This is a genomic window from Vibrio sp. TRT 17S01, from assembly GCF_050113695.1.
Classification (GTDB): domain Bacteria; phylum Pseudomonadota; class Gammaproteobacteria; order Enterobacterales; family Vibrionaceae; genus Vibrio.
This window is the reverse complement of sequence record NZ_JBNJOG010000021.1, coordinates 1-50,683: the sequence shown is the minus strand read 5'-3', so window position 1 is coordinate 50,683 and position 50,683 is coordinate 1. Positions and strand designations below refer to the sequence as shown.

Here is a 50,683-nt window from a genome sequence, read left to right as displayed (position 1 = left end):
ATCGCACCAATCGCGATGGACGAAGGTCTACGTTTCGCGATCCGTGAAGGTGGCCGTACAGTTGGTGCTGGTGTTGTTGCTAAAATCTTCGAATAATTCCTCGGAATTGCTGAAGATGTCGGAAAAATCTTTGAATAAGATTTGACGAACCAGTAGCAAAAAGGGCATCATTTGATGCCCTTTTTCTGCACTAAATTTTGATGTTTGCTTTTTTCTTATCCAGGCAAGCATTAAGCAGGATTTTTTTGAATTGGATTTCGGTCTGAATCAATAAAAGAGTACACCAAAATCAATTTTCGTTTGGTGTTTATGGATTTGCCCTGCAACAGCGGGGTTGTTGTCGTCTATATTAAGACTTGTGACAGGTTGGTTTTATGAAAGCAAATAATGCTGAAACTCCTGAAAGCTCAAATGGCGCAGATATCTTTAAGTGGATTGTCACTTTCGTTCTGCTAGCTGCCGCTGTTGTGGGTAATTACCTGTATGGTGAGATGTCTGTAGTGGTTCGCGCTGCAGCGGTTGTTGTTCTTATCGCTGTAGCACTTGGTGTTGCAGCTACAACAACGAAAGGTAAAGCTGCGATCAGCTTTGCTAAAGAATCCCGTATGGAAGTTCGCAAAGTGGTTTGGCCTACTCGCCAAGAAACTATGCAAACAACTCTGATCGTTTTGGCTGTAAGTATTGTAATGGCTCTAGCGCTTTGGGGCATTGACGGCATCATGGTTCGTCTTGTCGCTCTAGCGACTGGGGTATAGAGGGTTTTAATTCATGAGTGAAGCTCCAAAAAAACGCTGGTATGTGGTTCAAGCCTTCTCTGGATTTGAAGGCCGTGTCGCTCAGTCTCTTCGCGAGCATATCAAAATGCACGGCATGGAAGAGCTGTTTGGTGAAGTACTGGTTCCTACTGAAGAAGTAGTGGAAATGCGTGCAGGTCAACGCCGCAAATCTGAGCGTAAGTTCTTCCCAGGATACGTTCTAGTTCAGATGATTATGAACGATGAATCATGGCACCTAGTACGCAGCGTGCCGCGTGTCATGGGCTTCATTGGTGGTACCTCAGATCGTCCTGCACCTATCACTGACAAAGAAGCTGACGCAATTCTTAACCGTCTTGAGAAAGCTAGTGAAGCACCACGCCCACGTACTATGTACGAAGCGGGTGAAGTGGTACGTGTTAACGAAGGCCCATTTGCTGACTTTAACGGTACTGTTGAAGAAGTGGATTACGAAAAGAGCCGCCTGAAAGTGTCTGTATCGATCTTTGGTCGTGCAACACCAGTTGAGCTTGAGTTTGGTCAGGTTGAAAAACTTGATTAAAAAAACACCTTTATAGGGTTGTTTAAGGCGCGAATTATGTCTATAATTTCGCGCCTTTTTACTTCTCTCGAAGTAAAAAGTTTTTAAATAACGGGGAGCTGATCGAGTGATTAGCGTCTGAACCCAAAATTAGGAAAAATCATGGCTAAGAAAGTTGAAGCTTATATCAAGCTACAAGTTGCTGCTGGTATGGCAAACCCAAGTCCACCAGTTGGTCCTGCACTAGGTCAGCACGGTGTAAACATCATGGAATTCTGTAAAGCGTTCAACGCGAAAACAGAATCTATTGAGAAAGGTCTACCAACTCCAGTTGTTATCACTGTATACAACGACCGTTCTTTCACGTTCATCACTAAGACTCCACCTGCTGCTGTTCTTCTGAAGAAAGCTGCTGGCGTTAAGTCTGGTTCTGGTCGTCCAAACACTGAAAAAGTGGGTACAGTAACTGACGCTCAAATCCAAGAAATCGCAGAAACTAAAGCTGCTGATTTGACTGGTGCTGACATCGAAGCAATGAAGCGTTCAATCGCTGGTACTGCTCGTTCAATGGGCCTAGTGGTAGAGGGTTAATAAGATGGCTAAACTAACTAAGCGCATGCGCGTAATCCGCGAAAAAGTTGACGTAACTAAAGAATACGAAATCAACGAAGCTGTAGCTCTTCTTCAAGAACTAGCGACTGCTAAATTCGTAGAGTCTGTTGACGTTGCTGTTAACCTAGGCATCGATGCTCGTAAATCTGACCAGAACGTACGTGGTGCAACTGTACTACCTCACGGTACTGGCCGCGAAATCCGCGTTGCAGTGTTCACTCAAGGTGCAAACGCTGAAGCAGCTAAAGAAGCTGGCGCAGACATCGTTGGTATGGAAGATCTTGCTGAGCAAGTGAAGAAAGGCGAAATGAACTTCGACGTAGTTGTTGCTTCTCCAGATGCAATGCGCGTTGTAGGTCAACTAGGTACTATCCTAGGTCCTCGCGGTCTAATGCCAAACCCTAAAGTTGGTACTGTAACTCCTAACGTTGCTGAAGCAGTTAAAAACGCTAAAGCTGGTCAGGTTCGTTACCGTAACGACAAAAACGGCATCATCCACACTACAATTGGTAAAGCAAACTTCTCTGCTGAGCAGATCAAAGAGAACCTAGAAGCGCTTCTAGTTGCTCTGAAGAAAGCTAAGCCATCTTCTGCTAAAGGTACATTCCTGCAGAAAGTAAGCATCTCTACTACTATGGGTGCTGGTGTTGCTGTTGATCAGGGTAGCCTGAACACTCAAGCTTAATATATTTGCTTAGGCGTGAAATTTGTGTATAATTTCGCGCCTAATATTTGTGGTTGGGGCTGATCTTTACTTTATGGTGATAGGATCACTTATTAGCATAATTTAAGACCCAGTCTCCGTCCAAGACCGTAGGTGTTTATTTTAAATAGACTTAATTTTCCTACGTAGATGGTGCCCGAACTGACAGAAAGCTCTATGTAAATAGTTAACTTTCTTCTGGGAAGCACCTCAATAACTCTCACTGTCGTGATGATAGTGAGTGGTGTAACGACAACCAGGAGTAAATCCAAGATGGCTTTAAACCTTCAAGACAAAAAAGCAATTGTTGCTGAAGTCAACGAAGCTGCCAGTGGTGCACTTTCTGCAGTTGTAGCTGATTCTCGTGGCGTAGAAGTGGGCGCGATGACTTCACTACGTAAACAAGCTCGCGAAGCGGGTGTTTACGTACGAGTTGTTCGTAACACACTTATGCGTCGTGCGGTTGAAGGTACAGACTACGAGTGTCTAAAAGAGACATTTACTGGTCCTACTCTAATCGCGTTCTCAAACGAGCACCCAGGTGCTGCAGCGCGTCTTTTCAAAGACTTCGCTAAAGAGAACAAAGACTTCGAGATCAAAGCTGCTGCATTTGAAGGCGCGCTAACTGACGCTGAAGTACTAGCGACACTACCAACTTACGACGAAGCTATCGCACGCCTAATGATGTGCATGAAAGAAGCTTCTGCAGGCAAGCTGGTACGTACTATCGCTGCACTACGCGACCAAAAAGAAGAAGCTGCTGCTTAAGCCTTGCTTTTCACTGGTTGCTATTTAAACTTATTGTTGATTTAAAAGAGAATTGTTATGTCTATCACTAACGAGCAAATCCTAGATGCAGTTGCAGAAATGTCTGTAATGCAAGTTGTTGAACTAATCGAAGCAATGGAAGAGAAATTCGGTGTTTCTGCTGCTGCTGCTGTTGTAGCTGGCGGCGCTGCTGCAGGCGAAGCTGCTGCTGAGCAAACTGAATTCGACGTAATCCTAGAATCTGCTGGCGGTAACAAAGTTGCTGTAATCAAAGCAGTACGTGGCGCAACTGGCCTAGGTCTTAAAGAAGCTAAAGCTCTTGTAGACGGTGCTCCTGCTCCTCTGAAAGAAGGCATCGAGAAAGATGAAGCTGAAGCTCTTAAAGCTCAGCTAGAAGAAGCTGGTGCAACTGTTGCTGTTAAGTAATTATTGCATAGTTTCTTAGCCTAACGGCTAATGGCTGGTGGTTTTGTAACCACCGGCCTTTTTGCGCTGTAGGGTATAGGCGAATTTTCCCGCTGTTTAAGCGTCTTTACCTGAGCAAAATACATTTCATTTCATCGTAATGAAATGTCACTACAGTAAACAGCTATTTAGTCACTGTCCCTTACCCCCCTTAAGTAACTAGGTGTGGGCGGACAGTTTGGGTCACTTATCAGCGAGCTGAGGAACCCCATGGTTTACTCTTATACCGAGAAAAAGCGCATCCGTAAGGACTTTGGTACTCGTCCACAAGTTTTGGACATTCCATACCTGCTATCGATCCAGCTCGATTCGTTCGAAAAGTTCATCGAACAGGATCCTGAAGGGCAATACGGTCTTGAGGCTGCTTTCCGTTCTGTATTCCCGATTCAGAGCTACAACGGCAATTCCGAGCTGCAATACGTTAGCTACCGTCTTGGTGAGCCAGTTTTTGACGTTAAAGAATGTCAAATCCGCGGTGTTACATATTCAAAACCACTACGCGTTAAATTACGCTTGGTTATTTTTGATAAAGACGCGCCAGCAGGTACTGTAAAAGACATTAAAGAACAAGAAGTCTACATGGGTGAGATTCCACTCATGACAGACAATGGTACCTTCGTAATCAATGGTACCGAGAGGGTTATCGTATCCCAGCTGCACAGAAGCCCAGGCGTTTTCTTCGACAGCGATAAGGGTAAGACCCACTCATCAGGTAAAGTTCTATATAACGCACGTATCATTCCTTACCGTGGTTCATGGTTAGACTTTGAGTTTGATCCTAAGGACAATCTATACGTACGTATTGACCGCCGTCGTAAGCTACCAGCATCTATCATTCTTCGCGCACTTGGTAAGACGACAGAAGAGATTCTGGATATCTTCTTCGAGAAGGTGAACTTCGAAGTAAAAGATCAAACTCTACTCATGGAGCTTGTTCCTGATCGTCTACGTGGTGAAACTGCGTCATTCGATATCGAAGCTAATGGAAAAACTTACGTTGAAACTGGTCGTCGTGTAACTGCACGCCACATCCGTCAACTTGAAAAAGATGGCGTTGATCATATCGAAGTACCAGTTGAGTACATCGTAGGTAAAGTTGCATCGAAAGATTACATCAACGAAGCGACTGGTGAGATTATTGTTGGTGCAAACCAAGAAATCAGCCTTGAAGCATTAGCGAACCTTTCGCAAGCTGGCCACAAAGCTCTGGAAGTTCTATTTACGAACGATCTAGACCACGGTCCATTCATGTCAGAAACTCTACGTATTGACAGCACTGTTGATCGTATTTCTGCATTGGTAGAAATCTACCGCATGATGCGCCCTGGTGAGCCACCAACAAAAGAAGCTGCTGAAGCACTATTCGAAAGCCTATTCTTCTCTGAAGAGCGTTACGATCTATCGACTGTTGGTCGTATGAAGTTTAACAGCTCTATCGAACGTGAAGATGCTCAAGAGCAAGGCACACTTGACGAAACTGATATCGTTGAAGTGATGAAGAAGCTTATCGCTATCCGTAACGGCATCGGTGAAGTGGACGATATCGACCACTTAGGTAACCGTCGTATCCGCAGCGTTGGCGAAATGGCAGAAAACCAATTCCGCGTTGGTCTAGTACGTGTTGAACGTGCTGTTAAAGAGCGTCTAAGCCTTGGTGACCTTGATGCAATCATGCCTCAAGATCTAATCAACGCTAAGCCGATCTCTGCTGCGGTTAAAGAATTCTTTGGCTCTTCACAGCTTTCACAGTTCATGGACCAAAACAACCCGTTATCAGAAGTTACGCATAAGCGTCGTATCTCTGCATTGGGTCCTGGCGGTCTTACTCGTGAACGTGCTGGCTTCGAAGTACGTGACGTACACGTAACTCACTACGGTCGTCTATGTCCTATCGAAACGCCTGAAGGTCCAAACATCGGTCTGATTAACTCTCTATCTGCGTTTGCGCGTTGTAACGAGTACGGTTTCCTAGAGACTCCATACCGTCGTGTTGTAGATGGCGTAGTAACAGACGAAGTAGATTACCTATCTGCTATTCAGGAAGGTCAGTACGTTATCGCTCAGGCGAACACTGTTCTTACTGAAGAAGGCACATTCTCTGAAGAACTAATCACTGCTCGTCAGAAAGGTGAATCTGGCCTACACCCACGCGAACATGTTGACTACATGGACGTTGCAACTAACCAGGTTGTATCTATTGCTGCATCGCTTATCCCGTTCTTAGAACACGATGATGCGAACCGTGCATTGATGGGTGCCAACATGCAACGTCAGGCAGTTCCAACACTTAAGGCTGACAAGCCTCTAGTTGGTACTGGTATTGAGCGTAACATCGCCGTTGACTCTGGTGTTACAGCGGTAGCGAAACGTGGTGGTGTAATCCAGTCTGTAGATGCTTCTCGTATCGTTGTTAAAGTTAACGAAGACGAGCTGATCCCTGGTGAAGCGGGTATCGATATCTACAACCTAACTAAATACACTCGTTCTAACCAAAATACGTGTATCAACCAGCGTCCATGTGTGATGCCGGGTGAACCTGTAGCGCGTGGTGACGTTCTTGCTGATGGTCCTTCAACAGACCTTGGTGAGCTTGCGCTTGGTCAGAACATGCGTATCGCATTCATGCCTTGGAACGGCTACAACTTCGAAGACTCGATCTTAGTATCTGAGCGCGTAGTTCAAGAAGACCGTTTCACGACGATCCACATTCAAGAGCTATCTTGTGTGGCGCGTGATACTAAGCTTGGTGCTGAAGAAATCACAGCTGACATTCCAAACGTAGGTGAGTCTGCTCTGTCTAAACTAGACGAGTCAGGTATCGTTTACATCGGTGCGGAAGTGAAAGGCGGTGACATCCTTGTAGGTAAAGTAACGCCTAAAGGTGAAACTCAGCTCACTCCTGAAGAGAAGCTACTACGTGCTATCTTTGGTGAGAAAGCGTCAGATGTTAAAGATACGTCTCTACGCGTGCCAAATTCTGTTTCAGGTACGATCATCGATGTTCAAGTATTTACTCGTGACGGTGTTGAAAAAGACAAACGTGCACTTGAAATTGAACAGATGCAGCTTAAAGAAGCGAAGAAAGACCTTACTGAAGAATTCCAGATTCTTGAGGGTGGCCTTCTAAACCGTGTTAAAGCTGTACTAATCGACGGTGGCTACACTGAAGCGAAACTAGATGCTATCGATCGTAAGAAATGGCTAGAACTAACGCTTGAAAACGATGCTCAACAGACTCAGCTAGAGCAACTAGCAGAGCAGTATGATGAGCTACGTGCAGACTTCGATAAGAAATTCGAAACTAAGCGTCGCAAGATCACACAAGGTGATGATCTAGCTCCTGGCGTACTGAAGATCGTGAAAGTTTACCTAGCGGTTAAACGTCGCATCCAGCCTGGTGATAAGATGGCGGGTCGTCACGGTAACAAGGGTGTAATCTCTAAGATCAACCCTGTTGAAGACATGCCTTACGACGAAAAAGGTCAGCCTGTAGACATCGTACTTAACCCACTGGGTGTACCTTCGCGTATGAACATCGGTCAGATCCTAGAAGTACACTTAGGTCTGGCAGCGAAAGGTATCGGTGACAAGATCAACCAGATGGTGAAAGAGCAGCAAGAGCTAGCTAGGTTCCGTGACTTCCTACAGAAGGTTTACGATCTTGGTGAGACACGTCAGAAAGTAGACGTTGCGTCTCTATCTGATGATGAAGTTCGTACGCTGATCAAAAACCTACGTGGCGGTCTACCGATCGCGACTCCAGTATTTGATGGTGCTTCTGAACAATCAATCAAAGAGCTATTGAAACTAGGTGACCTACCAGAGTCTGGTCAGCTAACGCTGTTTGATGGTCGCACAGGTGATGCGTTTGAGCGTCCTGTAACTGTTGGTTACATGTACATGCTGAAACTGAACCACCTTGTTGATGACAAGATGCACGCTCGTTCAACTGGTTCGTACAGCCTAGTAACTCAGCAACCACTTGGTGGTAAAGCTCAGTTCGGTGGTCAGCGTTTTGGTGAGATGGAAGTATGGGCACTAGAAGCATACGGTGCTGCTTACACGCTTCAAGAAATGCTAACAGTTAAGTCGGATGACGTTAACGGCCGTACTAAGATGTATAAGAACATCGTAGATGGCAACCACAGCATGGAACCTGGCATGCCAGAATCGTTCAACGTATTGTTGAAAGAGATCCGCTCGCTAGGTATCAACATCGAGCTAGAAGACGAAGAGTAATCTCTTTCTCTCTTGACTAAGGTCGAGGGAATCAAAGGCGATTATTTGGTAGAAGGTGCTCACTTTTGCGGGTGAGCTCCTTTTAACTCCTTACAGGAGCTGATTGTGAAAGACTTATTAAACTTTCTAAAAGCACAGCATAAGACCGAAGAATTTGATGCAATCAAAATCGGTCTATCTTCACCAGACATGATTCGTTCATGGTCTTTCGGTGAAGTTAAAAAACCTGAAACGATCAACTATCGTACGTTCAAACCTGAGCGCGATGGTCTGTTCTGTGCGCGTATCTTTGGTCCAGTTAAAGACTACGAATGTCTTTGTGGTAAGTACAAGCGCCTGAAACACCGTGGTGTTATCTGTGAGAAGTGTGGTGTAGAAGTTACACAGACTAAAGTTCGTCGTGACCGTATGGGCCACATCGAGCTTGCTTCACCAGTGGCTCACATCTGGTTCCTAAAATCGCTACCGTCTCGTATCGGTCTACTGATGGATATCCCTCTACGTGATATCGAACGTGTTCTTTACTTCGAAATGTACGTAGTAACTGAACCAGGTATGACAGATCTAGAAAAAGGTCAGATGCTAACTGAAGAAGAGTATCTAGACCGTTTAGAAGAGTGGGGCGACGAGTTCACCGCTAAGATGGGTGCAGAGGCAATCAAGGATCTTCTAGGTTCTATGGATCTGCACGCAGAAACTGAACAAATGCGTGAAGAACTAGAGTCTACAAACTCTGAAACTAAGCGCAAGAAAGTAACTAAGCGCCTTAAGCTGGTAGAAGCGTTCATCGCATCTGGCAACAACCCAGAGTGGATGATCCTAACTGTACTTCCAGTTCTTCCGCCAGATCTACGTCCTCTAGTACCACTAGATGGCGGCCGCTTTGCGACTTCTGATCTGAACGATCTATACCGTCGTGTGATCAACCGTAACAACCGTTTGAAGCGTCTTCTAGAGCTAGCTGCTCCGGACATCATCGTACGTAACGAAAAACGTATGCTGCAAGAGTCTGTTGATGCGCTACTAGATAACGGTCGTCGTGGTCGTGCGATCACAGGTTCGAACAAGCGTCCTCTGAAATCTCTTGCTGATATGATCAAGGGTAAACAAGGTCGTTTCCGTCAAAACCTTCTAGGTAAACGTGTAGACTACTCTGGCCGTTCTGTAATTACAGTAGGTCCATACCTTCGTCTACACCAGTGTGGTCTTCCTAAGAAGATGGCACTTGAGCTATTCAAACCATTTATCTACAGCAAGCTAGAGACTCGTGGTCTTGCGACGACAATCAAAGCTGCTAAGAAAATGGTAGAGCGTGAAGAAGCGGTAGTTTGGGATATCCTAGACGAAGTAATCCGTGAACACCCAGTACTATTGAACCGTGCACCTACACTTCACCGTCTAGGTATCCAGGCTTTCGAACCAGTACTAATCGAAGGTAAAGCGATTCAGCTACACCCACTAGTGTGTGCGGCGTATAACGCGGACTTCGATGGTGACCAAATGGCGGTTCACGTACCTCTAACTCTAGAGGCACAGCTTGAAGCGCGTACCCTGATGATGTCGACAAACAACATTCTGTCGCCAGCGTCTGGTGACCCGATCATCGTACCTTCTCAGGACGTTGTATTGGGCTTGTACTACATGACTCGTGAAAAGATCAACGTTAAAGGTGAAGGTATGTACCTTGCTGGACCAGCAGAGGCTGAGAAAGCATACCGCACTAAACAAGCTGAACTTCATGCACGCGTTAAAGTACGTATTACAGAAACTGTTGTAGATGAAGATGGCAACAGCACAACTGAGACTAAGATGGTTGATACAACTATCGGTCGTGCAATGCTATGGCAAATCGTGCCAGCTGGTCTACCGTACAGCATCGTTAACCAAAAGCTAGGTAAGAAGCAAATCTCTAACCTGCTAAACGAGGCGTACCGTAAACTGGGTCTGAAAGACACGGTAATCTTCGCTGACCAAATCATGTACACAGGTTTCGCATACGCAGCACTATCTGGTGTGTCTGTTGGTATCGACGATATGGTTGTACCACCTGCGAAATACACTGAGATTTCTGAAGCGGAAGAAGAAGTTCGCGAGATTCAAGAACAGTACCAATCTGGTCTTGTAACCGCGGGTGAGCGCTACAACAAAGTGATCGATATCTGGGCATCGACCAACGATCGCGTTGCAAAAGCGATGATGGAGAACCTTTCATCTGAGACGGTAATTAACCGTGATGGTGAAGAAGAGCAGCAAGAGTCATTTAACAGCATCTATATGATGGCTGACTCAGGTGCTCGTGGTTCTGCAGCCCAGATTCGTCAGCTTGCAGGTATGCGTGGTCTGATGGCACGTCCAGATGGTTCAATCATCGAAACGCCGATCACTGCGAACTTTAAAGAAGGTCTAAACGTACTTCAGTACTTTATCTCAACGCACGGTGCTCGTAAGGGTCTTGCGGATACGGCACTGAAAACAGCGAACTCGGGTTACCTAACTCGTCGTCTAGTAGACGTTGCTCAAGACGTTGTTGTAACTGAACATGACTGTGGCACTCATGAGGGTGTTGACATGATGCCTCACATCGAGGGTGGTGATGTTAAAGTTGCACTAACTGAGCTAGCGCTGGGCCGTGTAGTTGCTGAAGACGTTCTTAAGCCAGGTACTGAAGATGTTCTGATCCCACGTAACACTCTAATTGATGAGAAGTGGTGTCAGATCATGGAAGAGAACTCAGTAGACAGCATGAAAGTGCGCTCTGTGGTTACTTGTGATTCTGACTTCGGTTGTTGTGCACAGTGTTATGGTCGTGACCTAGCACGTGGTCACCTAGTAAACCAAGGTGAAGCAGTAGGCGTTATCGCTGCTCAGTCAATCGGTGAACCAGGTACACAGCTTACGATGCGTACGTTCCACATCGGTGGTGCGGCATCTACTGCAGCAGCAGAGAACAGCATCCAAGCTAAGAACACAGGTTCTGTGAAGCTACACAACGCGAAGTTCGTAACGAACAAAGACGGTAAGCTAGTTATCACTTCTCGTGCATCTGAACTAACCATCATCGATGAGTTCGGCCGTACGAAAGAGAAACACAAACTGCCATACGGTTCTCTACTGTCTAAAGGCGATAACGACGCAGTTGAAGCTGGTGAAACAGTGGCTAACTGGGAAGCGCACACCATGCCAATCATCACTGAAGTGGCAGGTCGTATCCAGTTTGTAGATATGATCGATGGTGTAACCGTTTCTCGTCAAACAGATGACCTAACTGGCCTTTCTTCAAGTGAAGTAACTGACGCTGCGGCTCGTCCATCGGCAGGTAAAGATATGCGTCCAGCTATCAAACTTGTTGATGCAGCGGGTAACGATGTAATGATCCCTGGTACTGAAATGCCAGCTCACTACTTCCTACCAGGCAAAGCGATCGTGAACATTGAAGATGGCGCAGAAGTAGGCGTGGGTGACACGTTAGCACGTATTCCACAGAAATCTGGCGGTAACAAAGATATCACCGGTGGTCTACCTCGCGTTGCGGACCTATTCGAAGCACGTAAGCCCAAAGAGCCAGCAATCCTTGCTGAGCACACTGGTACAGTGAGCTTTGGTAAAGAGACAAAAGGTAAGCGTCGTCTAGTTATCACTCGCGAAAGCGGTGAAGCTTATGAAGAGATGATTCCTAAACATCGCCAGCTAAACGTATTTGAAGGTGAGAAAGTGGAACGTGGTGATGTGATCGCCGACGGTCCAGAATCTCCACATGACATCCTTCGTCTACGTGGTGTACACGCAGTAACACAATACATCGCGAACGAAGTTCAAGAAGTATACCGTTTACAAGGCGTTAAGATTAACGATAAGCACATTGAGACTATCGTTCGTCAAATGCTACGTAAGTGTACTATCACACATGCCGGTGACTCAGAGTTCTTACCTGGTGAGCAAGTAGAATATGCAAATGTTAAAATTGCAAACCGTCTACTTGAAGCAGAAGGTAAAGAGCCTGCACGTTTTGAACGTGAGCTATTAGGTATTACTAAGGCATCTCTAGCAACTGAGTCGTTTATTTCTGCGGCATCGTTCCAAGAGACAACTCGCGTACTAACGGAAGCGGCAGTTTCTGGTAAACGTGATGATCTACGTGGCCTGAAAGAAAACGTAATTGTAGGTCGTTTGATTCCTGCAGGTACTGGTTTTGCGTATCACCAAGATCGCCAAGCTAAGCGTGATCAAGAGCAAGAAGGTCCATCTGCTGAACAAGCGACGGATAACCTAGCAGCACTTCTAAACGCTGGTTTCTCTTCGGAAGAATAATCGTTCCGAGTAAAATAATAAAAGGCACCGAAAGGTGCCTTTTTTGTATTCTCTTTTGAGATGTTTAAAGCTAATAGCGAGCACTAAGCGAAAGTATTACTAAGCTCCGGGAGGGACTGCGAGACTATCGGCGATTTGCTGAATTAATTCGTCCTCAACTTCAAAACGTACTTCTATGATCTCGCCAATCAAAGATAAGTTACTATCAAAATCACTTAAGTTGTCATCTTCAGCAATAGAGGCATATTTATCCGTGAAATTGAGTAGAGGCTCTGTTGTAAGAACGATCTTGCCATAGGTTTGGTTGATTTCATCGGTTGCTTCAAACCCAGTCGCGCGCCATTTATCCATGACCATGTCGTAGATCTTAAAATGTCCCTCTGATATATAATCGACAAGGTGTTGGCAGAATGACTGAAGTTCAGTCGCGGAAGGGAGTTTAGCAAGAGAAGGCTTTGTAGAGCAGGGCTGAAGATCAGCAAGCTTACAGTATTCGACGATTAATAATTGCCGTTTTTCTAGCCAATGATCGATGACTTCACTAGAGCCACCCCACTGTTCTTGCGTTTGTTTGAATTTATTTAGCATGACCATGCCCTCATGATCGGATCACATCTCCGGTGATCATTAAGCCTTGCTTGGCAAAGCGTTCTTAAAGGTATAAACCTTAGTCCTTACAGTAATTTATAGTCTGAATATTTCGTGACTACAAACTCTAGTATGAAATTAGATTGCCAGTAAAATAACGACACTGCAAGCAATGAGGATTAAACATGTCGAAGAAAGGTGAACTAAACCAAATAGAAAAAGCCTACTGGTGTGTTGTTTCAGGAAGTAACATTTTTTTGCAAGATCAGCAGCTGCCATTTGGAGCAGGGGAGAAGTATGGTTTTGAAAATGTTGATGCCATACAAATTGGAACTTACAACACATTCCCGGTAATGTGGCTCAACGAAAGTGATTTAGTTGGCAATTTAGAATTCACTTCATTGCGCGACTGCTTACACTTTCCAGAAGAGTTATATCTGTTACTCAGTCGTGCGGTACAGTATGGTCATATGTATCAATCAATTCGTTTTTGCCCACAATGCGGTGGTCGCACACACTTGAACATCAATCAACTTGCGATGCAGTGCTCCGATTGTCGCGCACTACATTATCCGAGAGTATTTCCTTGTATTATTGTTGCGGTGCGCAATGAGAACCAAATATTGTTGGCGCAACACCCTCGTCACAGAAATGGAATGTATACCGTAATCGCCGGTTTTGTCGAGGTAGGAGAGACGTTGGAACAATGTGTAGAACGAGAAGTTTTTGAAGAAACGGGAATCCGAGTTAAGAACATTCGATATTACGGTAGCCAACCATGGGCCTTTCCAAGTAGCTTGATGGCTGCCTTTTTTGCGGATTATGAGTCGGGAAATATTAAGCCAGATTATACTGAACTCAGTGACGCAGGCTGGTTCTCTCCTGAAAATATGCCAGAGGTGGCTCCTAAAGGAACAATTGCACGTCAGTTGATTGATCAAACTGTATTAGAAATTGTAGAGAGCAAAAAAAACCCTCCAATGAAGGAGGGGGTAAGTAAGATGTCGTTATGAGATGCTGAGTCTCAAGTACTCAGTATTGTAATTGTAGTTTTCGCTAGCAAACAAATTTTTAACACTGTTATTGTGTACTGGCAAACGAACTGTTCATCTAAAAGTTAATAACTTGATCCAGGTTGCAAAGCACGCAGCTTTTGAGATGGAAACAGTGTTAGAATACGAGCGAAATAAATGAAGTTAATTGAATTGGAATAACGGAATGACAGAATTAAAAAATGATCGTTATCTGCGCGCATTACTTAAAGAATCAGTAGACTACACACCTGTATGGATGATGCGTCAGGCTGGTCGTTATTTACCTGAGTATAAAGCCACACGTGCGCAAGCTGGCGACTTTATGTCTTTATGTAAAAATGCAGAACTTGCATCTGAAGTGACGCTTCAGCCATTGCGCCGTTTTCCTCTTGATGCAGCCATTTTATTTTCTGACATTCTAACGATTCCAGATGCAATGGGGCTTGGTCTACGTTTTGCAGCTGGTGAAGGCCCAGTGTTTGATAATCCAATTACCTGCAAAGCAGACGTAGAGAAAATCGGTCTGCCGGATCCTGAAGGTGAGCTGCAATATGTAATGAATGCAGTACGTCAGATCCGCAAAGATTTGAATGGTGATGTTCCACTGATTGGCTTCTCTGGCAGCCCTTGGACACTAGCAACTTACATGGTGGAAGGTGGCAGTTCAAAAGCATTCACTAAGATCAAGAAGATGATGTATGCAGAACCACAAATGCTGCACCTTCTGCTAGATAAACTGGCAGACAGCGTTATTGAATACCTAAACGCGCAAATTAAAGCGGGTGCGCAGTCTGTAATGGTGTTTGATACATGGGGAGGCGTTCTTACTCCACGTGATTACAACCTATTTTCACTTCAGTACATGCACAAGATTGTTGATGGTCTGATCCGTGAAAATGATGGTCGCCGTGTACCGGTGACACTATTTACGAAGAATGGTGGTATGTGGCTTGAACAAATCGCAGCTACTGGCTGTGACGCAGTGGGTCTGGACTGGACAATCAACATTGCAGACGCGAAAGCACGTATTGGTGATAAAGTGGCACTTCAAGGCAACATGGATCCATCAATGCTATATGCATCTCCTGACCGTATCCGAGAGGAAGTATCAAGTATCCTTGAGGGATTTGGTGATGCTGGTACTGGCCATGTATTCAACCTAGGTCACGGTATCCACCTAGATGTGCCGCCTGAAAATGCGGGTGTGTTTGTTGAAGCAGTACACGAACTCTCTAAGCCGTATCATAAATAACAAACTAATTAATAAAGCGTCTGGTCTAATCAGGCGCTTTTTTGTTATTGGCTAAACTACTGGTTATACTTCAAATACCGCTATTAAGGGATTACACGTAGAGATGAAAACTCGTGACAAGATCGTATTCGCTGCTCTTGAGTTGTTTAACAAACATGGAGAGCGGAACATAACGACTAACCATATTGCTGCTCACATCGATATTAGCCCTGGTAACCTCTACTATCACTATCGAAACAAGCAAGAAATTGTCCGAGAAATCTTTGCTTTATATTCGGCTGAGCTTTTAGAACGTTTCACTCCTTTTCAAGGGCAACAAGAAAGCTTAGTACTACTGAAACACTACCTTGATTCAATTTTTACCTTGATGTGGAAATATCGATTCTTCTACGCAAACTTGCCTGAAATTCTTCAGCGAGATGAAGTTCTTCACGACGATTATATACATGTTCAGGAAAAGCTACAGAGTAACCTGATCAGTATTGTTAGAGCATTTGTTGAACTTGAGTTACTGAATGTCGAAGAGGAAGAAATGCGTCCCTTTGTGACAACATTGCATTTGATTGCATCGAGTTGGCTTGGCTACCGCTCTGCAATGTCGGTAAAAACTCAAATAACTGAGCAAGTCGTCCATCAAGGAATGTTGCAGATGATTGCTGTTGTAAAGCCTAAAGCCACTAAGCAGGGATTGGAGCAGCTACAGTTGCTGGAAGAAGGGGTGAAAGCCATTCACGCCTAAAAGTCTATTTGTCATTTTTTATTTTTTGAACAGTACTTGCAAGCGAAGTTGTGATCTGTATAATACGCCGCACTGACTTGTTCAGTTGTGAACCAATGAGCAGCGAGGAGCGGACTTATCTTTTGATAAGTTAGGTAATGTATACTCAGCTTATGTTCGCGGTTAATACAATTAGCTATCTATTCTTCGGAATAACTATTCCCAGAGGTGACTCTGATATAGGGATAGTTAATCGAAAATTAACTGACAATGCATCCTAATCTTGGATGCTACGGTTTCACATAAATCAATCGGCATTCTCTCGTCTTGACGAGCTTGAGTGGCGATATTGTTTGTGTAATTTTTAATATTGGAGCTCTGTCTCATGCAGAACCAACGTATCCGTATCCGCCTTAAAGCTTTCGATTACAAACTAATCGATGCTTCTACAGCGGAAATCGTTGAAACAGCTAAGCGCACTGGCGCACAGGTTCGTGGTCCAATCCCACTACCTACTCGTAAAGAGCGTTTCACAGTTCTTATCTCTCCACACGTTAACAAAGATGCTCGTGATCAGTACGAAATCCGTACTCACAAACGTCTAATCGACATCGTTGAGCCAACAGACAAAACTGTTGATGCTCTGATGCGTCTAGACCTTGCTGCGGGCGTTGACGTACAAATTAGCCTAGGTTAAGGGAGATTAGAAGAATGATTGGTCTAATCGGTCGTAAAGTGGGTATGACCCGCGTATTTACTGAAGAAGGCGTTTCTATCCCAGTAACTGTTGTTGAGGTTGAAGCAAACCGTGTATCTCAAGTTAAAACTCTTGAGACAGATGGCTACGCAGCAATCCAGGTAACTACTGGTGCAAAGAAAGCTAACCGCGTATCTAAACCAGAAGCAGGTCACTTTGCGAAAGCAGGTGTTGAAGCTGGTCGTGGTCTTTGGGAATTCCGTTTGGAAAACGGTGAAGAGTTCGAAGTTGGTGCTGAGCTAACAGTTGAACTATTCAACGAAACTAAGAAAGTAGACGTTACTGGTACATCTAAGGGTAAAGGTTTCCAAGGCGCTGTTAAGCGTTGGAACTTCCGTACTCAAGATATGACTCACGGTAACTCATTGTCTCACCGTGCTCCTGGTTCTATCGGTCAATGTCAGACTCCAGGTCGCGTGTTTAAAGGCAAGAAAATGGCAGGTCACATGGGTGCTGAGCGTGTAACGACTCAAAACCTAGAGATCGTACGTGTTGACGCTGAGCGCAACCTGCTTCTTATTAAAGGTGCAGTCCCAGGCTCAACTGGCGGCAACGTGATCGTTAAACCAGCTGTTAAAGCATAACGTCTCAGGAGTAAGTAATGGAACTTATGGTTAAAGGTGCTGATGCACTAACTGTTTCTGAAACTACTTTCGGACGTGAGTTTAACGAAGCTCTTGTACACCAAGTAGTTGTTGCGTATGCAGCAGGTGCTCGTCAAGGTACACGTGCTCAGAAAACACGTTCAGAAGTATCTGGCGGTGGCGCTAAGCCATGGCGTCAAAAAGGTACTGGCCGCGCACGTGCTGGTACAATCCGTAGCCCAATCTGGCGTACAGGTGGTGTTACTTTTGCTGCGAAACCACAAGATCACAGCCAAAAAGTTAACAAGAAAATGTACCGTGGTGCTATGAAGAGCATTCTTTCTGAGCTAGTTCGTCAAGAGCGTCTAATCGTTGTTGATAACTTCTCAGTAGAAGCGCCAAAAACTAAAGAGCTTGTAGCTAAGCTTAAAGAGCTTGAGCTAACTGACGCTCTAATCGTGACTAGCGAAGTAGATGAAAATCTATTCCTAGCTGCTCGTAACCTATACAAAGTTGACGCACGTGACGTAGCTGGTATTGATCCAGTTTCACTAATCGCGTTCGACAAAGTTGTAATGACTGCTGAAGCAGTTAAGCAAGTTGAGGAGATGCTAGCATGATCACTGAAGAGCGTATCCTAAAAGTTCTACGTGCTCCGCACATCTCTGAAAAAGCAACTATGGCTGCTGAAAAAGCGAACACTATCGTTTTTAAAGTAGCTAAAGATGCAACTAAAAAAGAGATCAAAGCAGCTGTAGAAAAGCTATTTGAAGTTGAAGTTAAGTCTGTAAATACTCTTATCACTAAGGGTAAGACCAAACGTCAAGGTCTACGCCAAGGTCGCCGCAGCGACGTTAAAAAAGCGTACGTTACTTTGAAAGAAGGTCAAGATCTTGACTTTGTTGGCGGCGCGGAATAACAGGAGTAGTTGAGAAATGGCTATTGTTAAATGTAAGCCGACTTCGGCTGGTCGTCGTCACGTTGTTAAAGTTGTTAACGCTGACCTACACAAAGGTAAGCCTTACGCACCTCTTCTAGAGAAAAACTCTAAGAATGGTGGTCGTAACAACAACGGTCGTATCACAGTACGTCACATCGGCGGTGGTCACAAACACCACTACCGTGTAATTGACTTCAAACGTACTAAAGATGGCATTCCAGCGAAAGTTGAGCGTCTAGAATACGATCCAAACCGTAGCGCAAACATCGCTCTAATTCTGTACGCAGACGGTGAGCGTCGTTACATCATCGCACCTAAAGGTGTTCAAGCAGGTGACCAGATTCAATCTGGTGTAGATGCGCCAATTAAAGCAGGTAACACTCTGCCAATGCGCAATATCCCAGTAGGTTCTACTGTACACTGTGTTGAACTTAAACCTGGTAAAGGTGCTCAGCTAGCTCGTTCGGCTGGTGCTTATGCTCAAATCGTTGCTCGCGACGGTGCATACGTAACCATCCGTCTACGTTCTGGTGAGATGCGTAAAGTATTGTCTGAAGGCCGTGCAACAATCGGTGAAGTAGGCAATGCAGAACACATGCTACGTGAACTAGGTAAAGCTGGTGCTAACCGCTGGCGCGGTGTTCGTCCAACCGTTCGCGGTGTGGTAATGAACCCGGTTGACCACCCACACGGTGGTGGTGAAGGTCGCACATCTGGTGGTCGTCACCCAGTTTCTCCTTGGGGTATGCCAACTAAAGGCTTTAAGACCCGTAAGAACAAACGCACTGACAAGTACATCGTACGTCGTCGTAACAAGTAATCTATATAAGAGGATAAGCCATGCCACGTTCTCTCAAGAAAGGTCCATTTATTGACCTACACTTGCTGAAGAAGGTAGAGAAAGCGGTGGAAAGCGGAGACAAAAAGCCTATTAAGACTTGGTCCCGTCGCTCAATGATCATTCCTACAATGATCGGTTTGACCATCGCTGTCCATAATGGTCGTCAGCACGTACCAGTTTTCGTAACCGAAGAAATGATCGGTCACAAGCTGGGCGAATTCGCACCAACTCGTACTTACCGCGGTCATGCTGCGGATAAGAAAGCTAAGAAGCGTTAAGGAGTAGATGATGGAAGCATTAGCTAAACATAACTTTGCTCGCATTTCGCCTCAGAAAGCTCGCTTAGTTGCAGATCAAATTCGTGGTAAATCAGTTGATCAAGCTCTAGAAATCTTGACGTTCAGCAACAAAAAAGCTGCTGATCTTATCAAGAAAGTTCTTGAATCAGCTATCGCGAACGCGGAGCACAACGAAGGTGCAGATATCGACGATCTATCAGTCGCTAAAATCTTCGTAGATGAAGGCCCGATCATGAAGCGTATTATGCCTCGTGCTAAAGGTCGTGCGGATCGTATCTTGAAGCGTTCAAGCCACATCACTGTTGTTGTTGCAGACGCTTGAGACTAGGAGAGTAAGCAATGGGTCAAAAAGTACATCCTAATGGTATTCGTTTAGGCATCGTTAAGCCTTGGAATGCTACTTGGTTTGCTAATACCAAAGAATTCGCTGACAACCTAGACGGCGACTTCAAGGTACGTCAGTTCCTAACTAAGGAACTACAAAAAGCATCTCTATCACGCATCGTTATCGAACGTCCAGCTAAGAGCATCCGTGTGACTATTCACACTGCTCGTCCTGGCGTTGTAATCGGTAAGAAAGGTGAAGACGTAGAGAAGCTACGCACAGCTGTAGCTAAAATTGCAGGTGTACCAGCGCAAATTAACATCGCTGAAGTACGTAAACCTGAGTTAGATGCACAACTTGTTGGTGACAGCATCGCGTCTCAGCTAGAGCGTCGTGTTATGTTCCGTCGTGCTATGAAGCGCGCAGTACAAAACGCAATGCGTCTAGGCGCTAAAGGCATCAAAGTAGAAGTAAGTGGTCGTCTAGGCGGCGCTGAAATCGCACGTTCTGAGTGGTACCGTGAAGGCCGTGTGCCTCTACACACTCTACGTGCTGACATTGATTACGCAACTTCTTCGGCTCACACTCAATATGGTGTGATCGGCATTAAAGTTTGGATCTTCAAAGGTGAGATCCTAGGCGGTATGCCAGCAGCTAACGCTGTAGAGCCTAAAGGCGACAAGCCTAAGAAGCAGCGCAAAGGCCGTAAGTAAGGAGTCGACAGATGCTACAACCTAAACGTACTAAGTTCCGTAAGGTTCACACTGGTCGTAACCGCGGTCTTGCTAAAGGTACTGACGTAAGTTTCGGTACTTTCGGCTTGAAAGCTGTTGGCCGTGGTCGTCTAACTGCTCGTCAAATCGAAGCAGCACGTCGTGCAATGACGCGTCATGTTAAGCGTCAAGGTAAAATCTGGATCCGTGTGTTCCCAGACAAACCAATCACAGAAAAACCGCTTGAAGTTCGTCAAGGTAAGGGTAAAGGTAACGTTGAGTACTGGGTAGCCCAAATCCAACCTGGTAAGGTTATGTACGAAATGGACGGTGTACCTGAAGAATTGGCACGTGAAGCGTTCCGCCTAGCGGCTCGTAAACTGCCATTCAAGACTACATTTGTAACTAAGCAGGTGATGTGATGAAAGCACAAGATCTACGCGAAAAGAGCGTTGAAGAGCTTAACGCTGAGCTTTTGAATTTGCTACGTGAACAGTTCAACCTGCGCATGCAGGCTGCGACTGGTCAGCTACAGCAAACTCATACTCTGAAAGCTGTACGCCGTGATATCGCACGTGTGAAAACTGTTTTGACTGAGAAGGCAGGCGCATAATGAGCGAAGTAAAACGTACTCAACAAGGTCGTGTAGTTAGCGACAAGATGGACAAGTCTATCGTAGTTGCTATCGAGCGCATGGTGAAACACCCAATTTACGGTAAATTCGTAAAGCGCACGACTAAAGTACACGCACATGACGAAAACAATGAGTGTGGCCTAGGCGACACTGTTGAAATCGCAGAGTGTCGTCCACTGTCTAAGACTAAGTCTTGGACTTTGGTAAAAGTTGTAGAAAAGGCGAAGATGTAATCTTCACTTATCTATAAAGAAACGGCTCCAAAATTATTTTTGGAGCCGTTTATTTTTTGACTACCCAATCACAAAAAAGGGTGGTACAATTCGCGTCCCTTTTAAAGAGGCAGCCCGACCCGAGATGGGTCTAGTTTTAATATTTAGCGGAGCACTAACATGATCCAAATGCAAAGTATGCTGGACGCAGCTGATAACTCAGGCGCTCGCAGCGTAATGTGTATTAAGGTTCTGGGTGGCTCTCACCGCCGTTATGCACATATCGGTGACGTTATCAAAGTTACTGTTAAGGAAGCAATTCCTCGCGGTAAAGTTAAAAAAGGTGACGTTCTGAAGGCGGTGGTAGTTCGCACCCGTAAAGGCGTACGTCGTCCAGACGGTTCTGTCATTCGCTTCGACCGAAATGCTTGTGTATTGTTGAACGACAACACTGAGCAACCAATCGGTACACGTATCTTTGGTCCTGTGACACGCGAACTTCGTGGCGATAAGTTCATGAAGATCGTTTCACTGGCTCCAGAAGTTCTGTAAGGAGCACGTAAGATGGCAGCTAAAATCCGTCGTAATGACGAAGTAATCGTTCTTGCTGGTAAAGATAAAGGCAAGAAAGGTAAAGTAACTAAGGTTCTCGCAACTGGTAAAGTTATCGTAGAAGGTATCAACCTTGTTAAGAAACACCAGAAACCTGTTCCTGCTCTAGGTATCCAAGGCGGTATCGTTGAGCAAGAAGCAGCGATCGATGTTTCTAACGTGGCTATTTTCAACGCAGCTACTGGTAAAGCGGACCGTATCGGTTTCCGTTTTGAAGACGGCAAAAAAGTTCGTTTCTTCAAGTCTAACGGCGAAACCGTTTCTAACTAATAGAAGTAATTTGGAGTTCTACTATGGCGAAACTGCATGATTACTACAAGTCGTCTGTAGTCGCTGAACTGACCAAACAGTTCAGCTACACAAGCGTCATGCAAGTCCCTAGAATCGAGAAAATCACCCTAAACATGGGTGTTGGTGAAGCAATCAACGATAAGAAACTGCTAGAAAACGCAGCTGCTGATATGGCAACGATCTCTGGTCAAAAGCCACTTATCACTAAAGCTCGTAAATCTGTAGCAGGTTTCAAAATCCGTGAAGGCTACCCTATCGGTTGTAAAGTAACCTTGCGTGGCGAACGTATGTGGGATTTTCTTGAGCGTCTAATTTCGATCGCTCTTCCACGTGTACGTGACTTCCGTGGTGTTAGCGCTAAGTCTTTTGACGGTCGCGGTAACTACAGCATGGGCGTTCGCGAGCAAATCATCTTCCCGGAAATCGACTTTGATAAAGTTGATCGTGTGCGCGGTCTTGATATTACTATCACGACGTCTGCTGGCACTGATGAGGAAGGCCGTGCTCTGCTGGCTGCCTTTAACTTCCCATTCCGTAAGTAAGGTGAAGGGTTACTGTTATGGCTAAACAATCAATGAAAGCACGTGAAGCTAAACGTGCGAAGCTAGTAGCTAAGTTCGCTGAGAAGCGTGCAGCGCTAAAAGCTATCATCAGCGATGTAAACGCATCTGAAGAAGATCGTTGGAACGCGGTTCTAAAACTGCAAACTCTTCCACGTGATTCAAGTGCATCACGTCAGCGCAACCGTTGTAACCAAACTGGTCGTCCACACGGTTACCTACGTAAGTTCGGTCTAAGCCGTATTAAGGTTCGTGAAGCTTGCATGAAAGGCGAGATTCCGGGTCTTCGTAAGGCTAGCTGGTAATTGCCACTTTTAATCATTTGGAGTAAATCATATGAGCATGCAAGATCCGATTTCGGATATGCTGACCCGCATTCGTAACGGTCAGGCAGCAAACAAAGTTGCTGTTAAGATGCCTTCTTCAAAGCTTAAAGTTGCAATCGCTGCACTACTAAAAGCTGAAGGTTACATCACTGACTTCGCTGTTGAAGGCGACGTAAAACCTGAGCTAGAAGTTACTCTTAAGTACTTCCAAGCTAAACCAGTTATCGAGCAACTAAAACGTGTTTCACGTCCAGGTCTGCGCGTCTACAAGAACAAAGACTCGCTACCATCTGTAATGGGTGGTCTAGGTGTTGCTATCGTTTCAACTTCCAAGGGTCTGATGTCAGACCGTGCTGCACGTAAAGCAGGTCTTGGTGGTGAAATCATCTGCTACGTAGCGTAATAGGAGTAGAATATGTCTCGTGTTGCTAAAGCACCTGTCGCTATTCCAGCTGGCGTAGAGGTGAAACTAAACGGCCAAGAAATCACTGTAAAAGGTGCTAAAGGCGAACTGTCTCGCGTTCTTAACGATGCAGTAGTTGTCGCTCAGGAAGATAACAACCTTACTTTCGGTCCTAAAGAAGGTGTTGCTAACGCATGGGCACAAGCAGGCACTGCTCGCGCTCTGGTTAACAACATGGTTGTTGGTGTTACTGAAGGCTTTACTAAGAAGCTAACTCTTAAAGGTGTTGGTTACCGTGCTGCTATTAAAGGCAACGCTGTAGGTCTAACACTTGGCTTCTCTCACCCAGTTGAGCACGAGTTGCCAGCGGGTATTAAAGCTGAATGTCCAAGCCAAACTGAAATCGTGATCACTGGTTGTGACAAACAACTTGTTGGTCAAGTAGCGGCTGACATTCGTTCTTACCGTGAGCCTGAGCCTTATAAAGGTAAAGGTGTTCGTTACGCAGATGAAAATGTGCGTACTAAAGAAGCTAAGAAGAAGTAAGGTAACACTATGGATAAGAAAGCATCTCGCATCCGTCGTGCTACACGTGCACGTCGTAAGATTGCAGAACTGGGTGCAACTCGCCTAGTAGTACACCGTACTCCTCGTCACGTGTACGCTCAGGTTATCGCATCAAACGGCTCTGAGGTTATCGCTTCAGCTTCTACTGTAGAAAAAGCGATCCGTGAGCAAGTGAAATACACTGGTAACATCGATGCAGCTAAAGCAGTAGGTAAAGCTATTGCTGAACGCGCTCTTGAAAAAGGCGTTGAAGCAGTTGCATTTGATCGTTCTGGTTTCCAATACCACGGTCGAGTAGCGGCGCTAGCAGAATCTGCTCGCGAAGCTGGTCTGAAATTCTAAGGTAGGGTTGGAAGATGGCTAAAGAACAACAAGTTCAAGCGAATGATTTGCAAGAAAAGTTGATCGCAGTTAACCGTGTTTCTAAGACGGTTAAGGGTGGTCGAATCATGAGCTTTACTGCACTAACAGTTGTTGGTGACGGTAACGGTCGTGTAGGTTTCGGTTACGGCAAAGCTCGTGAAGTACCTGCAGCGATTCAAAAAGCAATGGAAAAAGCACGTCGTAACATGACTACGATCGCGCTTAACGAAGGCACTCTTCACCACCCAGTGAAAGGTCGCCATTCGGGCTCTAAAGTTTACATGCAGCCTGCTGCAGAAGGTACAGGTGTTATCGCCGGTGGTGCGATGCGCGCAGTACTAGAAGTTGCTGGCGTACACAACGTACTATCTAAAGCATACGGTTCTACGAACCCTATCAACATCGTTCGTGCAACGATCGATGCACTAGGTAGCATGAAGTCGCCAGAAATGGTTGCTGCTAAACGTGGTCTAACTGTTGAATCTATTTCGGAGTAAGCACACGATGGCAACTATTAAAGTAACTCAAACTAAAAGCTCAATTGGTCGTCTACCTAAGCACAAAGCTACGCTTCGTGGTCTAGGTCTTCGTAAAATCAACCACACAGTAGAACTTGAAGATACACCGTGCGTACGCGGTATGATCAACAAGGTTTACTACATGGTTAAAGTTGAGGAGTAATCAGAATGCGTTTGAATACTCTATCACCGGCTGCGGGTTCTAAGCCTTCTGCGAAGCGCGTAGGTCGTGGTATCGGTTCTGGCCTTGGTAAAACAGGTGGCCGTGGTCACAAAGGTCAAAAATCACGTTCTGGCGGTAAAGTTCGCCCAGGTTTCGAAGGCGGTCAAATGCCTCTGAAACAACGTCTACCTAAATTCGGTTTCACTTCTCGTAAGAGCCTAGTGTCTGCTGAAGTTCGTCTAGCTGAGCTAGCGAAAGTAACTGGTGACGTGGTTGATCTAAACAGCCTTAAAGCTGCTAACGTAATCACTAAGAACATCGAATTTGTTAAAGTTGTTCTTTCTGGTGAAATTAACAAAGCAGTGACTGTTAAAGGTCTACGTGTGACTAAAGGCGCTAAAGCTGCAATCGAAGCTGCAGGCGGTAAAATCGAGGAATAATCTCGAGGAACGAGGTACAGATGGCTAAGAAACCAGGACAAGATTTTCGTAGTGCTCAGAGCGGCTTAAGTGAGCTAAAGTCGCGCTTATTATTCGTAATTGGTGCACTTTTAGTATTCCGAGCCGGCTCTTTTGTGCCGATTCCTGGTATTGACGCTGCTGTACTTGCCGATTTGTTCGAACAGCAAAAAGGTACCATCGTTGAAATGTTTAACATGTTCTCCGGTGGTGCTCTTGAGCGTGCATCTATCTTAGCATTGGGCATCATGCCGTATATTTCGGCATCTATTGTTGTCCAATTGCTAACAGTAGTTCATCCAGCGTTAGCGGAACTCAAAAAAGAGGGTGAAGCAGGCCGTCGTAAGATAAGCCAATATACACGCTATGGCACGCTTGTACTTGCAACATTCCAGGCTATTGGTATTGCAACAGGCTTACCAAACATGGTCGATAATCTGGTTGTTATCAACCAAACCATGTTTACGCTAATTGCTACCGTAAGTTTAGTAACCGGCACCATGTTTCTTATGTGGTTAGGTGAACAAATTACAGAGCGTGGGATAGGTAACGGTATATCGTTACTAATTTTCGCAGGTATTGTTGCTGGGTTGCCTTCTGCAATCGGTCAAACAATCGAGCAAGCGCGTCAAGGTGAATTGCATGTACTTCTTCTGCTGTTGATTGGTGTACTAGCTTTTGCAGTAATTTACTTCGTCGTTTTCATGGAGCGTGGTCAACGTAAAATCGTTGTGAACTACGCGAAACGTCAACAAGGTCGTAAAGTATTTGCTGCGCAAAGCACTCACTTGCCACTTAAAATTAATATGGCAGGTGTTATTCCAGCAATCTTTGCATCAAGCATTATTTTGTTCCCAGGAACATTGGCACAATGGTTTGGTCAGAATGGTGAGAGCAGCGCGTTCGGTTGGTTAACTGACGTGTCTTTAGCTCTTAGCCCAGGTCAACCTTTGTATGTCATGCTTTATGCCGCAGCGATTATTTTCTTCTGTTTCTTCTACACGGCGTTGGTTTTCAACCCGAGAGAGACAGCAGATAACTTGAAGAAGTCCGGTGCATTCGTACCCGGCATCCGCCCAGGTGAGCAGACAGCTAAGTATATTGATAAAGTAATGACACGTTTAACCCTTGCTGGTGCACTGTACATTACCTTTATCTGTCTGATTCCAGAGTTTATGATGGTCGCGTGGAACGTTCGTTTCTACTTCGGCGGTACATCTCTACTAATCGTAGTAGTTGTAATCATGGACTTTATGGCACAGGTACAGACTCATCTGATGTCTCAACAGTATGATTCTGTGTTGAAAAAAGCAAACCTGAAAGGCTACGGCCGATAATCAGGTTTCATTACGGAGTTTAGCAATGAAAGTTCGTGCTTCCGTTAAAAAAATCTGCCGTAACTGTAAAGTAATCAAGCGTAACGGTGTTGTACGCGTGATTTGCAGTGAGCCAAAGCACAAGCAGCGCCAAGGCTAATCAGCAGAAATTTTTACTTGAAATATAAGGTAGTGTCGAGTATATTCCTCGGCCTACCTTTTGCGTGCAAAAGAAGTAGTATTCCGCAGCGTATCCTCTACGGGCTTTGCTGCGGCTAATTCTTTTATGAAACACTAGGAGTGAATAATGGCCCGTATAGCAGGCATTAACATTCCTGATCAAAAACATGCTGTAATCGCACTAACAGCGATTTACGGCATCGGTAAAACTCGCTCTCAGGCTATTTTGGCTGAAGTGGGTATTGCTGAAGATGTTAAGATCAGTGAACTAACTGAAGAGCAGATCGATCAACTGCGTGATGGTGTAGCTAAGTACACTGTAGAAGGTGATCTACGTCGTGAAGTATCTATGAACATCAAGCGTCTAATGGACCTTGGCTGTTACCGTGGTCTTCGTCATCGTCGCAGTCTACCACTACGTGGACAGCGTACTAAAACCAATGCTCGCACCCGTAAGGGTCCGCGTAAGCCGATCAAGAAATAATCGGGAAGGTAGAGTACAATGGCTAAACAACCAACTCGCGCTCGTAAGCGCGTACGCAAGCAAGTTGCAGATGGCGTTGCGCACATTCATGCATCTTTCAATAACACAATCGTAACTATCACTGACCGTCAAGGTAATGCACTAGCTTGGGCTACTGCAGGTGGTTCAGGTTTCCGCGGTTCTCGTAAGTCTACTCCGTTTGCTGCACAGGTTGCTGCAGAACGTTGTGCTGAAATGGCTAAAGAATACGGCCTAAAGAACTTGGAAGTTATGGTTAAGGGTCCAGGTCCAGGTCGTGAATCTACTGTTCGCGCACTGAACGCTGCTGGTTTCCGCATCACTAATATTGTTGATGCTACACCAATCCCACATAACGGTTGTCGTCCACCTAAGAAACGTCGCGTATAACGTTTCTGGGAAGATTGGAGAAAGATCATGGCAAGATATTTGGGTCCTAAGCTGAAGCTTAGCCGTCGTGAAGGCACTGACTTATTCCTTAAGTCTGGTGTACGCGCGATCGATACCAAGTGTAAAATTGATAACGCACCAGGTGTACACGGCGCTCGTCGCGGTCGTCTATCTGAGTATGGCGTTCAGCTTCGTGAGAAGCAAAAAGTTCGTCGTATGTACGGCGTTCTAGAAAAACAATTCCGTAACTACTACAAAGAAGCTGCTCGCCTTAAAGGCAACACAGGTGAAAACCTACTTCAGCTTCTTGAAGGTCGTCTTGATAACGTAGTTTACCGTATGGGCTTTGGTGCAACTCGCGCAGAAGCACGTCAGCTAGTGAGCCACAAAGCTATTCTAGTTAACGGTAAAGTTGTAAACGTTCCTTCTTTCAAAGTTGCGGCAAACGACGTTGTTGCTATTCGCGAGAAAGCTAAGAAGCAAGCTCGCATCAAAGCAGCTCTAGAAGTTGCAGAACAACGCGAAAAACCAACTTGGATTGAAGTAGATGGTGGTAAGATGGAAGGTACGTTCAAGCGTATGCCTGAGCGTTCAGATCTATCTGCTGACATCAACGAACAATTGATCGTCGAGCTTTACTCTAAGTAAGGTTTAAACTAAAGAGAGGACACAATGCAGGGTTCTGTAACAGAATTTCTTAAGCCACGTCTTGTTGACATTGAACAAATCAGCACGACTCACGCAAAAGTAACTCTTGAGCCGTTAGAGCGTGGTTTTGGCCATACTCTGGGTAATGCACTTCGCCGTATTCTACTATCTTCTATGCCGGGTTGTGCCGTTACTGAAGTAGAGATTGAAGGCGTTCTACACGAATACAGCACTAAAGAAGGTGTTCAGGAAGATATTCTTGAAATCCTTCTAAACCTTAAAGGTTTGGCTGTACGCGTTGCCGAAGGCAAAGATGAAGTGTTTATTACGCTAAACAAATCAGGCTCGGGCCCTGTGGTTGCAGGTGACATCACCCATGACGGTGATGTAGAGATCGCTAACCCAGAACACGTTATTTGTCACCTAACGGATGACAACGCTGAAATCGCTATGCGCATTAAAGTCGAACGTGGTCGCGGTTATGTTCCTGCTTCTGCTCGTATCCATACTGAAGAAGATGAGCGTCCAATTGGCCGCCTACTGGTTGATGCAACATACAGCCCGGTAGATAAAATTGCTTACTCTGTTGATGCTGCTCGTGTAGAGCAACGCACTGACTTAGATAAGCTAGTCATCGATATGGAAACGAATGGTACTCTAGACCCTGAGGAAGCAATCCGTCGTGCGGCTACTATCCTAGCTGAACAATTGGATGCGTTCGTAGATCTTCGCGATGTACGTGTACCTGAGGAGAAGGAAGAGAAGCCTGAATTCGATCCGATCCTACTGCGTCCTGTAGACGATCTTGAACTAACAGTTCGCTCTGCTAACTGTTTGAAAGCAGAAGCGATTCACTACATCGGTGATCTTGTACAGCGTACTGAGGTTGAGCTACTTAAAACGCCAAACCTTGGTAAGAAATCTCTTACTGAGATCAAAGACGTACTTGCATCACGTGGTCTATCTCTGGGCATGCGCCTAGAAAATTGGCCACCAGCGTCTATCGCTGAAGATTAATCGATACTAGTTAGAAGGATTAGGTCATGCGCCATCGTAAGAGTGGTCGTCAACTCAACCGCAACAGCAGTCATCGCAAAGCGATGTTCAGCAACATGGCTAGCTCTCTAGTACGTCATGAAGTTATCAAGACTACACTGCCAAAAGCAAAAGAGCTACGTCGCGTAGTTGAGCCTTTGATTACACTAGCTAAGACTGACAGCGTTGCTAACCGTCGTCTAGCATTTGCACGTACTCGTGATAACGAAGTAGTTGCAAAACTATTTAACGAACTAGGTCCACGTTTTGCTGCTCGTCAGGGCGGTTACACTCGTATCCTAAAAGCTGGCTTCCGTGCTGGTGATAAAGCTCCAATGGCTTACATTGAGCTTGTAGATCGCCCAGCTGCTGAAGAAGCTGCTGAGTAATCAGGTTCGTAAGAACTAAAAAGCCGAGCGTAAGCTCGGCTTTTTTGTATCTGTGACTTTCTAAAAGAAGTGACTCTAGCCTTTGCTTCTCTTATAAAACTCAGTGTTACTGCCAAATTGCTCCTAATGAGCTAAGCAGCGATGAGCTCGCTCCCTGAGACTTCAATGACTCGATGATGATGGGAGAGAAGCTGTTGACCATTGAAGTATCCATACCCAAGCTTGAAAAAGCACTATCTACAGCACTACTGGTTGTTATCATTGAAGTTAATCCGCTATTCTCTAAGGCTTCATAACCTGGTACTAGCGAACCAAGCTCATTATTTTGACTTGGTTTCAATGTGTTTTGTGCAAGTGCTAAAAGAGAGCCAACCCCCCCGATAGCTTGATCCGTTGATACATTAGTCACTCCTTGTATAGACTCTATTAATGCGGAGTCTAAATTTCCCTGTGTTGACCAAGCTTGTAGTGCAGCCATGGCTACACTTGTTGCGATAGTTGTATAGTTAGTCTCTGAAGAGGTTTGTGTATTTGGAGAACTGTTACTTTGACATCCAAGCAAAGTTGTACCAGTTAATACAGCAGCGATGAGAAACTTATTCATTTACAATCCTTATAGTTATTAAAAGTGATATGAGAATCATATACAAAAAAAATGGCGATACAAAAGTATCGCCATTATTTAACCTTAATTCGCTGCTAGATTATAGGATATCTAGTAGTTCAACTTCGAATACTAGTGCTGCAAATGGAGGAATAGCTGCACCTGCACCACGTTCACCGTATGCGAGATCTTGTGGGATGTATAGTTTCCACTTAGAACCAACAGGCATTAGTTGAAGTGCTTCAACCCAACCTTTAATTACGCCAGTTACTGGGAATTCTGCTGGTTGACCGCGAGATACAGAGCTGTCGAATACAGTACCGTCAGTTAGCTCACCGTGGTAGTGAACACGTACTTGCTTATCTGAAGTTGGAATTTCACCAGTGCCTTCTGTGATCACTTCGTATTGAAGGCCTGACTCAAGTACAGTAACTTCTGGGCGTAGTGCATTGTCTTTTAGAAATGCTTCACCGTCAGCTGCAGCAGCTTTTGCCGCTTCTTGGCGTGCAGCTTCAGCGCGAGTGTGAAGCTCTTGAAGTGCTTTGTTGATCTCATCAATTTCAATAGATGGCATATCACCGGTAAGTGCTGTTGCAATACCTGCTGCAATTGCGTCAACACTTAGGCCTTCTAAGCCAGAACCTGCTAGCTGTTGGCCCATTTGTAGACCGATACCGTAGCTTGCTTTTTGCTCTACAGTTTCAAATTTAACTTCAGACATGATGTCTCTCTCGGTTGAGGATGAAAGGCTAAAGGATACCAGCTTAAACTTGGAGTTTAAACGTTGGGTCGCATTTGCGTTTGTCATTCGAACGTAATGAGAGTTCGATCTTGTTTTTTTCTTGTCACAGTAAGATTTTACCTGCACATTACCTAATCGCATCGATATCTCTATACTCAGAGCATTCCTATTCTTATACTTACCTTAGTTCTATAGCGAGAGACATTAAGCGATGAATCGCAGAAGAAAAAAGCAGCAGAAAACAGATTATTTGGCATTGCTAAAGGAGCACTGGTCAAAGTTCGAGATTGCTCCGTATAAGCAAAAAGTTGTTGAACTCTGGCAAACGTTGCCTAAGTTTCATCAGCGAGCTCTTCTGATCGTTGTTCCTGTTGTCACGTTAATAGCCATTATCCCATTCCCAAGGGCGGAAAATGGTATAACTACACCACAATCCAATAACACCCAAAGAGTAGAAGTCGATATCAACACTTCGGGTTTGAGTGAACAATTTGATTCTGCAATTAGCGGTACAAAATCTGATGTATGGCAAGAGTACGTTGTAAAAAATGGCGATACGTTAGCTCAAGTTTTTCGAACTAATGGGCTACCAATGGCAGATCTGAACGCGTTGGTGAAAGTTGAAGGGAACGACAAACCACTCAGTTACATAAAAAAAGGCCAATTGGTTCGCTATAAGCTTGCGAAAGATGGCTCCTTAGATATTCTCCAGCTGGAAAAAAAAGCAGGCTCGGTCATGTTTTTTCGGTTGTCTGATGGTGGTTTTGGTCGCAGTAAATAGACATTACCATTTATTTCCTAGTAACACTTTCCACGGCATTAGGGGAAGCAAAATCATTGCAATTCCTAATGTCGTTAACCAATCTGGTATCTCGTTAAACCACATGAAACCAAATAAGGCGACAAATACTAAGCCAGAATTTTCAGCTATTGCTATTTTGGCTGCCGGTGCTCGTTGGTAGGCTCTTACAGCCAAGCCATTGTAAGCAAGGATAAGGCCTGCACTGCATAAGATGAGTAATAAGTGTTTTATCGAAGTTGGCTGCCAATACAATATTGCTAAGAACCCTGATACCGGTAGTGAGAGTAGGCTGGTCCAAAATAGTGTACTAATGAGAGGTTGTACACTGTCGATTTTTCTAGCACTGATATTAAATAAAGCCAGTGTTACTGCCGTACCAAGTGCAAACCAAGCTGCCCAATGAAATTCTGAAGGCCTCAATACCACAAGAACACCAATAAAGCCGAATAACGCGAGTAGTATGTTTGTAATACTGGGCGATTCTCGTAGCAATACAGCGGATAAAGGTAGCATCAATAATGGACCAGCATAAAAGACGGCATTTGCGGTAGCTAAGGGTAAATGAGTGATGGCAACGAACATACATCCGCTGCCCAAGATGATTAGATGTGCTCTTGCAATATGGAGCATTGGTGTATGGATTTGCCTTTGTTGTTTGGTCAACTGTATCCATAGAGGGCCAATTACGATCACAGATAATAGTTGGCGGATGAAAATGTATTGAAAGGTGGAAATTTCGCCATTAAGTAGCTTTACTGCAACATCGGAAAGAGAGGCAAATAAATTGCCCATAATGAGTAACAGTATCGCGAAATATGTGGCTTCAAGTTTCACTGACCACCATCTCGTTTCATGTCTATGTGGGGTATGCCATCTTCCAAATACACTGCCGAGGTCTGGTTAAATCCATATTTGGTATAAAACTGCATTAAGTGTTCTTGAGCGCCGATTTCGATATCTTGATCAGGCCATAGCTGATGGCATGCGTGCAATGCTTGTTCAAGCAATTGATGGCCAATACCCGTTCCTCTGAGTTCAGCTGAGGTGGCAACACGTCCGATACTGACTGACGGATAACTCACTCCTTTAGGTAATAAACGTGCGCATGCTGCGAGTTTCCCATGACTGTAACCCAAAAGATGATGCACACCCGGTTGATGATCTTTGTCATCAAGTTCTGGGTATGGGCACGTTTGCTCAACAACGAACACATCCACTCTCAATTTGAGCAGTTGATAAAGTTGTTGGGTCGTTAGTTGAGAAAAAGGAAGAAGCTGCCAAGTGAGCATGTAATATAAGTCCCTCTATAATCCGATGACGTAGAGCGACTGTAACAACTCCAGCCTCTTTCAGCATTAACAATTGTTAACTTGAAATACGTTTTTTAATCCGGCTCAAGCTGATAGGTGTGATACCGAGGTAGGCAGCGATCTGGCAGTCATTGACTCGTTCAATGAGATTTGGAAAGTTTTGGCGTAATAGCTCATAGCGCTCTTCTGCTGTATAGAGCAACATGAAACGTTCTTTGTTCTCTTTGTACATCAGTTGAGTTTCAAGCAGCTTAATGTAAAGGCTGTGTTTCTCTTCACGCCAGCAACGCAAGGTTTCTACTGGTAGACATAGCATTTTACAAGGAGTGAGAGATTCAATTAAGTATGGCGAAGGTTGATGCTTTATGAGACTTTCAAATCCAATGACCCAATCCTGTTCCCAGTAAAACTCTTTGCTGAATTCTTTGCCTTTCTCAGTTAGGTAGGCGGCGTGACATATGCCTTCTATGATGAAGTAGACATCGCTCGCTTCCTCACCTTGATGCACCAATATGTGCCTTGTTGGCAACTCTAATGGCGTCGCCAAATCGCACAGTTCTTGAATTTCATCTTGGGTAAAACCATGTGCATCTAAATTGTTAATAAAGCTCTGTTCCATCACCAACCTCTCAATAAAAAGCCGCAATCTAAATTGCGGCTTGGTAAAGTATACAACTTAACGTTATTTTTGAAGGTCAATTTGATAAACCGCAAAACCTACATCATCAGTAGCGACTCGTTTCATTGGATATTGGCCTTTCTCTTTAATGAACTCAGCCGCTTTCTCGCTTGGTGATGTTTCGAATCGGATATCTAGTTTCTTCTCTGATTTGATTGGCGCAAATGACCAATTGTTATCTGCACTTGGTGTAAATTCTCCTTTTTCGTGGCTTGCACGAGTGATATATGCAGCGATAACTGAACGGTTTTCATCAGGAGAGTCAAAAGCAACAAACTCAGAGCCAGTGCCAGGGAATTTGTTGCTGTATGCGCGGTAGTTGTTGGTAGCAATAATGAAGTTCTGCTTCATATCGATTGGTTTACCTTGGTAGGTTAGGTTCACGATACGCTCAGCACTATCATTTACTAGTTTACAATCACCATCGTATTTCGCCGGTGTGGTTACATCGATTTGATAGTTGAGGCCATCAATCACGTCGAAGTTATAGGTACGGAAACCGTCCCAATCGATTAAGCTTTGTGGGGCAGTGCTGTTAACATCAATCTGCTTAAACTGACCTGCGGTACATTCCAGCCATTCTTTCACCTCTTTACCCGTAACTTTCATTGCCACAAGAGTATTTGGATACAGGTAAAGATCCGCTGCGTTGCGGAATGTAAGTTGGCCTGATTCTACTTCAGTAAAATTCGCCGGATCGTTTTTACGTCCACCTGCTTTAAATGGCGCCGCGGCAGAAAGTACAGGAATATCTGCGAGATCTGGGTCGCCCTGAATAAAGCGTTCAACATAATCTTTTTGTGCCAAGTTTACGATTTGTACGGTTGGGTCATCCTGTACTAATGCCAAAAAGCTGTACATTACATCGCTGGCTTTACCAATTGGTTGGTTAACAAAATCTCGAGTTCCTTTATGGTCAGCAGCCAGTGCTTTTACCATTTCAGAGTCTGCTTCTGCTAACGATTGTTTTGTCTTTTTATTAAAGATAGGGCGGGCTTCCGATTGGCCTTTTACGACCACCCATTTTCCGTCTTGTTCTTTGAGTTCAAGATCAATCACACCAACATGGCTACCCCAACGGCCTGGCATGACGGCGGCAACACCATTAATGGTACCTTTTTGGTTATCGATACCTTTTAGATCATCGAAACCCTTACCCGGAAAAACGGCATGTGAGTGACCGAATGCGATCGCATCAATACCTTCCACTTCTGATAGGTAATAGGTGGAGTTTTCTTCTCCAAGTTTGTGCGGATCCATCGATACACCAGAGTGAGGAATCGCAACAATGACGTCAGCCCCTTCTTTCTTCATTTGAGGAACCAGTTTTTCAGCTGTTTCCTTAATATCTTTAGCAAACACTTTGCCTTCAAGGTTTTTCTTATCCCAAACCATAATTTGAGGTGGGACAAAGCCGATGTAGCCCACTTTGATTTGGTGCTCTACACCGTCGCTATCTTTAAAAGTGTGTGCTTTGATGATGTAAGGCTTGAAGTAGTGTTCACCTGTTTTCTTATCAAAAACGTTAGCACTGATGTAAGGGAAATCAGCGTCATTAATGGTTTCGGCCAAGAACTCTAAGCCGTAGTTGAATTCGTGGTTACCGATGTTACCAACATCATAATTGAGCTGGTTCATCGCTTTATAAACTGGGTGTACTTCACCTTCTTTAATGCCTTTTGAGGCCATGTAGTCGCCCATCGGGCTACCTTGGATCAAGTCACCATTATCAACCAATACACTATTTTCCACTTCTGCACGGGCTTGTTTCACTAATGTAGCAGCACGAGTTAAACCAATTTTTTGTGATGGCTTATCTTTGTAGTAATCGTAGTCCATAACATTTGTGTGGATGTCTGTGGTCTCGATGATACGCAATTTAATAGTGTCTGCCATCGCTGGGCCTGCCATAGTTAACAGGCCGCCAAGTACAGCAAGGGATAAAGGTTTCACTGCTACTTTCATTGTTGTGCTCCGATAGAGGGGGTTAAGTGAACCCGCATAATGTAACAAAACCTTATGTAACAATGTGTTTAGTAAGCATTAAATTGTGATTTTGAGCGTTTGCTAAATGCGCTTCTGCAACGAGCGTCTCACCTTTAATGAGTGAAGAATCGATTCCCTTATCAGTATTTCGAATAAAAAATGAAATTTTAGAATTTCAGGTAATATAAAGAGATCGCCATAATGCATTTTATTCACAAGGAATAAATGGTGATTATGGTTATGAAGGAAAGCGTTTCTCAGTTCCCGCTCAGTAGCGTGAGAAATAATACCTCTACATTTCAGAAGGTAGTCCAAAGTCAATTACGCCCCGGAGAAGTCGCTTTAGTAGGCGCAGGTCCTGGGGATCCTGAATTGCTTACACTTAAAGCGTTGTCTTTCCTTCAACAAGCTGATGTCGTTTTGTATGACTACTTAGTGTCAGACGACATTATGGCGCTTGTTCCATCTTCCACGATTTTGGTCTGCGTTGGTAAGCGCGCTGGTCACCATAGTGTTCCTCAAGAAAAAACCAATCAATTAATTGTTGATTTTGCCCATCAGGGTCACCGCGTTGTGCGGATTAAAGGCGGCGATCCTTTTGTGTTCGGACGTGGTGGAGAAGAGCTTGAAGTTCTGGCTGATGCAGGGATTGCGTTTCAAGTGATCCCTGGTATTACCGCTGCTGCCGGGGCAACGGCTTATGCAGGAATTCCATTAACTCACCGCGATTATGCTCAATCGGCAATGTTTGTGACCGGTCACTTAAAGGCTGAAACCGATGATATGGATTGGTCGACACTGGCTCGTGGGCACCAAACGCTGGTGATCTACATGGGGTTGATGAAGTCTTCGTATATCCAGCAGCAATTAATTAAACATGGTCGAGCTCTAAGTACACCAATCGCCATTATTGAGCGTGGTACTCAGGCGGATCAGAAAATTTTCAAAGGCCAGCTTTCACAGTTGGCAGAACTTGCAAAAGATGCCCAATCTCCAGCGTTGATCGTGGTCGGAGAAGTTGTGGCTTTATCTGAAAAATTACATTGGTTTGGCAGTGAGGAGTCTGCGGAACCACTAAGACATTATGCGTAAGGCAATAAAGTTAAGCCCACTCGCTCAAGCAGAGTAGCAAAGGAAGCATAAACATGGACCAACAACGTTTAACCCACCTGAAACAGCTCGAAGCGGAAAGTATTCATATCATCCGTGAAGTTGCAGCAGAATTTGATAACCCAGTGATGATGTACTCCATTGGTAAAGATTCGTCAGTGATGTTGCATTTAGCACGTAAGGCGTTTTACCCAGGCAAAATTCCATTCCCACTTCTTCATGTGGATACCGATTGGAAATTTAAAGAGATGATTGAGTTTCGCGATCGTACTGCAGAAAAGTATGGCTTTGAGCTTTTGGTTCATAAGAACCCTGAAGGTCTAGCAATGGGTTGTAGCCCTTTTGTTCATGGCTCCTCTAAACATACGGACATCATGAAAACTCAAGGCTTGAAGCAAGCTCTGAACAAGTACGGTTTTGATGCCGCATTCGGTGGTGCACGCCGTGATGAAGAAAAGTCTCGTGCGAAAGAGCGTGTGTATTCATTCCGTGACAAGAACCATACTTGGGATCCTAAAAACCAGCGTCCTGAGTTATGGCGTACCTATAACGGCCAAATTAACAAGGGGGAAAGTATTCGCGTGTTCCCACTATCAAACTGGACAGAGCTGGATATTTGGCAATACATCTACCTAGAAGATATTGAAATCGTACCACTGTATTTAGCGGATAAGCGCCCAGTGGTTGAGCGTGATGGCATGTTGATCATGGTTGATGACGATCGAATGGAACTTGAGCCTGGGGAAGTTATTGAAGAAAAGAGTGTTCGTTTCAGAACTCTGGGTTGCTATCCACTGACAGGGGCGATTGAGTCAGAAGCGAAGACGTTAACCGGCATTATTGAAGAGATGCTAGTTGCTACATCGAGTGAACGTCAGGGACGAGCGATCGACCACGATCAGTCTGGATCGATGGAACTGAAAAAACGCCAAGGCTACTTCTAAAAGATCTAAGGAAAGAATATGAACAGTGCAGTTGAAGCTCAATTAGCTGAGCTTGGTATCGAAGGTTACCTAAACCAACATCAACATAAATCGCTACTTAGATTTTTAACCTGTGGTTCCGTAGACGATGGTAAAAGTACACTGATAGGCCGATTGCTCCATGACTCGAAGCAGATTTATGAAGATCAATTAGCGGCAGTCCACTCTGACAGCCTACGTGTTGGTACAACAGGTGAAAAACCAGACTTAGCCTTGCTGGTGGATGGTCTGCAAGCCGAGCGTGAACAAGGCATCACAATTGATGTGGCTTACCGTTATTTTTCTACTCAGAAGCGTAAGTTCATTATTGCGGATACGCCGGGGCATGAGCAGTATACTCGAAATATGGCGACCGGTGCATCAACGTGTGATCTTGCAGTGATCCTTATTGATGCACGTAAAGGGGTTCTGGATCAAACGCGTCGCCATTCGTTTATCTCAAACCTGCTTGGCTTGAAACATTTTGTCGTTGCTGTGAACAAAATGGATCTTGTGGATTATTCCCAAGAGCGTTTTGAAGAGATTCGTGAAGAGTATTTAGCATTTTCTGAAAACCTTCATGGTGATATCGATATTCAAATTATTCCTTTATCAGCATTGGAAGGCGACAACGTAGTAGAGAAAAGCCAGAAGATGGCTTGGTATCAAGGGGCACCATTGCTGGATATTCTCGAGGCAGTTGATGTTGACCATGAGAAGGAGGAGGGAGAGTTTCGTTTCCCCGTCCAGTACGTGAATCGTCCAAATCTCGATTTTCGTGGCTTTGCTGGCACTATCGCATCAGGTTCGATCAAAGTGGGTGACGCTGTTAAAGCGCTTCCATCAGGTAAAACATCGAAAGTCGCACGCATCGTCACTTTTGACGGTGATCTAGAGCAAGCACAAGCAGGTCTAGCCGTCACACTGACCTTGAAAGATGAAATTGATATCAGCCGTGGGGATTTAATTGTCCTTGAAAATGCCAAGGTGGAATCCACGAACCGTCTACTTGCTGACGTCGTTTGGATGACTGAGCAACCTCTAGCGCCAGGTCGTGATTATGACATCAAAATTGCAGGCAAGAAGAGCGTTGGTCGAGTGGATGCCATTCGTTATCAATATGACATCAATAACCTCTCTACTCATGATGCAGAAAGTTTGCCGTTAAATGGCATTGGTGCGTGTGAATGGACATTAAATGAATCGGTGGCACTGGATGATTACCTCAACTGCGCAGATACAGGCGGTTTTATTATTATTGACCGTTTAACCAATGTGACTGTAGGGGCAGGGCTGGTGCGTGAAAGCTTATCGGTGAGCGAAGCCACAACAGGTGATCTCTCAGCGTTCGAAATAGAGCTAAATGCACTTATTCGTAAGCATTTCCCTCATTGGGATGCGAAGGATCTGAGTCAGTTATTGAAGTAACCATCACAGAGTGTTCTGTGTAAGGTAGGGATTATGTGGCAACAAGGATTTGTGTTAGCAATGCTGCTTGGCATTGTGACTTGTCTGCTCGTGACTCGAATAAAGCCCAGCTTGATCTTTGCTGGTGCAGCATTCATCGCCTTTATTGCGGGAATGATCGAGTTAAGCGATGTTGCCACTAATTTTACCAATTCGTCTTTGTTGACTCTTGTATTACTGATCTTGGCATCAAGTGCTTTAGAAAAGACTCGCTTGATTAGCTGGGTAAGTCGTAGTTTGTCGAATGGTAAACTCGGTACCGTTGTGGCCAAGCTTGGTTTTTCTACTGCGTTGCTGTCTTCATTTACTAACAATACGGCAGTTGTGGTCTCCCTTATTGGAGCGATAAAGCGTAATCAACAACACGCGCCATCAAAGTTATTGATCCCGCTTTCTTATGCGGCGATCTTAGGTGGGACATTAACGTTGATCGGTACCTCCACCAACTTGATCATTAATAGCTTTGTGGAAGATGCCGGTTTACCGAGTTTGAACTTTTTTACACCCACCTTGATCGGCTTATCAGTATTAGTGGGTGGCTTAGTGATCCTGATCCCGCTCAGCTACTTGTTACCCAATTATGAAGATCATGCCCAAGATGATCTGCCATATTTTCTTGAAGCACGAGTCGAGTCTGGCTCTCCTCTGGTTGGAAAAAGTATTGCGGAAAACAATTTACGCGCTTTACGCAAATTGTTTTTAGCTGAAGTCATTCGTGATGGGCAAACCATGCCATCAGTTGACCCAGACTTTGTACTTCAAGCGAAAGACAGACTGCTCTTTTGTGGAGATATTGAAAGTGTTGCAACACTTCAAGAGATCCAAGGGTTAACATTGTTTGGTCAGCATCATTTGAATGGTCAAAGTTTTGTAGAAGTGGTGGTGAGCTCTTCAGCGTCATTTTGCAATAAAACCTTGAAGTCGAGTCGTTTTCGAGACCGCTTTGATGCCGTGGTCGTCGCTATTCGCCGTGGTCATGAACGGTTAGAAGGAGGTTTGGGGAATATCACGCTCAATGCTGGTGATACCTTAGTGTTAGTCCCGGGAAAGCGTTTTGAATCAGAGCGCCAAGCACACCGTAAAGAATTTGTTCAAATCAATGATCTGGACTCTAGTGCACGCTTAGACATCAATAAATCATCATGGGTATTGGCAGGTTTTGCGCTTGTGATAGCGGCAGCTCTGCTTGAGTTTATTCCCTTGATTAAAGGGCTTGCGGTGTATCTAGTGATCATGCTGTTCACTGGGGTGGTTCAACTGAGTGAATTACGTCGCCGTTTCCCTGTCGACATTGTGGTAATTGTTGGCTCTGCACTATCTATCGCTCAATTAATGCTTTCTACTGGTTTGTCTGAGCGTCTTGGGCAGATGTTCATGCATACATTTAATGGTTGGGGCGTTTTAGGCGCATTGGTTGCGACGTATTTATTGACTCTCATCCTAACTGAGTTGGTAACCAATAATGCCGCTGCCGCACTGGCATTCCCTATCGGCTACAGTATGGCTATTAGCTATGGTGTTGATCCCATGCCATTCATTATGGCGGTATTGTTTGGTGCTAGTGCCAGCTTTATTTCGCCATACGGATATCAAACAAATTTATTGGTTTATAGCGTTGGGAATTACAAATTGACAGATTACGTACGGATAGGCATACCAATTTCGATCGTGTATTCGGTTCTGGTACTTAGCTTAATCCCACTCTTTTTTCCGTTTTAAAAGGATTTGAATGATGACAACGCAGACGCCTGTGAAAGACGAAAACATCGTTTGGCATCAACATACGATAGATAAATCATTTCGAGCTGAACTGAAAAAACAGCAGCCCGCCGTGCTTTGGTTTACAGGGTTATCGGGGGCGGGTAAATCGACCGTCGCGGGTGCGTTGGAAAACAAGCTAGCGAGCCAAGGGTACCATACCTATTTATTGGACGGTGACAATGTACGCCACGGTTTGTGCAGTGACTTAGGTTTCTCAGAGCAAGATCGTCGTGAAAATATTCGTCGTATCGGTGAGCTTTCGAAGCTCATGGCTGATGCTGGTTTGATTGTGCTATCAGCTTTCATTTCACCACACCGAGCTGAACGTCAAATGGTTCGTGAAATGTTGCCTGATGGAGAATTTATCGAAGTGTTCGTTAATGCTTCTCTGTCAGTATGCGAAGAGCGTGATCCAAAAGGTTTGTATAAAAAAGCAAGGGCGGGAGAGATCACGAATTTCACTGGAATCGACTCTGAGTATGAAGCGCCATTGGCGGCTGAACTAGATTTGCCAGCAGGGGAGTGCAGTGTTGAGGAGCTTGTTGAGTTATGTATGGCTGAATTGAAACAACGTGGCATTATTGCCAAGTAGCGCAATGTTGTAACCAATAAAAAAGCTTCCATTAATGGAAGCTTTTTTATTGTGTCCGTTAATGCTATTCGAAACAGATTTCGATGAAGGCATTACCCCATTGTGAGGAAAACGGCATAATGATAATTGCGCCTTCACATTTGTGGCGAATAGTATGCCCTTTGCCAGATACCACAACAGGTGTTGCCATATCAAAGTCAAAGCCACTTTCTGCCAAAATACGTTTTGCACCACCAGTTACCATATTGGTGATTTCACCCACCATATCGGTAACTTCATCATTCAAACCATTTGGGCGTTCACCCAGCATGTTCTGCATGATCTCGAGTGCTAAGCTTTCATCAAATGTGATCGACATAGATCCGCGAGTCTGGTCTCCGACCATTCCAATTAGACCGGATACGTCACCACGAGCAATTTCGTCTTTTTTTACGCGAGGCTTTTGTGGTTTCAATTCCAGTGAAGCCATCGTTTTTAAGACGTTCATCAAAGATGCTAAAAACGGATTAACAAATTCAGCGCGCATAATCTTCTTCTATATTTCAGGTTGCCGTTCCAGAGGAACAAGACAAACAAACTCCATGTGATTCAATAACATGGTTTGTAATAGTAAATCCATGTTGTTCTGCGTTTTCTGCCAGTAACTTAACTAAACTATCATTTTGAAGTTCAATTACATTGCCGCAACTATCACAAATCAACAAATGTGAATAATGCTTATGTGCATTACAGGAGCAGCAAGAAATAAAGCTGTTTGTGGACTCCACCCGGTGGATAAAACCTTGTTCCATCAGAAAATCCAATGCTCGGTATACCGTAGGTGGTTTCGCTTGTGGTTCACTTTGCTTCAGCTCTTCCAATAGCTCATAAGCGCTGGAAGCCTTTTTACTGGAACAAATGAGCTCAAACACTCGCTTTCTTTGAGGAGTGAGTCGAACTCCTCGTGCTGCACATATCTCTTCTATTTGCTTTATTAGCTGCTGGTCCAAATTAATCACCATAACCATTGGACTTTATTAATAATATACTATTTTTCGACGATGATCGTTTGTTGTAGAAACATTTCTGACAAAGATGTAGGTAATTACTACTAGACCTCGTCGTCAGGCCGTAAGTTTTCTGCCTGTCTAATTGACTAAGTTACCTTATCTTAACCAAAAACGATACAGACAAGATAAATTGGCACCCTTTTGCGGTTCCTATTACAATACGCGGCTTATTTGTAACTTGCTTATCAGACTTCATAACTCAGGATAGTGAAACATGACTCATTTATGCCGCTTCTCTGTCGCTCCCATGCTCGATTGGACTGACCGTCATTGTCGCTACTTCCACCGTTTGCTGACCAATGAAACATTACTGTATACCGAAATGGTCACAACGGGCGCCATTATTCATGGTAAAGGAGACTTCCTTGCTTACAACGAAGAAGAGCATCCAGTTGCACTTCAGTTAGGTGGTTCAAACCCTCAAGATTTAGCTACCTGTGCGAAGCTAGCTGCTGAGCGAGGTTATGATGAGATCAATTTGAATGTTGGTTGCCCTTCTGATCGCGTCCAAAATGGTCGCTTTGGTGCGTGTTTAATGGCAGAGCCTGAGCTGGTGGCGCAATGCGTTTCGGCAATGAAAGAAGTGGTTGATATCCCGGTGACGGTTAAAACTCGTATCGGCATCGATGATCAAGATTCGTATCAGTTTCTAACAGATTTCGTTTCGACTGTTTCTGAGAAAGGCGGTTGTGAACAGTTTACTATTCATGCCCGTAAAGCCTGGCTATCCGGTTTGAGTCCAAAGGAAAACCGTGAAATTCCGCCACTAGACTATCCTCGAGCGTATCAACTAAAGAAAGATTTCTCTCATTTAGTGATAGCCGTTAACGGTGGTGTTAAAACGTTAGAAGAAACGCAAACTCATTTACAGCACTTAGATGGTGTTATGGTAGGAAGAGAGGCGTATCAGAATCCTTATCTTTTGGCTGAAGTTGATCAGAAAATTTATGGTTTAGACAAGCCAGTTAAAAAGCGTACTCAGGTTGTTGAAGAGATGTATCCGTATATTGAACAACAGCTTTCTCAAGGGGCTTACTTAGGTCATATTACGCGTCATATGTTGGGATTGTTCCAAAATATGCCTGGAGCCCGTCAATGGCGTCGGTATATTAGTGAGAATGCGCATAAACCGGGTTCGGGTATTGATGTGGTACAAACCGCATTATCAAAAATTCCAAAAGAGTTAGATGTGTAAAATTTACCATCCATGCTGGTCAAATTAACCACGATAAAAGCCGAACATCTTATTGAAGTTCGGCTTTTATATTTTTAATGATTAAAAATCAATTAGTTAAAAAAGAAGTGATAACGTTGGCTCGCTTTCTGCTTTAGTTCGAGTAACTAAGAAGGAGACAAGTTATGTTTGAGCTAATTTTCCTGTTTGTGTTTGTTGCTACATTATTGGTCACAGGGATCACCATGTTTTCAGTATTTGCTGCAACAGGCCTTGCTTTGGTCGTGATGGTCGTGCTTGGTATGGTAGGCGTAGTGATAAAATTAATCCCATGGCTGATAGTCATTGCGCTGGGTATTTGGTTTTTCAAAAACTATGTGTATAGCCCAAGGTAAAGTTAATCACGTTTTAAGATTAACCACAGATTAGAATGTGGTACTATTTGCGCCATTATTGGACATGCACGAATTTAGGTGCGTAATACCTGTATTGGGAGTGTTGAATTTCATGAATAACAAATTGGCTCTTGCTTTAGCAACGGTCGCGGCAGTCTCTGCTGCACCAGTAATGGCTGAATCGTCAATTGAAGCTAAAGTAGGCGCAGAAATGTGGTGGCCAAATACCAAGGTCAATGAAGTACGACGCAACAATGACAATACGCCGAGCGTTTATGCATCTATCGAACACTCATTTGCGTATGTTCCAGATGTTCGATTCCGTTACTCAAGTGTTGATTCAGACTACATGGCTTTCGATAAGTACGATCTGACATTCTATTACCGCATCCTAGAGCATGATTTAATGCATTTTGATGCGGGTGTGACGGTTAGTGATTTAGCCAATACGCAATACATCAATGCTCATACCGAGCAGAGTGCGACATTTGATGAAGTAATTTGGGCTTGGTATGGCTATGCAGAACTGACGGTGCCAAATACCAATTTTGACATTATTGGTGAGATGAATTTTGGCGACAGCAGTGGTATCAAGAGTACGGATTTGATTGCAGGTATCCAATACCGTCTTCCACTTAAAAACAGCCAGATTGCTTTTCGTGGTGGTTACCGAGCCATTGACTTAGAATCCGAAATATTTCGAGAGCCAGAGCTGGGCAAACCGTTTATTTTTGCCGATGGTTGGTTCTTAGGTGCTGAATTTAGTTTCTAAAACTTAGATTGAATTGATTAAAACGTCGCTTTATAAGCGGCGTTTTTTTATATCTATTTTTTATAAAGTAGGATTTTTTTGTGCTCTTTTTTTCACTTGAGCCATGCTTAGAAAGGGGAGATACAAGCAAGGATCTGCAGCGAATGACTATTACCGAATTACGTAATTTGTATCGAGAGCAAAAATTAGTGGAAGCCATTATTGAACCATCTGCACAAGAAGGATGCTGGATAGTGGAATTTCGTCACGCTCGGGGCGGCTTTGTATTATTGACAGATTCGCATGGTGAAGAGTGCCATTACATGGATTTAGATCTCGCATCTAAATCAGCCATGGCTGTGGGCTTTAAGCAAGTGCGGGTAGAAGCAAAATAGTGGATTCCCGATTTGGGTAAACGCATTTTCTTAATTCAAAAAGTTATAAAACATTCACTTCTATTCTTTCTTGTTATTAAAGAGAGTGGTTAATCTATCATCACGCAATGAATAGGGATGTCGTGACCATGTCTTTAAACAAGAATGTGTCTTCTAGCGGAAACACACAATCACAAGAATTACCGGCGATCGCCAGTCCTCTAAATGATCAACAACTCAACACGCTTCAACAAACAGTAGCTGATTTATCTCCTCAGCAACTGGCGTGGGTGAGTGGATATTTCTGGGGCCTTTCTCAAGCTCAGCCGATGGCTGCTGCTGCACCAATTAATCAAGCGGCGGCTGCCGTTGCTGCAAAGCCAGCAGGTAAGCTGTCTATTATCTTTGCTTCACAGACTGGCAACGCAAAAGGCGTAGCTGAAGCGTTAGAGCAAGAAGCGAAAGCGCAAGGTATTGCGGTCGAGCTTTTTGATGCGAGTGACTACAAAGGTAAAAATCTAGCCAAAGAGACGCATGTTATTGTTGTCGCGTCAACCAATGGTGAAGGGGAGGCCCCTGATAATGCCATTGAACTCCATGAGTTTTTACAGTCAAAGAAAGCGCCTAAGTTACCAAACCTGAAATATGGTGTGATTGGTCTGGGTGACTCTAGTTATGAGTTCTTCTGTCAAACAGGAAAAGATTTTGATGCTTACCTTGCCAAACTGGGGGCGACGTCATTTATTGAACGCATCGATTGCGATGTTGATTATGAAGCATCAGCTGCAGAGTGGCGAAGCAAAGCACTTAGTGTTGTCAAAGAAGATTTAGCCGCAGGACCTGAAGCAGAAGTGGTTCAGCTACCTGTAGGACAAGCTGCTCCCGGACACTCGGCTTTTAATAAGCAAAACCCCTATACGGCTACGTTATTAACGAGTCAGAAAATCACGGGCAGAGATTCAGGTAAAGATGTTCGTCATGTGGAAATTGACCTTGATGGTTCAGGACTAACTTATCAGCCGGGTGATGCGCTTGGGGTTTGGTTTGAAAACAGTTCTGATCTGGCGAATGCAATCTTAGCGAAGGTTGGTTTGTCTGGTGTTGAGAGTGTTGAAATTGATGGCGAAAGCTTATCTATTCATAGTGCGCTTGTGAGTAAGTTTGAAATCACTGCATCAAATCCGCAGCTTGTCACTAAATTTGCGGAGCTATCTGGTAGTAAGAAACTGCAAAAGCTGGTGGATGACAAAGACAAATTACGAGAATACGCAGGTAACACTCAGGTCGTCGACGTACTTGCTGAGAAGAAAACTAAGCTAACTGCAGAAGAACTTGTTGGTTTACTGCGTCGTTTAACTCCTCGCCTATATTCAATTGCATCAAGCCAAACAGAGGTAGATGAAGAAGTTCATCTAACAGTTGGTTTGGTTGAATATGACCAAGGTGATGAAAAGCGTTTTGGTGGTGCGTCAAGCTTCTTAGCTCAACGCTTAGAAGAGGGCGGTGAGGTTAAGGTGTTTGTCGAGAACAACAATAACTTCAAGCTGCCTCAAGATGACAATACGCCAGTGATCATGGTTGGTCCGGGAACAGGTATTGCTCCTTTCCGTAGCTTTATTCAAGAACGTGACAATCGTGATGCTGAAGGTAAGAACTGGTTATTCTTTGGTGACCGTACCTTCACTCAGGATTTCCTCTATCAAGTTGAATGGCAAAAGTACTTAAAGTCAGGTGTACTTAACCGTTTAGATGTCGCGTTTAGTCGTGACCAATCTGAAAAAGTCTATGTACAACATCGCATCTTAGAAAATGCAGAGCAAGTGTGGCAGTGGATCCAAGAAGGTGCATACATCTATGTATGTGGTGATGCGACTCGTATGGCTAAAGATGTCCATGAAGCACTAGTTATTGTCGCGGAACAACAAGGCAAGATGTCGCGTGATGATGCTGAAGAATTTATTAATGAGTTGCGTAAAGCGAAACGTTACCAAAGGGATGTGTACTAATGACTTTTTCTACTGACAATAATAAGCAGGTGGTGTTAGACCAAGAGTTAGGAAAGCTTTCCGATAACGAGCGTCTAAAAACACAAAGTAATTTCCTGCGCGGGACGATTGAGCAAGATCTTCAAGACAGAATTACGGGTGGCTTTACCGCAGATAACTTTCAGCTAATTCGTTTCCACGGTATGTATCAACAAGATGACCGTGATATTCGCAACGAGCGTGCTAAGCAAAAGCTAGAACCGTTGCATAACGTAATGCTTCGTGCACGTATGCCAGGTGGCATCATCACGCCAAAGCAGTGGTTAGCGATTGATAAGTTTGCAACAGAACAATCTCTGTATGGCAGTATTCGCCTGACAACGCGTCAAACGTTCCAGTTCCACGGTGTTCTGAAGCCAAACATCAAGCTGATGCACCAAACGCTGAATAACATTGGTATTGATTCTATCGCGACAGCGGGTGATGTGAACCGAAATGTTCTATGTACCACTAACCCAGTTGAATCTGAGCTACACCAAGAAGCTTACGAATGGGCGAAAAAGATCAGTGAGCATCTATTACCTAAGACTAAAGCGTATGCGGAAATTTGGTTAGATGGTGAAAAGGTAGAAACAACCGACGATGATGAGCCAATTCTAGGTAAGACTTATCTACCTCGTAAGTTCAAAACAACGGTTGTGATCCCACCGCAGAACGATGTGGATGTTCATGCTAACGACCTAAACTTCGTCGCTATTGGTGAGAACGGCAAGCTGGTGGGCTTTAATGTCCTAGTCGGTGGCGGTCTAGCAATGACTCACGGTGATACATCTACTTATGCTCGCCGTGCCGATGACTTTGGTTTTGTTCCACTAGAAAAGACACTTGATGTTGCAGCAGCGGTAGTAACGACTCAGCGTGACTGGGGTAACCGTTCAAACCGTAAGAATGCAAAAACTAAATACACACTAGACCGTGTTGGTATTGATGTGTTTAAAGCAGAGGTTGAGAAGCGAGCTGGTGTGAAATTTGGCGATAGTCGTCCATACGAGTTCACAGATCGTGGCGACCGTATCGGTTGGGTTGAAGGTATCGATGGTAAACACCACTTAGCACTGTTTATTGAAAACGGTCGTCTACTGGACTTCCCGGGCAAACCACTGAAAACCGGTGTTGCTGAAATTGCCAAAATCCATAAAGGTGATTTCCGTATGACGGCCAACCAGAACTTAATTGTTGCTGGTGTGGCTAAGAGCCAGAAAGCCAAGATTGAGAAGATTGCCCGTGAGCATGGTTTAATTGATGACAGCGTTAGTGAGCAGCGCAAAAACTCAATGGCGTGTGTGGCATTCCCTACTTGTCCATTAGCGATGGCTGAAGCTGAACGTTTCCTGCCTCAATTTGTAACCGATGTAGAAAGCATCCTTGAGAAACACGGTTTACCTGAAGAAGACAACATCATTCTTCGTGTTACCGGTTGTCCAAATGGCTGTGGTCGGGCAATGTTGGCTGAGATTGGCCTAGTAGGTAAAGCGCCTGGCCGTTACAACCTTCACTTAGGTGGTAACCGTGCAGGTACACGTATTCCAAAGATGTATAAAGAGAACATCACAGACAAACAGATACTAGAAGAGATTGATCAACTCGTAGGCCGTTGGGCTAAAGAGCGTGAAACTGGCGAAGGATTTGGTGATTTTGCTATCCGTGCTGGCATCATCGAAGAAGTCAAAGTATCTAAGAGGGACTTGCATGCTTGATTCTATTGCCTCCAAACCGAAGCTAGCTGAGCTACTCTCATTAACTAAGACGGAGCAAATCCTTCGTCTTGCACAAATTAATGGTGAGTTGGAAACATTTACAGCCCAAGAACGTGTTGCTTGGGCATTAGAAAATCTAGAAGGGCAATTTGCGGTTTCATCGAGTTTTGGTATTCAAGCTGCGGTGATGTTGCATTTAGTTACTCAGCAACAACCTGACATTCCAGTCATTCTTACTGATACTGGGTATTTGTTTCCAGAAACATATCGCTTCATTGATCAGCTCAGTGAACAACTCACTCTGAATTTAAAAGTTTACCGTGCGGCTGAAAGTGCTCATTGGCAAGAGGCGCGTTATGGGAAACTGTGGGAGCAAGGTATAGATGGAATCGAAAAGTACAACAAGATAAATAAAGTAGAGCCTATGCGCAGAGCTTTAGATGAATTAGAAGTTGGTACTTGGTTCTCGGGCTTACGTCGTGAGCAATCCAAATCAAGAGCGAGTTTGCCGATTCTCTCTATTCAAAATGGTGTATTCAAGTTTTTACCTGTTATTGATTGGACCAACAAAGACGTACATTACTATTTAGATCAGCACGGACTCTCTTATCATCCACTTTGGGATGAAGGTTACCTTTCCGTTGGTGATACTCATACAACGAAAAAGTGGGAACCCGGTATGAGTGAAGAAGAAACTCGCTTCTTTGGTTTAAAGCGTGAGTGTGGACTTCATGAAGATGATAGAGAGCAAGATGGTTCGGGAATCTGATCGGTTTGCTTATGTATAGAAAAAGAAGGGTCGCGAAAGCGGCCCTTTTTGTCTCTCCAAATAGCAATTGTGGATAACTCTGTGGGTAATATGTTTGTTACACCTGGGTAAAGTTGGATAAATAAGACTTTGAATGAAAAGTCAGCGCTTAAGCGCTGTTTTTGCAATTTTTTCAAAATAACGCTTGCCAATGTGAGCGCGATCTCTATAATGCCTCCTCGTCGACAGGGCAAGAGCTCACAAGGGTTCAGCAAAGTTGGCAAGGTTTACTAGCCAAGCGGCAACGCTTGAAAAAAGTTTGAAAAAAGTGGTTGACACTAAACTTTATCTCGCTAGAATGACCGCCTCTTCCGAAGTGATGTGAGTCACAAAGAAGAAAAGCTCTTTAACAATATAAACCTATCA

At 44.4% G+C, this 50,683-nt stretch carries 60 protein-coding genes and 2 pseudogenes; 53 read left to right on the top strand and 9 right to left on the bottom strand.

Features of this window, described 5'->3' with window-relative positions; translation table 11 throughout:
• From ACQEXS_RS20825 to rpoC, 9 genes and pseudogenes are all read left to right on the top strand, one after another.
• Positions 1–96: pseudogene (locus ACQEXS_RS20825) on the top strand (elongation factor Tu); the annotation flags it as partial.
• Positions 97–374: 278 nt separating this feature from the next.
• A complete protein-coding gene (gene secE, locus ACQEXS_RS20820; RefSeq protein ID WP_367987457.1) occupies positions 375–755 on the top strand; it encodes a preprotein translocase subunit SecE in 381 nt (126 codons plus the stop codon).
• Positions 756–768: 13 nt separating this feature from the next.
• Complete coding sequence (nusG, locus tag ACQEXS_RS20815) at positions 769–1,317, top strand: transcription termination/antitermination protein NusG (protein WP_005384681.1); 549 nt, start codon at positions 769–771, stop codon at positions 1,315–1,317.
• 141 nt (positions 1,318–1,458) lie between these two features.
• Complete coding sequence (gene rplK / locus ACQEXS_RS20810) at positions 1,459–1,887, top strand: 50S ribosomal protein L11 (protein WP_367987456.1); 429 nt, start codon at positions 1,459–1,461, stop codon at positions 1,885–1,887.
• Positions 1,888–1,891: 4 nt separating this feature from the next.
• Complete coding sequence (gene rplA / locus ACQEXS_RS20805) at positions 1,892–2,593, top strand: 50S ribosomal protein L1 (protein WP_006878400.1); 702 nt, start codon at positions 1,892–1,894, stop codon at positions 2,591–2,593.
• Between the two features lie 291 nt (positions 2,594–2,884).
• Positions 2,885–3,379, top strand: coding sequence for a 50S ribosomal protein L10 (gene rplJ / locus ACQEXS_RS20800; protein WP_367987455.1), 495 nt, complete (start codon positions 2,885–2,887; stop codon positions 3,377–3,379).
• Between the two features lie 57 nt (positions 3,380–3,436).
• Positions 3,437–3,805, top strand: a complete 369-nt coding sequence (gene rplL / locus ACQEXS_RS20795; protein WP_367987454.1) for a 50S ribosomal protein L7/L12 — start codon at positions 3,437–3,439, stop codon at positions 3,803–3,805.
• A 249-nt stretch (positions 3,806–4,054) separates the two neighbouring features.
• A complete protein-coding gene (gene rpoB / locus ACQEXS_RS20790) occupies positions 4,055–8,083 on the top strand; it encodes a DNA-directed RNA polymerase subunit beta (protein WP_427015056.1) in 4,029 nt (1,342 codons plus the stop codon).
• Between the two features lie 105 nt (positions 8,084–8,188).
• Positions 8,189–12,391, top strand: coding sequence for a DNA-directed RNA polymerase subunit beta' (rpoC, locus tag ACQEXS_RS20785; protein ID WP_367987452.1), 4,203 nt, complete (start codon positions 8,189–8,191; stop codon positions 12,389–12,391).
• A 99-nt stretch (positions 12,392–12,490) separates the two neighbouring features.
• Here rpoC and rsd read toward each other — a convergent pair whose 3' ends face one another.
• Complete coding sequence (gene rsd, locus ACQEXS_RS20780; protein ID WP_367987451.1) at positions 12,491–12,985, bottom strand: sigma D regulator; 495 nt, start codon at positions 12,983–12,985, stop codon at positions 12,491–12,493.
• A gap of 179 nt (positions 12,986–13,164) precedes the next feature.
• Here rsd and nudC point away from each other — a divergent pair, with 179 nt between their 5' ends.
• The 31 genes from nudC to rplQ all read left to right on the top strand — a co-directional run bounded on the left by nudC (position 13,165) and on the right by rplQ (position 30,009).
• The gene (gene nudC, locus ACQEXS_RS20775; RefSeq protein ID WP_367987450.1) at positions 13,165–13,992 is read left to right on the top strand and encodes an NAD(+) diphosphatase; all 828 of its coding nucleotides are present in this window, start codon (positions 13,165–13,167) and stop codon (positions 13,990–13,992) included.
• A 205-nt stretch (positions 13,993–14,197) separates the two neighbouring features.
• Positions 14,198–15,265 (top strand): uroporphyrinogen decarboxylase, encoded by a 1,068-nt coding sequence (gene hemE / locus ACQEXS_RS20770; protein WP_427015055.1) that lies wholly within the window; start codon positions 14,198–14,200, stop codon positions 15,263–15,265.
• Between the two features lie 103 nt (positions 15,266–15,368).
• Complete coding sequence (locus ACQEXS_RS20765) at positions 15,369–16,004, top strand: TetR/AcrR family transcriptional regulator (RefSeq protein WP_427015054.1); 636 nt, start codon at positions 15,369–15,371, stop codon at positions 16,002–16,004.
• A gap of 364 nt (positions 16,005–16,368) precedes the next feature.
• The gene (gene rpsJ, locus ACQEXS_RS20760; RefSeq protein WP_001181007.1) at positions 16,369–16,680 is read left to right on the top strand and encodes a 30S ribosomal protein S10; all 312 of its coding nucleotides are present in this window, start codon (positions 16,369–16,371) and stop codon (positions 16,678–16,680) included.
• Between the two features lie 14 nt (positions 16,681–16,694).
• Positions 16,695–17,324 carry a 50S ribosomal protein L3 gene (gene rplC, locus ACQEXS_RS20755; RefSeq protein ID WP_367987447.1) on the top strand — a complete coding sequence of 210 codons (630 nt, stop codon included), beginning with the start codon at positions 16,695–16,697 and terminating at the stop codon, positions 17,322–17,324.
• A gap of 17 nt (positions 17,325–17,341) precedes the next feature.
• On the top strand, positions 17,342–17,944 hold the full coding sequence (rplD, locus tag ACQEXS_RS20750) for a 50S ribosomal protein L4 (RefSeq protein ID WP_005379556.1): 603 nt from the start codon (positions 17,342–17,344) through the stop codon (positions 17,942–17,944).
• Positions 17,941–18,243, top strand: coding sequence for a 50S ribosomal protein L23 (rplW, locus tag ACQEXS_RS20745; protein WP_004398471.1), 303 nt, complete (start codon positions 17,941–17,943; stop codon positions 18,241–18,243). Before rplD ends, rplW begins: the two co-directional genes overlap by 4 nt.
• A 16-nt stretch (positions 18,244–18,259) precedes the next feature.
• Positions 18,260–19,084: a 50S ribosomal protein L2 gene (rplB, locus tag ACQEXS_RS20740; RefSeq protein ID WP_427015053.1), complete on the top strand. Its 825-nt coding sequence runs from the start codon at positions 18,260–18,262 to the stop codon at positions 19,082–19,084.
• 20 nt (positions 19,085–19,104) lie between these two features.
• Positions 19,105–19,383: a 30S ribosomal protein S19 gene (rpsS, locus tag ACQEXS_RS20735; RefSeq protein ID WP_005435078.1), complete on the top strand. Its 279-nt coding sequence runs from the start codon at positions 19,105–19,107 to the stop codon at positions 19,381–19,383.
• 10 nt (positions 19,384–19,393) lie between these two features.
• Complete coding sequence (gene rplV, locus ACQEXS_RS20730; protein ID WP_367989214.1) at positions 19,394–19,726, top strand: 50S ribosomal protein L22; 333 nt, start codon at positions 19,394–19,396, stop codon at positions 19,724–19,726.
• Positions 19,727–19,743: 17 nt separating this feature from the next.
• Positions 19,744–20,442 carry a 30S ribosomal protein S3 gene (gene rpsC, locus ACQEXS_RS20725; RefSeq protein WP_427015052.1) on the top strand — a complete coding sequence of 233 codons (699 nt, stop codon included), beginning with the start codon at positions 19,744–19,746 and terminating at the stop codon, positions 20,440–20,442.
• A gap of 11 nt (positions 20,443–20,453) precedes the next feature.
• On the top strand, positions 20,454–20,864 hold the full coding sequence (gene rplP / locus ACQEXS_RS20720) for a 50S ribosomal protein L16 (RefSeq protein ID WP_021704472.1): 411 nt from the start codon (positions 20,454–20,456) through the stop codon (positions 20,862–20,864).
• Positions 20,864–21,055, top strand: a complete 192-nt coding sequence (rpmC, locus tag ACQEXS_RS20715; RefSeq protein ID WP_004410456.1) for a 50S ribosomal protein L29 — start codon at positions 20,864–20,866, stop codon at positions 21,053–21,055. The genes rplP and rpmC overlap by 1 nt, the downstream gene beginning before the upstream one ends.
• Positions 21,055–21,309 carry a 30S ribosomal protein S17 gene (rpsQ, locus tag ACQEXS_RS20710; RefSeq protein WP_367987445.1) on the top strand — a complete coding sequence of 85 codons (255 nt, stop codon included), beginning with the start codon at positions 21,055–21,057 and terminating at the stop codon, positions 21,307–21,309. Before rpmC ends, rpsQ begins: the two co-directional genes overlap by 1 nt.
• A 159-nt stretch (positions 21,310–21,468) precedes the next feature.
• Positions 21,469–21,840, top strand: coding sequence for a 50S ribosomal protein L14 (rplN, locus tag ACQEXS_RS20705; RefSeq protein ID WP_004410450.1), 372 nt, complete (start codon positions 21,469–21,471; stop codon positions 21,838–21,840).
• Positions 21,841–21,852: 12 nt separating this feature from the next.
• Complete coding sequence (gene rplX, locus ACQEXS_RS20700; RefSeq protein WP_005455662.1) at positions 21,853–22,170, top strand: 50S ribosomal protein L24; 318 nt, start codon at positions 21,853–21,855, stop codon at positions 22,168–22,170.
• Between the two features lie 23 nt (positions 22,171–22,193).
• Positions 22,194–22,733, top strand: coding sequence for a 50S ribosomal protein L5 (gene rplE, locus ACQEXS_RS20695; protein WP_005450569.1), 540 nt, complete (start codon positions 22,194–22,196; stop codon positions 22,731–22,733).
• Between the two features lie 17 nt (positions 22,734–22,750).
• Positions 22,751–23,056 (top strand): 30S ribosomal protein S14, encoded by a 306-nt coding sequence (rpsN, locus tag ACQEXS_RS20690; protein WP_367987444.1) that lies wholly within the window; start codon positions 22,751–22,753, stop codon positions 23,054–23,056.
• A gap of 31 nt (positions 23,057–23,087) precedes the next feature.
• Positions 23,088–23,480 carry a 30S ribosomal protein S8 gene (gene rpsH, locus ACQEXS_RS20685; RefSeq protein ID WP_367987442.1) on the top strand — a complete coding sequence of 131 codons (393 nt, stop codon included), beginning with the start codon at positions 23,088–23,090 and terminating at the stop codon, positions 23,478–23,480.
• 12 nt (positions 23,481–23,492) lie between these two features.
• On the top strand, positions 23,493–24,026 hold the full coding sequence (gene rplF / locus ACQEXS_RS20680; RefSeq protein ID WP_367987441.1) for a 50S ribosomal protein L6: 534 nt from the start codon (positions 23,493–23,495) through the stop codon (positions 24,024–24,026).
• Between the two features lie 9 nt (positions 24,027–24,035).
• Complete coding sequence (gene rplR, locus ACQEXS_RS20675) at positions 24,036–24,389, top strand: 50S ribosomal protein L18 (protein ID WP_367987440.1); 354 nt, start codon at positions 24,036–24,038, stop codon at positions 24,387–24,389.
• 14 nt (positions 24,390–24,403) lie between these two features.
• Positions 24,404–24,907, top strand: a complete 504-nt coding sequence (rpsE, locus tag ACQEXS_RS20670; RefSeq protein WP_004745894.1) for a 30S ribosomal protein S5 — start codon at positions 24,404–24,406, stop codon at positions 24,905–24,907.
• Between the two features lie 7 nt (positions 24,908–24,914).
• Positions 24,915–25,091 (top strand): 50S ribosomal protein L30, encoded by a 177-nt coding sequence (gene rpmD, locus ACQEXS_RS20665; RefSeq protein ID WP_000201159.1) that lies wholly within the window; start codon positions 24,915–24,917, stop codon positions 25,089–25,091.
• Positions 25,092–25,096: 5 nt separating this feature from the next.
• Positions 25,097–25,531, top strand: a complete 435-nt coding sequence (gene rplO, locus ACQEXS_RS20660) for a 50S ribosomal protein L15 (RefSeq protein ID WP_367987439.1) — start codon at positions 25,097–25,099, stop codon at positions 25,529–25,531.
• A 20-nt stretch (positions 25,532–25,551) separates the two neighbouring features.
• A complete protein-coding gene (gene secY / locus ACQEXS_RS20655) occupies positions 25,552–26,886 on the top strand; it encodes a preprotein translocase subunit SecY (protein ID WP_367987438.1) in 1,335 nt (444 codons plus the stop codon).
• Between the two features lie 25 nt (positions 26,887–26,911).
• The gene (rpmJ, locus tag ACQEXS_RS20650) at positions 26,912–27,025 is read left to right on the top strand and encodes a 50S ribosomal protein L36 (protein WP_000868186.1); all 114 of its coding nucleotides are present in this window, start codon (positions 26,912–26,914) and stop codon (positions 27,023–27,025) included.
• A gap of 147 nt (positions 27,026–27,172) precedes the next feature.
• Positions 27,173–27,529, top strand: a complete 357-nt coding sequence (gene rpsM, locus ACQEXS_RS20645) for a 30S ribosomal protein S13 (protein ID WP_005450559.1) — start codon at positions 27,173–27,175, stop codon at positions 27,527–27,529.
• An 18-nt stretch (positions 27,530–27,547) separates the two neighbouring features.
• The gene (gene rpsK, locus ACQEXS_RS20640; RefSeq protein ID WP_001118870.1) at positions 27,548–27,937 is read left to right on the top strand and encodes a 30S ribosomal protein S11; all 390 of its coding nucleotides are present in this window, start codon (positions 27,548–27,550) and stop codon (positions 27,935–27,937) included.
• Positions 27,938–27,964: 27 nt separating this feature from the next.
• Entirely contained in the window at positions 27,965–28,585 is a 621-nt protein-coding gene (gene rpsD, locus ACQEXS_RS20635; RefSeq protein WP_367987437.1) for a 30S ribosomal protein S4, read from the top strand.
• Positions 28,586–28,609: 24 nt separating this feature from the next.
• Complete coding sequence (locus tag ACQEXS_RS20630; RefSeq protein ID WP_367987436.1) at positions 28,610–29,602, top strand: DNA-directed RNA polymerase subunit alpha; 993 nt, start codon at positions 28,610–28,612, stop codon at positions 29,600–29,602.
• Positions 29,603–29,628: 26 nt separating this feature from the next.
• On the top strand, positions 29,629–30,009 hold the full coding sequence (rplQ, locus tag ACQEXS_RS20625; RefSeq protein ID WP_005383141.1) for a 50S ribosomal protein L17: 381 nt from the start codon (positions 29,629–29,631) through the stop codon (positions 30,007–30,009).
• A 106-nt stretch (positions 30,010–30,115) separates the two neighbouring features.
• On the opposite strand, the gene ACQEXS_RS20620 is transcribed toward rplQ, so the two are convergent.
• Together ACQEXS_RS20620 and ACQEXS_RS20615 are read right to left on the bottom strand one after the other, a co-directional pair.
• A complete protein-coding gene (locus ACQEXS_RS20620) occupies positions 30,116–30,613 on the bottom strand; it encodes a DUF2780 domain-containing protein (protein WP_427015051.1) in 498 nt (165 codons plus the stop codon).
• A gap of 100 nt (positions 30,614–30,713) precedes the next feature.
• A complete protein-coding gene (locus ACQEXS_RS20615) occupies positions 30,714–31,334 on the bottom strand; it encodes an FKBP-type peptidyl-prolyl cis-trans isomerase (protein ID WP_367987434.1) in 621 nt (206 codons plus the stop codon).
• A 232-nt stretch (positions 31,335–31,566) separates the two neighbouring features.
• On the opposite strand from ACQEXS_RS20615, the gene ACQEXS_RS20610 reads away from it, so the two are divergent.
• Entirely contained in the window at positions 31,567–32,136 is a 570-nt protein-coding gene (locus ACQEXS_RS20610; RefSeq protein WP_367987433.1) for a LysM-like peptidoglycan-binding domain-containing protein, read from the top strand.
• Positions 32,137–32,139: 3 nt separating this feature from the next.
• On the opposite strand, the gene ACQEXS_RS20605 is transcribed toward ACQEXS_RS20610, so the two are convergent.
• From ACQEXS_RS20605 to cpdB, 4 genes are all read right to left on the bottom strand, one after another.
• Positions 32,140–32,949, bottom strand: coding sequence for a DMT family transporter (locus ACQEXS_RS20605; protein WP_427015058.1), 810 nt, complete (start codon positions 32,947–32,949; stop codon positions 32,140–32,142).
• 38 nt (positions 32,950–32,987) lie between these two features.
• Complete coding sequence (locus ACQEXS_RS20600) at positions 32,988–33,446, bottom strand: GNAT family N-acetyltransferase (RefSeq protein ID WP_427015050.1); 459 nt, start codon at positions 33,444–33,446, stop codon at positions 32,988–32,990.
• 76 nt (positions 33,447–33,522) lie between these two features.
• A complete protein-coding gene (locus ACQEXS_RS20595) occupies positions 33,523–34,086 on the bottom strand; it encodes a Crp/Fnr family transcriptional regulator (protein WP_427015049.1) in 564 nt (187 codons plus the stop codon).
• A 63-nt stretch (positions 34,087–34,149) separates the two neighbouring features.
• The gene (cpdB, locus tag ACQEXS_RS20590) at positions 34,150–36,111 is read right to left on the bottom strand and encodes a 2',3'-cyclic-nucleotide 2'-phosphodiesterase (protein WP_427015048.1); all 1,962 of its coding nucleotides are present in this window, start codon (positions 36,109–36,111) and stop codon (positions 34,150–34,152) included.
• 255 nt (positions 36,112–36,366) lie between these two features.
• On the opposite strand from cpdB, the gene cobA reads away from it, so the two are divergent.
• From cobA to cysC, 5 genes and pseudogenes are all read left to right on the top strand, one after another.
• Positions 36,367–37,224 (top strand): uroporphyrinogen-III C-methyltransferase, encoded by an 858-nt coding sequence (cobA, locus tag ACQEXS_RS20585; RefSeq protein WP_427015057.1) that lies wholly within the window; start codon positions 36,367–36,369, stop codon positions 37,222–37,224.
• Between the two features lie 41 nt (positions 37,225–37,265).
• Positions 37,266–38,186 (top strand): annotated as a pseudogene (gene cysD, locus ACQEXS_RS20580) (sulfate adenylyltransferase subunit CysD); the annotation flags it as partial.
• Positions 38,187–38,204: 18 nt separating this feature from the next.
• Positions 38,205–39,632, top strand: a complete 1,428-nt coding sequence (gene cysN, locus ACQEXS_RS20575; RefSeq protein ID WP_427015047.1) for a sulfate adenylyltransferase subunit CysN — start codon at positions 38,205–38,207, stop codon at positions 39,630–39,632.
• Positions 39,633–39,665: 33 nt separating this feature from the next.
• Positions 39,666–41,390 carry an SLC13 family permease gene (locus ACQEXS_RS20570; RefSeq protein WP_367987427.1) on the top strand — a complete coding sequence of 575 codons (1,725 nt, stop codon included), beginning with the start codon at positions 39,666–39,668 and terminating at the stop codon, positions 41,388–41,390.
• A gap of 13 nt (positions 41,391–41,403) precedes the next feature.
• Positions 41,404–42,024, top strand: a complete 621-nt coding sequence (gene cysC / locus ACQEXS_RS20565) for an adenylyl-sulfate kinase (RefSeq protein ID WP_427011890.1) — start codon at positions 41,404–41,406, stop codon at positions 42,022–42,024.
• A gap of 64 nt (positions 42,025–42,088) precedes the next feature.
• Here cysC and ACQEXS_RS20560 read toward each other — a convergent pair whose 3' ends face one another.
• The gene (locus tag ACQEXS_RS20560; protein ID WP_367987426.1) at positions 42,089–42,550 is read right to left on the bottom strand and encodes a chemotaxis protein CheX; all 462 of its coding nucleotides are present in this window, start codon (positions 42,548–42,550) and stop codon (positions 42,089–42,091) included.
• A gap of 16 nt (positions 42,551–42,566) precedes the next feature.
• Entirely contained in the window at positions 42,567–43,031 is a 465-nt protein-coding gene (gene zur / locus ACQEXS_RS20555; protein ID WP_367987425.1) for a zinc uptake transcriptional repressor Zur, read from the bottom strand.
• 256 nt (positions 43,032–43,287) lie between these two features.
• Between zur and dusA the strand changes: the two genes are divergently transcribed.
• The 7 genes from dusA to ACQEXS_RS20520 all read left to right on the top strand — a co-directional run bounded on the left by dusA (position 43,288) and on the right by ACQEXS_RS20520 (position 50,278).
• Complete coding sequence (gene dusA, locus ACQEXS_RS20550; RefSeq protein WP_427015046.1) at positions 43,288–44,268, top strand: tRNA dihydrouridine(20/20a) synthase DusA; 981 nt, start codon at positions 43,288–43,290, stop codon at positions 44,266–44,268.
• Positions 44,269–44,432: 164 nt separating this feature from the next.
• The gene (gene pspG, locus ACQEXS_RS20545) at positions 44,433–44,642 is read left to right on the top strand and encodes an envelope stress response protein PspG (protein ID WP_367987423.1); all 210 of its coding nucleotides are present in this window, start codon (positions 44,433–44,435) and stop codon (positions 44,640–44,642) included.
• A gap of 112 nt (positions 44,643–44,754) precedes the next feature.
• On the top strand, positions 44,755–45,414 hold the full coding sequence (locus tag ACQEXS_RS20540) for a TIGR04219 family outer membrane beta-barrel protein (RefSeq protein ID WP_427015045.1): 660 nt from the start codon (positions 44,755–44,757) through the stop codon (positions 45,412–45,414).
• 143 nt (positions 45,415–45,557) lie between these two features.
• Entirely contained in the window at positions 45,558–45,788 is a 231-nt protein-coding gene (locus ACQEXS_RS20535) for a hypothetical protein (RefSeq protein ID WP_367987421.1), read from the top strand.
• A 128-nt stretch (positions 45,789–45,916) separates the two neighbouring features.
• Positions 45,917–47,773: an assimilatory sulfite reductase (NADPH) flavoprotein subunit gene (locus tag ACQEXS_RS20530; RefSeq protein ID WP_427015044.1), complete on the top strand. Its 1,857-nt coding sequence runs from the start codon at positions 45,917–45,919 to the stop codon at positions 47,771–47,773.
• On the top strand, positions 47,773–49,509 hold the full coding sequence (gene cysI, locus ACQEXS_RS20525) for an assimilatory sulfite reductase (NADPH) hemoprotein subunit (RefSeq protein ID WP_427015043.1): 1,737 nt from the start codon (positions 47,773–47,775) through the stop codon (positions 49,507–49,509). Before ACQEXS_RS20530 ends, cysI begins: the two co-directional genes overlap by 1 nt.
• On the top strand, positions 49,502–50,278 hold the full coding sequence (locus ACQEXS_RS20520; protein ID WP_427011907.1) for a phosphoadenylyl-sulfate reductase: 777 nt from the start codon (positions 49,502–49,504) through the stop codon (positions 50,276–50,278). The genes cysI and ACQEXS_RS20520 overlap by 8 nt, the downstream gene beginning before the upstream one ends.
• The last annotated feature ends 405 nt before the right edge of the window (positions 50,279–50,683 follow it).

Bases quoted from the DNA above. Each gene is read 5' to 3' on its own strand.
- rpmD (WP_000201159.1), top strand. From the start codon at position 24,915: ATGGCAACTATTAAAGTAACTCAAACTAAAAGCTCAATTGGTCGTCTA.
- secY (WP_367987438.1), top strand. From the start codon at position 25,552: ATGGCTAAGAAACCAGGACAAGATTTTCGTAGTGCTCAGAGCGGCTTA.
- ACQEXS_RS20540 (WP_427015045.1), top strand. From the start codon at position 44,755: ATGAATAACAAATTGGCTCTTGCTTTAGCAACGGTCGCGGCAGTCTCT.
- rpmJ (WP_000868186.1), top strand. From the start codon at position 26,912: ATGAAAGTTCGTGCTTCCGTTAAAAAAATCTGCCGTAACTGTAAAGTA.
- rplR (WP_367987440.1), top strand. From the start codon at position 24,036: ATGGATAAGAAAGCATCTCGCATCCGTCGTGCTACACGTGCACGTCGT.
- rplW (WP_004398471.1), top strand. From the start codon at position 17,941: ATGATCACTGAAGAGCGTATCCTAAAAGTTCTACGTGCTCCGCACATC.
- rpsK (WP_001118870.1), top strand. From the start codon at position 27,548: ATGGCTAAACAACCAACTCGCGCTCGTAAGCGCGTACGCAAGCAAGTT.
- ACQEXS_RS20600 (WP_427015050.1), bottom strand. From the start codon at position 33,446: ATGCTCACTTGGCAGCTTCTTCCTTTTTCTCAACTAACGACCCAACAA.
- ACQEXS_RS20610 (WP_367987433.1), top strand. From the start codon at position 31,567: ATGAATCGCAGAAGAAAAAAGCAGCAGAAAACAGATTATTTGGCATTG.
- ACQEXS_RS20605 (WP_427015058.1), bottom strand. From the start codon at position 32,949: ATGGGCAATTTATTTGCCTCTCTTTCCGATGTTGCAGTAAAGCTACTT.
- cobA (WP_427015057.1), top strand. From the start codon at position 36,367: ATGGTTATGAAGGAAAGCGTTTCTCAGTTCCCGCTCAGTAGCGTGAGA.
- rplE (WP_005450569.1), top strand. From the start codon at position 22,194: ATGGCGAAACTGCATGATTACTACAAGTCGTCTGTAGTCGCTGAACTG.
- ACQEXS_RS20560 (WP_367987426.1), bottom strand. From the start codon at position 42,550: ATGCGCGCTGAATTTGTTAATCCGTTTTTAGCATCTTTGATGAACGTC.
- rplV (WP_367989214.1), top strand. From the start codon at position 19,394: ATGGAAGCATTAGCTAAACATAACTTTGCTCGCATTTCGCCTCAGAAA.
- ACQEXS_RS20620 (WP_427015051.1), bottom strand. From the start codon at position 30,613: ATGAATAAGTTTCTCATCGCTGCTGTATTAACTGGTACAACTTTGCTT.
- rplB (WP_427015053.1), top strand. From the start codon at position 18,260: ATGGCTATTGTTAAATGTAAGCCGACTTCGGCTGGTCGTCGTCACGTT.
- rplN (WP_004410450.1), top strand. From the start codon at position 21,469: ATGATCCAAATGCAAAGTATGCTGGACGCAGCTGATAACTCAGGCGCT.
- ACQEXS_RS20535 (WP_367987421.1), top strand. From the start codon at position 45,558: ATGACTATTACCGAATTACGTAATTTGTATCGAGAGCAAAAATTAGTG.
- rpoB (WP_427015056.1), top strand. From the start codon at position 4,055: ATGGTTTACTCTTATACCGAGAAAAAGCGCATCCGTAAGGACTTTGGT.
- secE (WP_367987457.1), top strand. From the start codon at position 375: ATGAAAGCAAATAATGCTGAAACTCCTGAAAGCTCAAATGGCGCAGAT.
- rplX (WP_005455662.1), top strand. From the start codon at position 21,853: ATGGCAGCTAAAATCCGTCGTAATGACGAAGTAATCGTTCTTGCTGGT.
- cysI (WP_427015043.1), top strand. From the start codon at position 47,773: ATGACTTTTTCTACTGACAATAATAAGCAGGTGGTGTTAGACCAAGAG.
- rplC (WP_367987447.1), top strand. From the start codon at position 16,695: ATGATTGGTCTAATCGGTCGTAAAGTGGGTATGACCCGCGTATTTACT.
- nudC (WP_367987450.1), top strand. From the start codon at position 13,165: ATGTCGAAGAAAGGTGAACTAAACCAAATAGAAAAAGCCTACTGGTGT.
- rplD (WP_005379556.1), top strand. From the start codon at position 17,342: ATGGAACTTATGGTTAAAGGTGCTGATGCACTAACTGTTTCTGAAACT.
- nusG (WP_005384681.1), top strand. From the start codon at position 769: ATGAGTGAAGCTCCAAAAAAACGCTGGTATGTGGTTCAAGCCTTCTCT.
- ACQEXS_RS20765 (WP_427015054.1), top strand. From the start codon at position 15,369: ATGAAAACTCGTGACAAGATCGTATTCGCTGCTCTTGAGTTGTTTAAC.
- rplK (WP_367987456.1), top strand. From the start codon at position 1,459: ATGGCTAAGAAAGTTGAAGCTTATATCAAGCTACAAGTTGCTGCTGGT.
- rplQ (WP_005383141.1), top strand. From the start codon at position 29,629: ATGCGCCATCGTAAGAGTGGTCGTCAACTCAACCGCAACAGCAGTCAT.
- rplF (WP_367987441.1), top strand. From the start codon at position 23,493: ATGTCTCGTGTTGCTAAAGCACCTGTCGCTATTCCAGCTGGCGTAGAG.
- rpmC (WP_004410456.1), top strand. From the start codon at position 20,864: ATGAAAGCACAAGATCTACGCGAAAAGAGCGTTGAAGAGCTTAACGCT.
- hemE (WP_427015055.1), top strand. From the start codon at position 14,198: ATGACAGAATTAAAAAATGATCGTTATCTGCGCGCATTACTTAAAGAA.
- rpsM (WP_005450559.1), top strand. From the start codon at position 27,173: ATGGCCCGTATAGCAGGCATTAACATTCCTGATCAAAAACATGCTGTA.
- rpsD (WP_367987437.1), top strand. From the start codon at position 27,965: ATGGCAAGATATTTGGGTCCTAAGCTGAAGCTTAGCCGTCGTGAAGGC.
- rplL (WP_367987454.1), top strand. From the start codon at position 3,437: ATGTCTATCACTAACGAGCAAATCCTAGATGCAGTTGCAGAAATGTCT.
- dusA (WP_427015046.1), top strand. From the start codon at position 43,288: ATGACTCATTTATGCCGCTTCTCTGTCGCTCCCATGCTCGATTGGACT.
- rpsC (WP_427015052.1), top strand. From the start codon at position 19,744: ATGGGTCAAAAAGTACATCCTAATGGTATTCGTTTAGGCATCGTTAAG.
- rsd (WP_367987451.1), bottom strand. From the start codon at position 12,985: ATGGTCATGCTAAATAAATTCAAACAAACGCAAGAACAGTGGGGTGGC.
- rplA (WP_006878400.1), top strand. From the start codon at position 1,892: ATGGCTAAACTAACTAAGCGCATGCGCGTAATCCGCGAAAAAGTTGAC.
- zur (WP_367987425.1), bottom strand. From the start codon at position 43,031: ATGGTTATGGTGATTAATTTGGACCAGCAGCTAATAAAGCAAATAGAA.
- rpsS (WP_005435078.1), top strand. From the start codon at position 19,105: ATGCCACGTTCTCTCAAGAAAGGTCCATTTATTGACCTACACTTGCTG.
- cysN (WP_427015047.1), top strand. From the start codon at position 38,205: ATGAACAGTGCAGTTGAAGCTCAATTAGCTGAGCTTGGTATCGAAGGT.
- rplP (WP_021704472.1), top strand. From the start codon at position 20,454: ATGCTACAACCTAAACGTACTAAGTTCCGTAAGGTTCACACTGGTCGT.
- ACQEXS_RS20595 (WP_427015049.1), bottom strand. From the start codon at position 34,086: ATGGAACAGAGCTTTATTAACAATTTAGATGCACATGGTTTTACCCAA.
- ACQEXS_RS20570 (WP_367987427.1), top strand. From the start codon at position 39,666: ATGTGGCAACAAGGATTTGTGTTAGCAATGCTGCTTGGCATTGTGACT.
- cpdB (WP_427015048.1), bottom strand. From the start codon at position 36,111: ATGAAAGTAGCAGTGAAACCTTTATCCCTTGCTGTACTTGGCGGCCTG.
- rpsN (WP_367987444.1), top strand. From the start codon at position 22,751: ATGGCTAAACAATCAATGAAAGCACGTGAAGCTAAACGTGCGAAGCTA.
- cysC (WP_427011890.1), top strand. From the start codon at position 41,404: ATGACAACGCAGACGCCTGTGAAAGACGAAAACATCGTTTGGCATCAA.
- rpsE (WP_004745894.1), top strand. From the start codon at position 24,404: ATGGCTAAAGAACAACAAGTTCAAGCGAATGATTTGCAAGAAAAGTTG.
- ACQEXS_RS20630 (WP_367987436.1), top strand. From the start codon at position 28,610: ATGCAGGGTTCTGTAACAGAATTTCTTAAGCCACGTCTTGTTGACATT.
- rplJ (WP_367987455.1), top strand. From the start codon at position 2,885: ATGGCTTTAAACCTTCAAGACAAAAAAGCAATTGTTGCTGAAGTCAAC.
- rplO (WP_367987439.1), top strand. From the start codon at position 25,097: ATGCGTTTGAATACTCTATCACCGGCTGCGGGTTCTAAGCCTTCTGCG.
- rpsJ (WP_001181007.1), top strand. From the start codon at position 16,369: ATGCAGAACCAACGTATCCGTATCCGCCTTAAAGCTTTCGATTACAAA.
- ACQEXS_RS20520 (WP_427011907.1), top strand. From the start codon at position 49,502: ATGCTTGATTCTATTGCCTCCAAACCGAAGCTAGCTGAGCTACTCTCA.
- ACQEXS_RS20615 (WP_367987434.1), bottom strand. From the start codon at position 31,334: ATGTCTGAAGTTAAATTTGAAACTGTAGAGCAAAAAGCAAGCTACGGT.
- ACQEXS_RS20530 (WP_427015044.1), top strand. From the start codon at position 45,917: ATGTCTTTAAACAAGAATGTGTCTTCTAGCGGAAACACACAATCACAA.
- rpsQ (WP_367987445.1), top strand. From the start codon at position 21,055: ATGAGCGAAGTAAAACGTACTCAACAAGGTCGTGTAGTTAGCGACAAG.
- rpsH (WP_367987442.1), top strand. From the start codon at position 23,088: ATGAGCATGCAAGATCCGATTTCGGATATGCTGACCCGCATTCGTAAC.
- pspG (WP_367987423.1), top strand. From the start codon at position 44,433: ATGTTTGAGCTAATTTTCCTGTTTGTGTTTGTTGCTACATTATTGGTC.